General features: G+C 61.8%; 52 protein-coding genes and 1 pseudogene. 26 read left to right on the top strand and 27 right to left on the bottom strand.

Features of this window, described 5'->3' with window-relative positions; genetic code table 11:
* Positions 1-116: 116 nt before the first annotated feature.
* Positions 117-476, bottom strand: a complete 360-nt coding sequence (locus SM757_RS05375) for a hypothetical protein (RefSeq protein ID WP_322464681.1) — start codon at positions 474-476, stop codon at positions 117-119.
* Positions 477-1,023: 547 nt separating this feature from the next.
* Here SM757_RS05375 and SM757_RS05370 point away from each other — a divergent pair.
* Positions 1,024-1,392: a hypothetical protein gene (locus tag SM757_RS05370; protein ID WP_322464680.1), complete on the top strand. Its 369-nt coding sequence runs from the start codon at positions 1,024-1,026 to the stop codon at positions 1,390-1,392.
* A gap of 49 nt (positions 1,393-1,441) precedes the next feature.
* On the opposite strand, the gene SM757_RS05365 is transcribed toward SM757_RS05370, so the two are convergent.
* From SM757_RS05365 to SM757_RS05355, 3 genes are read right to left on the bottom strand one after another with little or no spacing between them, the layout of a single operon-like run.
* Positions 1,442-2,281, bottom strand: a complete 840-nt coding sequence (locus tag SM757_RS05365) for a Rossmann-like domain-containing protein (protein WP_322464679.1) — start codon at positions 2,279-2,281, stop codon at positions 1,442-1,444.
* The gene (locus SM757_RS05360) at positions 2,278-3,795 is read right to left on the bottom strand and encodes a VWA domain-containing protein (RefSeq protein ID WP_322464678.1); all 1,518 of its coding nucleotides are present in this window, start codon (positions 3,793-3,795) and stop codon (positions 2,278-2,280) included. The genes SM757_RS05365 and SM757_RS05360 overlap by 4 nt, the downstream gene beginning before the upstream one ends.
* Positions 3,788-5,182: an AAA family ATPase gene (locus SM757_RS05355; RefSeq protein WP_322464677.1), complete on the bottom strand. Its 1,395-nt coding sequence runs from the start codon at positions 5,180-5,182 to the stop codon at positions 3,788-3,790. Before SM757_RS05355 ends, SM757_RS05360 begins: the two co-directional genes overlap by 8 nt.
* A 183-nt stretch (positions 5,183-5,365) precedes the next feature.
* Between SM757_RS05355 and SM757_RS05350 the strand changes: the two genes are divergently transcribed.
* A complete protein-coding gene (locus SM757_RS05350) occupies positions 5,366-5,779 on the top strand; it encodes a hypothetical protein (protein WP_322464676.1) in 414 nt (137 codons plus the stop codon).
* A 121-nt stretch (positions 5,780-5,900) separates the two neighbouring features.
* Here SM757_RS05350 and SM757_RS05345 read toward each other — a convergent pair whose 3' ends face one another.
* Complete coding sequence (locus SM757_RS05345; RefSeq protein WP_322464675.1) at positions 5,901-6,872, bottom strand: XrtA-associated tyrosine autokinase; 972 nt, start codon at positions 6,870-6,872, stop codon at positions 5,901-5,903.
* A gap of 18 nt (positions 6,873-6,890) precedes the next feature.
* The gene (locus SM757_RS05340; protein ID WP_322464674.1) at positions 6,891-8,450 is read right to left on the bottom strand and encodes an XrtA system polysaccharide chain length determinant; all 1,560 of its coding nucleotides are present in this window, start codon (positions 8,448-8,450) and stop codon (positions 6,891-6,893) included.
* Positions 8,451-8,867: 417 nt separating this feature from the next.
* Here SM757_RS05340 and SM757_RS05335 point away from each other — a divergent pair, with 417 nt between their 5' ends.
* From SM757_RS05335 to SM757_RS05260, 16 genes are all read left to right on the top strand, one after another.
* Positions 8,868-10,088: a sugar transferase gene (locus tag SM757_RS05335; protein WP_322464673.1), complete on the top strand. Its 1,221-nt coding sequence runs from the start codon at positions 8,868-8,870 to the stop codon at positions 10,086-10,088.
* A 20-nt stretch (positions 10,089-10,108) separates the two neighbouring features.
* Positions 10,109-11,086, top strand: a complete 978-nt coding sequence (locus SM757_RS05330; protein WP_322464672.1) for an NAD-dependent epimerase/dehydratase family protein — start codon at positions 10,109-10,111, stop codon at positions 11,084-11,086.
* Positions 11,083-12,276 carry a DegT/DnrJ/EryC1/StrS family aminotransferase gene (locus SM757_RS05325; protein WP_066337518.1) on the top strand — a complete coding sequence of 398 codons (1,194 nt, stop codon included), beginning with the start codon at positions 11,083-11,085 and terminating at the stop codon, positions 12,274-12,276. The genes SM757_RS05330 and SM757_RS05325 overlap by 4 nt, the downstream gene beginning before the upstream one ends.
* A complete protein-coding gene (locus SM757_RS05320; protein ID WP_322464671.1) occupies positions 12,269-13,834 on the top strand; it encodes an O-antigen translocase in 1,566 nt (521 codons plus the stop codon). The genes SM757_RS05325 and SM757_RS05320 overlap by 8 nt, the downstream gene beginning before the upstream one ends.
* Positions 13,831-14,841, top strand: coding sequence for a glycosyltransferase (locus tag SM757_RS05315; RefSeq protein WP_322464670.1), 1,011 nt, complete (start codon positions 13,831-13,833; stop codon positions 14,839-14,841). Before SM757_RS05320 ends, SM757_RS05315 begins: the two co-directional genes overlap by 4 nt.
* A gap of 82 nt (positions 14,842-14,923) precedes the next feature.
* Positions 14,924-15,865 (top strand): glycosyltransferase family 8 protein, encoded by a 942-nt coding sequence (locus SM757_RS05310; RefSeq protein ID WP_322464669.1) that lies wholly within the window; start codon positions 14,924-14,926, stop codon positions 15,863-15,865.
* On the top strand, positions 15,847-16,932 hold the full coding sequence (locus SM757_RS05305; protein ID WP_084267560.1) for a glycosyltransferase family 2 protein: 1,086 nt from the start codon (positions 15,847-15,849) through the stop codon (positions 16,930-16,932). The genes SM757_RS05310 and SM757_RS05305 overlap by 19 nt, the downstream gene beginning before the upstream one ends.
* Positions 16,925-17,899, top strand: coding sequence for a glycosyltransferase family 2 protein (locus SM757_RS05300; RefSeq protein ID WP_322464668.1), 975 nt, complete (start codon positions 16,925-16,927; stop codon positions 17,897-17,899). Before SM757_RS05305 ends, SM757_RS05300 begins: the two co-directional genes overlap by 8 nt.
* Before the next feature lie 9 nt (positions 17,900-17,908).
* Positions 17,909-18,853, top strand: a complete 945-nt coding sequence (locus tag SM757_RS05295; RefSeq protein WP_322464667.1) for a glycosyltransferase — start codon at positions 17,909-17,911, stop codon at positions 18,851-18,853.
* Between the two features lie 37 nt (positions 18,854-18,890).
* Positions 18,891-20,189, top strand: coding sequence for a hypothetical protein (locus tag SM757_RS05290; protein WP_322464666.1), 1,299 nt, complete (start codon positions 18,891-18,893; stop codon positions 20,187-20,189).
* Positions 20,186-21,793, top strand: coding sequence for a hypothetical protein (locus SM757_RS05285; RefSeq protein WP_322464665.1), 1,608 nt, complete (start codon positions 20,186-20,188; stop codon positions 21,791-21,793). The genes SM757_RS05290 and SM757_RS05285 overlap by 4 nt, the downstream gene beginning before the upstream one ends.
* Before the next feature lie 42 nt (positions 21,794-21,835).
* Positions 21,836-23,059, top strand: coding sequence for a glycosyltransferase family 4 protein (locus tag SM757_RS05280; protein WP_322464664.1), 1,224 nt, complete (start codon positions 21,836-21,838; stop codon positions 23,057-23,059).
* A 57-nt stretch (positions 23,060-23,116) separates the two neighbouring features.
* Entirely contained in the window at positions 23,117-23,914 is a 798-nt protein-coding gene (locus SM757_RS05275; RefSeq protein WP_322464663.1) for a glycosyltransferase, read from the top strand.
* 47 nt (positions 23,915-23,961) lie between these two features.
* Positions 23,962-25,272: a nucleotide sugar dehydrogenase gene (locus SM757_RS05270; protein WP_322464662.1), complete on the top strand. Its 1,311-nt coding sequence runs from the start codon at positions 23,962-23,964 to the stop codon at positions 25,270-25,272.
* 78 nt (positions 25,273-25,350) lie between these two features.
* Complete coding sequence (locus SM757_RS05265; protein WP_322464661.1) at positions 25,351-26,244, top strand: glycosyltransferase family 2 protein; 894 nt, start codon at positions 25,351-25,353, stop codon at positions 26,242-26,244.
* A gap of 87 nt (positions 26,245-26,331) precedes the next feature.
* On the top strand, positions 26,332-26,988 hold the full coding sequence (locus SM757_RS05260; protein WP_322464660.1) for a class I SAM-dependent methyltransferase: 657 nt from the start codon (positions 26,332-26,334) through the stop codon (positions 26,986-26,988).
* A gap of 442 nt (positions 26,989-27,430) precedes the next feature.
* Here SM757_RS05260 and SM757_RS05255 read toward each other — a convergent pair whose 3' ends face one another.
* Positions 27,431-28,012, bottom strand: a complete 582-nt coding sequence (locus SM757_RS05255) for a transposase (protein ID WP_322464659.1) — start codon at positions 28,010-28,012, stop codon at positions 27,431-27,433.
* Between the two features lie 192 nt (positions 28,013-28,204).
* Between SM757_RS05255 and istA the strand changes: the two genes are divergently transcribed.
* Entirely contained in the window at positions 28,205-29,716 is a 1,512-nt protein-coding gene (gene istA, locus SM757_RS05250) for an IS21 family transposase (RefSeq protein ID WP_456062117.1), read from the top strand.
* On the top strand, positions 29,713-30,375 hold the full coding sequence (locus SM757_RS05245; RefSeq protein ID WP_322464658.1) for an ATP-binding protein: 663 nt from the start codon (positions 29,713-29,715) through the stop codon (positions 30,373-30,375). The genes istA and SM757_RS05245 overlap by 4 nt, the downstream gene beginning before the upstream one ends.
* A gap of 31 nt (positions 30,376-30,406) precedes the next feature.
* Here the strand turns inward: SM757_RS05245 and SM757_RS05240 are convergent, their stop codons facing one another.
* Entirely contained in the window at positions 30,407-31,474 is a 1,068-nt protein-coding gene (locus SM757_RS05240; protein ID WP_322464657.1) for an ISL3 family transposase, read from the bottom strand.
* Between the two features lie 1,170 nt (positions 31,475-32,644).
* On the opposite strand from SM757_RS05240, the gene SM757_RS05235 reads away from it, so the two are divergent.
* Positions 32,645-33,274, top strand: coding sequence for a fibronectin type III domain-containing protein (locus SM757_RS05235; protein ID WP_322464656.1), 630 nt, complete (start codon positions 32,645-32,647; stop codon positions 33,272-33,274).
* Between the two features lie 46 nt (positions 33,275-33,320).
* Positions 33,321-34,613 carry a hypothetical protein gene (locus SM757_RS05230; protein WP_322464655.1) on the top strand — a complete coding sequence of 431 codons (1,293 nt, stop codon included), beginning with the start codon at positions 33,321-33,323 and terminating at the stop codon, positions 34,611-34,613.
* 107 nt (positions 34,614-34,720) lie between these two features.
* On the opposite strand, the gene SM757_RS05225 is transcribed toward SM757_RS05230, so the two are convergent.
* The 3 genes from SM757_RS05225 to SM757_RS05215 all read right to left on the bottom strand — a co-directional run bounded on the left by SM757_RS05225 (position 34,721) and on the right by SM757_RS05215 (position 40,091).
* Positions 34,721-36,349: a galactose oxidase-like domain-containing protein gene (locus SM757_RS05225; protein WP_322464654.1), complete on the bottom strand. Its 1,629-nt coding sequence runs from the start codon at positions 36,347-36,349 to the stop codon at positions 34,721-34,723.
* A 430-nt stretch (positions 36,350-36,779) separates the two neighbouring features.
* Positions 36,780-38,963 (bottom strand): putative bifunctional diguanylate cyclase/phosphodiesterase, encoded by a 2,184-nt coding sequence (locus SM757_RS05220; protein WP_322464653.1) that lies wholly within the window; start codon positions 38,961-38,963, stop codon positions 36,780-36,782.
* 144 nt (positions 38,964-39,107) lie between these two features.
* Complete coding sequence (locus SM757_RS05215) at positions 39,108-40,091, bottom strand: HD-GYP domain-containing protein (protein ID WP_322464652.1); 984 nt, start codon at positions 40,089-40,091, stop codon at positions 39,108-39,110.
* Between the two features lie 158 nt (positions 40,092-40,249).
* On the opposite strand from SM757_RS05215, the gene SM757_RS05210 reads away from it, so the two are divergent.
* Both SM757_RS05210 and SM757_RS05205 read left to right on the top strand, forming a co-directional pair.
* Entirely contained in the window at positions 40,250-41,356 is a 1,107-nt protein-coding gene (locus SM757_RS05210; protein ID WP_322464651.1) for a diacylglycerol/lipid kinase family protein, read from the top strand.
* On the top strand, positions 41,353-42,150 hold the full coding sequence (locus SM757_RS05205) for a metallophosphoesterase family protein (RefSeq protein ID WP_322464650.1): 798 nt from the start codon (positions 41,353-41,355) through the stop codon (positions 42,148-42,150). Before SM757_RS05210 ends, SM757_RS05205 begins: the two co-directional genes overlap by 4 nt.
* A gap of 169 nt (positions 42,151-42,319) precedes the next feature.
* On the opposite strand, the gene SM757_RS05200 is transcribed toward SM757_RS05205, so the two are convergent.
* The 8 genes from SM757_RS05200 to SM757_RS05165 form a co-directional block, all read right to left on the bottom strand.
* Entirely contained in the window at positions 42,320-43,102 is a 783-nt protein-coding gene (locus SM757_RS05200; RefSeq protein WP_322464649.1) for an endonuclease III domain-containing protein, read from the bottom strand.
* A gap of 88 nt (positions 43,103-43,190) precedes the next feature.
* Entirely contained in the window at positions 43,191-44,153 is a 963-nt protein-coding gene (locus SM757_RS05195; protein WP_322464648.1) for a metallophosphoesterase, read from the bottom strand.
* Positions 44,154-44,287: 134 nt separating this feature from the next.
* On the bottom strand, positions 44,288-45,244 hold the full coding sequence (locus SM757_RS05190; protein WP_322464647.1) for a glycosyltransferase family 2 protein: 957 nt from the start codon (positions 45,242-45,244) through the stop codon (positions 44,288-44,290).
* Between the two features lie 35 nt (positions 45,245-45,279).
* Positions 45,280-46,014: a hypothetical protein gene (locus tag SM757_RS05185; protein WP_322464646.1), complete on the bottom strand. Its 735-nt coding sequence runs from the start codon at positions 46,012-46,014 to the stop codon at positions 45,280-45,282.
* A gap of 198 nt (positions 46,015-46,212) precedes the next feature.
* Positions 46,213-46,698: a GNAT family N-acetyltransferase gene (locus SM757_RS05180; RefSeq protein ID WP_322464645.1), complete on the bottom strand. Its 486-nt coding sequence runs from the start codon at positions 46,696-46,698 to the stop codon at positions 46,213-46,215.
* A gap of 157 nt (positions 46,699-46,855) precedes the next feature.
* Complete coding sequence (locus tag SM757_RS05175) at positions 46,856-47,440, bottom strand: acyltransferase (RefSeq protein WP_322464644.1); 585 nt, start codon at positions 47,438-47,440, stop codon at positions 46,856-46,858.
* The gene (locus SM757_RS05170; RefSeq protein WP_322464643.1) at positions 47,437-48,546 is read right to left on the bottom strand and encodes a glycosyltransferase family 4 protein; all 1,110 of its coding nucleotides are present in this window, start codon (positions 48,544-48,546) and stop codon (positions 47,437-47,439) included. The genes SM757_RS05175 and SM757_RS05170 overlap by 4 nt, the downstream gene beginning before the upstream one ends.
* Before the next feature lie 158 nt (positions 48,547-48,704).
* Positions 48,705-49,151 (bottom strand): ATP-binding protein, encoded by a 447-nt coding sequence (locus tag SM757_RS05165; protein ID WP_322464642.1) that lies wholly within the window; start codon positions 49,149-49,151, stop codon positions 48,705-48,707.
* Positions 49,152-49,707: 556 nt separating this feature from the next.
* On the opposite strand from SM757_RS05165, the gene SM757_RS05160 reads away from it, so the two are divergent.
* Positions 49,708-50,919, top strand: a complete 1,212-nt coding sequence (locus tag SM757_RS05160) for an HD-GYP domain-containing protein (protein ID WP_322464641.1) — start codon at positions 49,708-49,710, stop codon at positions 50,917-50,919.
* A 244-nt stretch (positions 50,920-51,163) separates the two neighbouring features.
* Positions 51,164-52,066 (top strand): hypothetical protein, encoded by a 903-nt coding sequence (locus SM757_RS05155; RefSeq protein WP_322464640.1) that lies wholly within the window; start codon positions 51,164-51,166, stop codon positions 52,064-52,066.
* Positions 52,067-52,121: 55 nt separating this feature from the next.
* Here SM757_RS05155 and SM757_RS05150 read toward each other — a convergent pair whose 3' ends face one another.
* The 8 genes and pseudogenes from SM757_RS05150 to SM757_RS05115 form a co-directional block, all read right to left on the bottom strand.
* Positions 52,122-52,319 (bottom strand): hypothetical protein, encoded by a 198-nt coding sequence (locus SM757_RS05150; protein WP_066341948.1) that lies wholly within the window; start codon positions 52,317-52,319, stop codon positions 52,122-52,124.
* Positions 52,320-52,598: 279 nt separating this feature from the next.
* Entirely contained in the window at positions 52,599-53,750 is a 1,152-nt protein-coding gene (locus SM757_RS05145) for an SEC-C metal-binding domain-containing protein (protein ID WP_322464639.1), read from the bottom strand.
* A gap of 291 nt (positions 53,751-54,041) precedes the next feature.
* Positions 54,042-54,212 (bottom strand): annotated as a pseudogene (locus SM757_RS35535) (hypothetical protein); the annotation flags it as partial.
* Between the two features lie 402 nt (positions 54,213-54,614).
* The gene (locus SM757_RS05135) at positions 54,615-54,896 is read right to left on the bottom strand and encodes a helix-turn-helix domain-containing protein (protein WP_322464637.1); all 282 of its coding nucleotides are present in this window, start codon (positions 54,894-54,896) and stop codon (positions 54,615-54,617) included.
* Positions 54,886-55,200 carry a transcriptional regulator gene (locus tag SM757_RS05130; protein WP_322464636.1) on the bottom strand — a complete coding sequence of 105 codons (315 nt, stop codon included), beginning with the start codon at positions 55,198-55,200 and terminating at the stop codon, positions 54,886-54,888. Before SM757_RS05130 ends, SM757_RS05135 begins: the two co-directional genes overlap by 11 nt.
* A 55-nt stretch (positions 55,201-55,255) precedes the next feature.
* The gene (locus SM757_RS05125; RefSeq protein ID WP_157119253.1) at positions 55,256-55,513 is read right to left on the bottom strand and encodes a hypothetical protein; all 258 of its coding nucleotides are present in this window, start codon (positions 55,511-55,513) and stop codon (positions 55,256-55,258) included.
* Between the two features lie 187 nt (positions 55,514-55,700).
* Complete coding sequence (locus SM757_RS05120) at positions 55,701-56,108, bottom strand: dihydrofolate reductase (RefSeq protein ID WP_218011524.1); 408 nt, start codon at positions 56,106-56,108, stop codon at positions 55,701-55,703.
* 43 nt (positions 56,109-56,151) lie between these two features.
* The coding region (locus tag SM757_RS05115; RefSeq protein WP_322464635.1) for an Imm49 family immunity protein at positions 56,152-57,463 on the bottom strand (1,312 nt) is incomplete at its 5' end.

Below are 57,463 nucleotides of genomic sequence, written 5' to 3'. Positions count from 1 at the left end.
CCGTTGGCCGCGTTCCACGCGAGGCCCATCGCCGGTTGGTACTTTTCTCAAAATCCGGCTTCACAAATGAAGAAACCCGCTTGAACGGGTTTCTTCATGCCTATCGCAACGTCGTTTCAGTCACGCGCCTTGCGCAGGCGGCGGTCGGGGGCAATATCGTCAACAGTAAGTTGCTGCGCACGCATGATGTTGCGTATTTTCACCAGTGCATCCAGTCGCGCGGTTTCACGCATTTCTTCGGCCTGCCGTTCAAGGTCACCCAGTTCCGTGCGCAAGTCGTTGATGCGCGACACGATTTCCTCATACGTAGGCGCCCGTTGCGGCTTGACCCAACCCGATTGCTCAATCGCTGCCATATTTTCCATCATCAAAATCAAATGAACATCTGACTCTCCGCAGCTATGGATTCCTTGCTCGGATTCCAGCCGGTGGAGAGACCCCTTGCTGTGTTTTTCTTGCTGCTGTTGGATCGACATTGCGCACCGTCATGCAACGGCGCCAAACGACATTCGTAAAAAAACCTGTACCTCATCGGCGCCGCAAGCGCATCGCGCCTGCACTTGGACTTCGGACACCGGTGGATTATGACGGCATTTTTCCAGAGAAAGTTCCAAGAAGAATCCTATCAATAAGGGTAGGAAAAATGTTTCCGCTTGGTAAATCAACTGCTCCAGCGCACCATGCAATGCTGCGTCGCAGCACAAATCTGTACCGCATGGCGGGATGAACAACGCTATTTGGTCTGTGTTTGCTCCGGATCTTAAGCTTCACGCCTTGTCGACGCCATCACGTGATGCCGGCTCATGACCAAGCCCCGGCGGGTGCTCCGGACAAACCTCTCATAGTGGTGAATACCGCACAAGTGTTAATTGTTTCATGAATTTCCAGCCTTATCACCTCGGTGGTGGCGAATATATGGCCTTGCCGCCAGCCTTCATGGAATGAAGCGTGGCGGCCGACGGAAAGGCCGCTTGCACTGCACCACGACAATGGCAGCCCATGACGCATGCCGCTGCTTCCAAAGTGAAACCTCCCGCCTGGCGCCGCTGGGCGGCCATCGCCCTGCGCTGTGTGCATCTGGGCGGCTTGGTGCTGCTGGGTGCCACCTTGTTGGGCGCACCGCTGCAGCCACGTGCCGGCGCGCTGTTGACGCTGGCCAGCGGCCTTGCGCTGTTCGTGGCGGAGCTGGCCGATACGCGCATCCGCTTGGGCGAGCTTGCCGGTCTGGTGGTGTTGCTGAAGCTGGTGGCTGTGGTCTGGATGGCACTGCATCCCGAGGCCGCCCCCCTGCTTTTCTGGCTGGTTCTCGCGATATCGGGCCTCATGTCTCATGCGCCGCGGCCGCTGCGGCATTGGCGGCCAGGCCGCACGGCCGACCCGCGCGGCCGCTAAAAGCCGCCCGCAGCGCCAGCGGCGGCGCCTTGGCCCAAGCTGCTGGGTCTCAGGATCTGGCCCGCGCCAGCAGCGCGCTCCAGCCCGGATAGTCACCCGGCGCCAGCGTGAATTTGCGCGCCATGGCGCCGGTGGAGGCGCCGTCCACGAGCGCGCGCACATAGCCCGCCGCATCGGTGATCCAACTGCCGCCCAACTGTGTGACGCCGCGTGCGAACAGCGGATCCGGCGGGCAGCCGACGCTGGGCCCAACCAGGGCCAATGCACGCGCGCCGCGGCAGTGCGTCAGCATGTGGTCCAGCGTGTCGTTGAGAAGCAGCGTGCCGGTGGACAGCACCTTGGCGCAGCCAGCGAGTTCGGCCGCGTCCAGCGTGACGCGCACGCCCTCGAGCTCGCCCACCAAGTCCGCGCGCAGCTCCACCACCAGCACGCGCGCGCCGCGCTCGACGATGCGGGGTACCAGCGGCGTGAAGTAGCCGATCATGCCCACCGTCTCGCCGGGCTGCGGGTCCAGCGCGCCCAGCGAGTCGCCACTGGGCGGCGGTACGAAGCCGGCACGGTCGAACAGGTGCCGCGTGAGCGCGTTGAGCGCTGCAAAGCCCAGGGTGCGCAGCAGGGGGTTACCGCCGGCATACAGCCGTGCCAGCGACAGCGCATCGGCTCCGGCCAGGTCCATGCGCTCACGCTCGCGGCGCAGGCCCGCCCAGGTGTCGCCCAACAGCACGTAGGACAGGCCTATGGACCCGTCGTCCAGCTCCAGCGCCGCGAACTCGCCGCGCATGGCACCCGGCGCGGGCGGCGGTGGCAGGTGCAACGCTTTGACTTGCGGCAGCGGACCCAGGGCGGCGAGTTGGTCGACCAGGGCCAGGGCGTCGTGGGCACAGCTCATGAAAGGCTCTTGTTGGAGGTGCCGTGCCGCGCGGCGCGCTGCGACAAGGCATTGGGAAAGTACAGCGCCGTGAGGCTCTTGCTGTGCACGGGAGAAAAACCGCGGCCGTCACCGCCCTCGGCTGCATCGGCGTAGCGGCGCCAGTCGCGCACCCAGTGAATGTCGTCGCAGACTTCCAGCAGGCCCATGGTCTCGCGGTCGCCCACCAGCACGCCCTGTACGCGCAATCCGAAACGCTGCTGCGCCTGCTCCAGCCGCTGCAGCGTGTGCGGCGTGCAGCCAAACTCGCCGTCGCTCACCAGCAGCACGTCGGCCTGCTGCCAGCGCGCCTCGTGAACCCGCTCCAGGGCACGTTCTATGGGCGTCTGAATGTCGGTGCCGCCGTCAAAACTCTGGCCCATGAGTTCCAGCAGGGCTTGCAAACCCGCCGCGCCGCTTCCCAAGTCGCGCTCCAGTACCTCGCCGGGGCCGCCAAAGGCGATGAGCTTGCAGGCGCGGCCCTGTTCGTTGGCTGCGCGCAGCGCGGCGATGGCCACGGCCTTGGCGATGTTCTCAGGCGCGCCGCGCATGGAGCCCGAGGTGTCAAGGCACAGGATGATGGGCCCGCGCTCCAGCGGCACCGGGTCGGTCTGCGCGGCGTGGTGCTGGGGCGGCGCCTGCGGATCCACGCGCCAGTCGGTGAGGACGGCCTGCGTCTCCCAGCTCAGTAGCCGCGCCTCGGCATGGCGCGCGCGCCACAACTTTTTGAGCACCGGGTGCGTGAGCATCACGGCTTCACCGGCAAGCATGCGTTCCGGCCGCGAAGAGAAGCGCACGCCCACGATCTCGCCCGGCGCGTCCAGAAGCCGCGTTTCCACGGCGCGCAGGGCCGCGGGCGGCGCGGCGCGCGGGCTCTCCTGCGCTTGCGGCGCCGGCGCGGCGGCACTGCGTTCGGCGCGGCCCAAGCGGCGGATCAGCGTCACCAGCGCCGGCAACTGCTGCAGCCATTCACTGGCCTTGCGTGCGGCCTGCCAGGAGCGTGAGTGAAGTTGCCCGTGCAACTCGTCCCAGCGCATGTGGCCCAGGTCGCCCAAGCTGCGCAGCAGCGCCAACTGCTCTTCCAGTCCGGCGCTCTCCAGTTGCCACTCGGCCTTGAAATCTTCGGCGACGCGGGCGATGGCCTGCGCGCGCGTGAGCCATGGCTGGTGGTCCACGATGCGGTCTAGGTACCACAGCAGCGTGCGCAACACCTGCTCGGCCAGCGCGCCCACGCCGCGCGCAAGCGTGGGCAGGCCCAGCTCGCCCACGGCGCGGCGTAGCGGCGCGGCGGCCGCGGCATCGCCGAAGTCGGCTCCCACAGGCGGCAACGTGCCGGCCACGAGGTTGTCCAGCCAGATGCGGGCGTCGGCCAGGCGTTGCGCGCGCTCGCCAGCGCTGGCGATGAGCGTGGGCAGCCACAACGCGCGCGGCAGCGCACTCAAGCGGTCGTAGGGACGGTCGAGCGCGCCGCCGTCTTCCATCTGCGGCTCAGGCATTGACGGCGTGCAGTAGTACCGGCGCGGGAGCCACCGTCTCCAACTGCTCGTTCACGGGCAAGGCGGCAAAGCCCTCGCGCGTGGCCAGCAGCCGCCCAATGAGCGCCGCCATCACGCCGCGGGTGCGGGCGTGCGCGAGCAGCAGCCGCTCAGCGAGTTCCGGCGGCAGCCACAGGCGGCCTTGCAGCCGTTGCGCCAGGGCCTGCTCGCGCGCGGTAGCGGCTTCATGCTGCTCGCGCGCTTGGGCCAGCACCTCGTCCACCTGGGCCACGCGGGCCGCGACGTGCACGGGGCTGTAGCGCCGGCGCAGTTTCTCCTCCAGCGTGCCGGAGACCATGCGCAGCAATTGTTCGCCTTGCTCGCTGCCAGCCATGGAACGCGCCAGTGCCAGCTTGCCGGCGGCGTTGGCGGCATCGGGATCGTCCGGCGCGGACAGCTCGATTTCCAACTGCTTTTCAAACGCCTCCACGGCGCGCGTGAGCCAGGGGGCGTCCTGCGGGCGGGCGTCCAGGAGGTCGTGCTCGAACCAGGCGGCGAGCTTGGGCACGTCTTGCGGTGTGGCGCAGGCCACGTAGGGGGCTGTCCACAGGTCCAGCTCGTCGATCTCGTCGCGGCCTTCGGTGGCGGCGGCCACGCGCAGCAATTGCATCCACTGGCGCCATCGGCGGTCGGACAGCGTGAGTTCCTGGGCCTGCAGCCAGGCGCGCAAGGCGTGGCAGGCGGCTTGGGCTTGAGCGCTCAAGCGTACTTGCGCGGCGGCCTGCGCCACCCCGGCGCGCTCGGCGGCTGACATGGGTGCCTCCACGTCCACGGTACCCGACTGGAGATTGAGCAGCGCACTGAAGGCGTCGTCGCTCACCGGATGCACGGGTACGCGAAGGATGAAACGGTCAAAGAAGGCTTGCAGGGCCTCGTCGCCCGGGATCTCGTTGCTGGCGCCCACCACGCTCACCAACGGCGTGCGCACCCGGCCGCAGCCGTTGTCGAACTCGCGTTCGTTGAGCAGCGTCAGCAGCGCGTTGAGAATGGCCGAGTTGGCCTTGAACACCTCGTCCAGGAAGGCGATGCCGGCCGTGGGCAGGAAGCCATCGGTGAGCCGCTCGTAGCGGTCGTCCTCCAGCGCCTTGAGCGACAGCGGACCGAAGAGCTCCTCCGGCGTCGAAAAGCGTGTGAGCAGCCGCTCGAAGTAGCGCGCACCGGCAAAGGCGCGGTGCAGCCGCCGCGCCAGCTCACTTTTGGCCGTGCCGGGCGGGCCTATGAGCAGCACGTGCTCACCGGCCAGCGCAGCCAGCAGGCACAGCCGCACCGCCGTCTGGCGCTCCAGCAGTCCGGTTTCCAGGGATTCAAGCAAAGCGCACAGGCGCGCAGGGGAAGGCGAACGACTCATGCCGTTCATTGTCGCTAGGCCGTTACGGGCGGAAAAAGAAACAGGTTCAAGAATCAGCCGCTTCACACAGCTTTACCTGCGCTTTACGCTCCGGTGGTGAACCGGCAGGTGGCCGACACCGTTTCCATACGGGTACCGCCCTCTTGCATTTCGAGCGGCGGGCCAAGAAAAGGAGTTCGGTTCATGAGCAGCAAGAACATCGTCATCGCGGCATTGGCCCTGGCCGGTGCGTTGAGCACCGGCATGGCGCGCGCCCATGGCGAAGAGGTGCAGTGGTCGGTGACCATAGGCACGCCTGTGGGCGTACCGGTGTACCGCCAGCCTGCACCGGTCTACGCGCCGGCCCCCGTGGTGGTTCCCGCTCCCGTGTACGTGCAGCCCGCGCCGCTGAGCCGGCCTCGCGGCTATCACGAGCGCACACGCTGGGACGTCGACGGTGATGGCATCCCTAACCGCCGCGACCATCTTTACAACCCCGCCTGGGACCGGGACGGCGACGGCATTCCCAACCGATATGACCGCTATAACAATCTGCGCCGCGACTGGAACGGCGACGGCGTGCCGAATTGGGCCGAGCGTCGCGATGGGCGTCGCTGATACATAAAACGACGCCGGGCTGCGTGGCGCTTGACCCTCGCAGCCCGGCGGAGATCGGGGAATTCGAACCTGTCAGTCGCTCAACGTCCGCGCCGCAGCGGGGATGCGATCAACAGGTCGGTCATACGTAGTAGCTGGCGTAATTCGAGGTGGTGCTGCGGTCCTTGTTCAATACAGACATCACCGTCGGACAGCTTTCCACCGCTGCAAATGCCTTTTGCAAGTCGGAATAAGAAGTTCTGGACTCTTCGACAACCACCAATACTTGTCCCATCTTGGCCGCAAGGACCTTGGCCTCGGACGTCAGCAACAAGGGCGTGGAATCGAAAATCACCACGCGGTCCCTGTAGCGGTTTGCAAGTTCATCCAGAAAATTGGACATGGCCTCCGAGGCCAGAATTTCCGTCGATCGCGTATTGCTGGTTCCGGCCGGCAACAGCGACAAGCGGGGAATATTTGTCTTGAGCATGACATCGGCCACATCCAGGCTCGGATTCGTCAGCACGTCCAACAGACCTTTTCGTGCCTGCAGGCCCAGCGAACGCATCAAATTGCAGCGTACAACATCGCCATCCACGAGCAATACCGACGTATCGATTTCAATGGCCATACTGACTGCCAAATTCAGTGCAAAAAAAGTCTTTCCTTCGCCGGGTAGCGCGCTGGTAACCATGATAAGAGCCGGCCGACCATTGTGACTACTGCGGCCCTTGCGCACATTGTCCAACAGCGGACGTTTGATGTGCCGGAATTCCTCCGCGATGGTTGATCGGACCTTTGTAGATGCCAGGACACCGGCCTCTTCAAGCAGATCGAGATTCAATGTCACCGTTTCTGAATGGCGCCCACTGGGGCGGGACCTGATTGTGTGAGAAACGGAATCCATCTGCAGCCGCCCATTTGAGCCAACGAATTCTTGATTTTGTATTTTCTCATTGGATAAATCTGGAGCAGTTCCATCTGGCACTTGCACATGAGGCACCGTTCCCATCCTGCCGCCTGCGTGACAGCCGTCAGAATGGGGAGCAGGCACCTGAACTCCGGTTCTGGAAAGCTCCTGCAGGCGTTGTGACGCAAGCTCGATGATATTCATCCACAATTCCCTCGTGAGTTATTGGTAGGCAGCAATCCACACAACCCAAAATGCTTGAATAACCATCAGTGCGGCAAGTGCCATGGCAAGGCGCTGCAATTCTGCACGTTGAATTTGCACATGTCGCGGACTGATTTGAAGTGAAATCGCACCTAGCACGGGCCTGCCAGACAGACGGCGCAGTGCATCGGCGCTGTGTACTGTCGGGTGGAGAGATTCAGACAATATAGTTGATCCAATTCCTGCCAGGGTAGCAACAAAAACAGCAATCAACGAAAGATGAAAGCGCGACGGGAATACTGGTGAGGACGATACCTTCACAGGCTCAATAATACGGAATTCAGCAAGCTGTGAATTTTCACTGAGCTTCATCCCCAGCGATGCGGCTTCTCTACGGGAAACGAGGGCGTCATAGTTCTTCCGGATGACGTCGTAATCCCGATTCAACTGCGCCAACTCCGCTTCCACCTGAGGCATACGGTCGCCAACAGAACGGGCCTGTTCCAATATAGATTGCTTGGTAGCCAGCTGCGAGCGCAAAGATGCTACTTGAGCTTCCGTTTCCACCAACTGCAGCTTAAGTCGTTGATACACAGGATTGGTGGCCGTTCGCCGTGCATAACTGGTCGAGCTTTTTCCAGACGCTGCGTCCTGCTCAATATTCTTAAGCTCAGCTACCAATTGTGCTACCAACCTTCTGGCATTGATAACCTCCGGATGGGACTCGGTAAAGCGCTGCAACAAATCATCAAGACGTTTTTGCTGAGCTTCAAGCCTGTTTTCCAGTTCAGCTACCGCGGGTGAAGCCATCCCATCAATGATGGAATTGGAACCATCACCACTCAAAGACATTTTATAAGTATCTCTTGCTCTTTCAGCCGCTTTTAATTCCGATGTGATTTTGGCGACCTCCTCAGAAAGTACAGAAACACGGGTGAAATAATCCTGGGTGGATACGCCTGATGCTCCAAAATTCTTTATCTTGAATTCCTTGACACGATTTTCCGCATCGGTGAGTTTTTTCTCGTAATCTCGAATTTGTTCTTCGATAAAGTGTTCGGCGTCTTCTGAGTCGCGCTGCTTTTCATCGGCGCCCGACTGAAGAAATAAATTAACGGTGGCATTTACAAGGTTTTTTGCATTGTCGGCTGATTCGCCTCTATAACTGATTTCATAGAAATTGTAATTATCGCCGGATGCGGGTACTACTTTGATTCTAGTCATCAGTCGATTGACTAAATCTTCTTTGTCTGTTGCTCCCTCATACGTAAATTGCAGACCTGGGCTGTTGAGCAGGCGTTGAACATTAGGCCGGGAGATTAGCGTGCGCGCGAGCATCCGAACTTGCTGATCTACGTCTGGTTGATAAGTCAACCCCGACATAAGAGGTTTCAGCATTTTTTGGGTGTCTACGTAAATCTGCGCTTTAGCTTCATAGCGATTGGGAGCGAAAGAAACCGCTACTCCGGCCAGAATAGAAACTGCTGCCGTAACAGTAATTGCCATCCATCGTCTGCCGTACAAGCCGCGCACCAACAGGCGGCCTTGTTCTCTGACCGTCTCAATAAAATTTTTCATATAAAGCAGATAAGGTCATGACAAATGTGCCCAAACAGCTTTCTTGGTCAGTTCAGGCACGCCCCTCCGGACGGTGAGTGTGCCAACGTCTCCAGCACAGACGCGTAACTACAAGACGACCACCCCCGAAACGCGGTATGCGATGCATGAAGCAGTTGCGAATCGACACGCAACAAGACATCCTTTGCACAATCGTCCAAGCAAGGTCTGCTAATAGGCCCTGATGTGGATAAAGCAAAAAAAAGTTAGACGCTGAGCCCACAGGCATCAGTCACCGATCGGTTGTGAGGCGCTTCAGAAAAGCGCACTGCATGACCGCCGGCTGGGGGGATCAAACATGAAACATGGAACGCAACGCGGCGTACTGTCTGCCGTGAGGCAAACCATTGGCCAGCTATTTCGGGACCGGGGGAACTCATGAAGAATCCAGAGGCAATGCCTTCTACGACCATTCTTGAATTTCCACAAATGAATTCTATAAGGCGGCTCATGCCCTTGAGCGCCGAAGAGCTTGCAAGTTCAAATGCCAGCAATACGTCTGACTATGGAAAAGCGGCACCTTTGAAAAACTTCGGCCTAGACCGCGACTTCCGTTTCGGTGACTATGGCGATTTTCTAAACAAGTTGCGCTTAGAAAAATTAAGAGCGCAACGCTCAGGCTCTCCTCTTTCCATAGCACTGTATCGGATCCAGCCCGAAAATGAATGTATTGAGGGCCTAGGTGTTTTCCAGTTATTGGAATCATTGGACACCACCTCACGCGAAACCGATATTATTGGATATATCGGCGACGAGGTCATTGCCGTGCTTTGCCCGGATACGGATGCTGAAGGTTTGAAGACATTTGTAGGGAAGATAAATGCGCTGACGGGCGGTGCATGGACTCCAAAAGATATCGCGACCTATCCAAATGAATTGTTCGAGGGGCTCGCTGCGCTGCACCGGCGAACGTCAGAAATGCAAAGTCTCATTACTGGCGAATATCTTAAAACACAACGTAATGGGTACAGATTAAAACGTTGCATCGATATTTTAGGATCTATGTGCGCGTTAGCAATTTTCTCTCCGCTAATGCTGCTAGTGGCTATTGCCATCGCAGTCACATCACCAGGTCCTATTTTTTTCAAGCAACTGCGCCTCGGCAAAGGTGGCATTTCTTTTTGGTGCTATAAATTCCGGTCTATGGTGGCCAATGTTGACGACAATATTCACCGAGAGTTTGTCGCTTCATTGATCAACGGAGAATCTTCGCACGCCCAGGATGCATCCGGAGAGGTGCCACTCTTTAAAATAAAAGCTGATCCAAGGATCACCTGGATAGGAAATATCATTCGAAAAACAAGCATCGACGAGTTGCCTCAACTTTTCAATGTCCTTAAAGGTGAAATGAGTCTAGTCGGGCCGCGTCCCCCCATTCCCTATGAGGCAGAAAATTACAAAGCATGGCATTTGCGTCGAGTTTTGAGTGCAATGCCAGGTATCACTGGTTTATGGCAGGTTGAGGGCCGCAGTCGCGTCACATTTGACGAAATGGTGCGAATGGATTTGCGATACATTCGTGATTGCTCCCTGGGACTAGATATAAAAATCTTGCTAAAAACCATAAAAGTCGTGCTTCGAGGTGAAGGCGCACAATAACTGAATTTGGAAGGATAAATATGAAAATCCAAGGCGCAAAAATTCTGATCACTGGCGGAGCAGGCCTTATAGGCTCCTCCACCATCGATCAACTTCTAAAGAATTATTCGCCAACTCGAATAATTATCTTGGACAATTTAGTGCGCGGATCTATTGCAAACATCCATGGCATACTGAAAGATCCTCGGGTGACCTTCATACACGGCGACATCCGGGATATGGGGTGTGTCCGCAAGGCTATACATGGCGTAGATGCAGTGATCCATATGGCCGCGTTGCGTATCACAGCATGTGCTGCAGATACTCAGGAAGCTATGCAAGTTATGTGCAACGGGAGCTTCAACGTAGTGGAGGCGGCCCGTGAAGCCGGCGTCAAAAAAGTCGTAGCTGCCTCATCGGCTTCAATTTACGGTTTGGCGGATAGCTTTCCTACATCGGAAAGACACCACCCTTATAACAATCAAACATGGTACGGCGCAGCCAAGGTAATGCTTGAAGGTTTGTTGCGCTCTTATCATGCAATGAGTGATTTGCATTATGTTGCGCTACGCTATTTCAATGTATATGGGCCACGGATGGATTTGCATGGAAGATATACCGAGGTGTTGATTCGTTGGATGCAGCGAATTGATGCCGGGCTGCCACCGATCATAATGGGCGATGGCAATCAAACGATGGATTTTGTTTACATCGATGATGTTGCTCGTTCCAACGTGCTTGCATTGGCATCGGATGTCGATGATGAAGTTTTCAATGTGGCAAGTGGTACGGAAACCAGTCTTAATGATTTAGTGACTGCCCTGTTAAACGTGATGGGGTCAAATTTAAAGCCAGAATACGCTCCAGAACGCAGCGTAAATCCAGTGCCGCGCAGATTGGCCGATGTATCGAAAGCCAAAAACTTGCTGAATTTTCAATCCGAGGTGAGCCTTGAAGATGGATTATCACGCTTGGTTAAGTGGTGGCAGTTAAACAAGCATTGTGTGGAGGCTGCATGATTCCGATTACAAAACCGGTGATGGGCGAGGAGGAAGCGCAGGCTGCAAGTCGGGCTGTCTTAAGCGGTTGGACATCGCAAGGTCCTGAGGTTGCAGCATTCGAAAAAGAGTTTGCGGCATTCGTTGAGGCGCCTTATGCGTGTGCAGTTTCCAATTGCACGACTGCGTTGCATTTGGCGCTATTGGCAGCCGGTGTTGGACCTGGTGATGAAGTCGTTACGGTAAGCCATTCTTACATTGCCACCGCCAACAGCATTCGGTACTGCGGTGCCACTCCGGTATTTGTAGATATTGATGCGCAGTCTTACAACCTGAATGCCACTTTGTTGGAGGCTGCGCTTACCAAACGCACACGAGCTATTTTGTGTGTGCATCAAATTGGCCTGCCTTGTGATTTGAGTGCAGTTATAGATGTCGGCCGTCGACACAAAATTCCCGTTATCGAAGACGCGGCCTGTGCCATCGGTAGTGAAATTTTTTGGAACAACGAATGGCAAAAAATAGGCGCACCACATGGCGACGTAGCATGTTTTTCATTTCATCCCAGGAAAATTATCAGTACGGGTGACGGCGGCATGATCACAACGCGCCATGCGGAATGGGACAAGCAATTTCGGTTGCTTCGTCAACATGGCATGAGTGTGTCGGATACAGTGCGGCATTCATCAGCGCAAGTAGTTTTTGAATCGTATCCAACGCTTGGCTATAACTATCGAATGACGGATATACAGGCTGCTGTTGGACGAGAACAACTCAAGCGTCTACCTGGAATTGTGGCTCAGCGTCGAGCGCTGGCGCTGCGCTACGGGGAGTTACTGAAAAACATTGAAGGTCTCGGTCTTCCATCAGAACCAGATTGGGCAAAAAGCAACTGGCAGAGTTACTGCATCCGGTTACCCGTCGACTGTGATCAACGTGAAGTCATGCAGTGGATGCTTGACAAGGGCATTAGCACGCGACGAGGTGTTATGTGCAGCCACCGGGAGCCTGCCTACGCTGGTTTTGACATTCGTCATTCGCTGCTTCACTCAGAGTTAGCCCAAGACCAATGCATTTTATTACCCCTATTCCCCGGCATGTCGCTGGGCGAACAGACTTATGTAACAGACGCCTTGCGACAGGCCTGTGAAAATAGATATTTAAAATTATCTCAAGTGAGCGAAGCTGCACGGGAGCTGCTTGGTGGCTGACAGCATTTCGTCACTACCGATCGATGATTCAACTTCAAGTAGCACTGCATCCACTGGTCAAAGACGGGCGCATGGCTACCGCGATATATTGAAGTCGACTGCGCTGATCGGTAGCGCCACCGCGATCAACATCGGCATTGGTATCATCCGCACAAAAGCCATGGCGATGCTGCTGGGCCCCGCAGGGTATGGGGTAATGGGGACCTTTGGGCAAATAACTGATTTAGCCCGCACCGTTGCTCAACTAGGAATTAATTCTAGCGGCGTGAGGCAGATCGCCGACGCAGTAGCTTCAAATGATCAAAGGCACATCGCACGCACGGTCCACGTGCTCCGATTTGTTTCCATAGCTTGTGCTCTGATTGGGGCAGCAGGTCTGGCCATTTTTGCAAAACCTATAGCGGCGTTGACCTTTGGCAGTGCAGATCATGCCTCGGCCATGTGGTGGCTTGCACTGGCAGTATTCTTTGGGCTGATTACAGGCGGACAGGGTGCGCTGCTACAAGGCATGCGGCGTATTCCGGAAATGGCTAAATTGGCGGTTATTGGTGGTTTGATGGGTTTGGTTATAGGTGTGCCATTGGTTTATTTTTACGGAAGCACAGGGATTGCACCATCCCTGACGGCCAGTGCAGCTTGCCTGGCGTTGGCTTCGTGGTGGTACACGCGCCGTATCAAATTGGACAGGCCAGCCATGAAGCTGGTGGAAATACTTAAGGAGTCCGGCACGCTGTTCAAACTAGGTCTTGCATTCTTAGTCAGTGGCTTTCTCATGCAAGGTGCAGCCTACGTGGTGCGCATCGTCATACTGCAGCATGATGGTGCCGATGCTGCTGGTTTTTACCAAGCAGCATGGACCTTAGGCGGGCTGTATGCCGGGGTAGTACTCCAGGCACTTGGTACGGATTTTTATCCCCGGCTGGTGGGCGTGGCTCATTCGAATGAAGAATGTAATCGGACAATAAATGAACAAGCGCAAATCAGCCTCTTACTCGCTATACCAGGTCTTGTAGCGACCATATCACTGGCGCCGTTGGTAATAACACTGTTCTACAGCGAGGCATTTCACGCTTCAGTAGAAATTTTGCGTTGGATTTGCATTGGCATGGCTTTGCGTGTATTTATATACCCGGTGGGATATCTTGTGGTTGCACGTAATAAACAGGTGCTCTTTTTCTTGATGGATGCTGCTTGGTGTGTTGCCAACGTGCTGCTCACTTGGTGGTTGGTAGATTGGATTGGGACAATGGGTGCCGGTTTGGCTTATGCGGCATCTTACGGATTGCATGCACTGCTGGTTTACTTCGCAGCCAGGAAATTAAGTGATTTTCAGTGGAGCCGCTCCACGTTTCGCACGGCATGCTATGGCGCCTCTACTGTTACCGTCGCATTTTTTGCAGTAGAGATTTTGCCACCTATTTGGGCTTATATTGTGGCAATCGGTGTGACAATGTTATGCAGCATTGTTTCGCTGCGTTCGCTTTTAGAACTGGTGTCGCCTCAACGTCAAACGGGGGCACTGCGATACCTGCTTAAATTGGGGAAGGTGATTTCATGAGCTCCATCGATGTCGTAATTCCCTGTTATCGCTATGGCCGTTACCTGCGTGAATGCGTGGAAAGCGTGCTGAGCCAGGATGTAGAAAAAATTCGAGTACTCATTATTGACGATGCTTCGCCTGATGAAACTCCAGAAATTGGAACTTCGCTGGCACGAAACGACAAAAGAGTAAGTTACGTGCGTCATGCTGTGAATGCGGGTCATATTAAAACATATAACGAAGGTCTTGCATGGGTCAAAGCTGAGTATATGTTGCTCTTGTCAGCTGATGACTGTCTCATGCCAGGTGCATTTTCTCGAACCATCGATTTCATGAGCCGCCATCCAAAGATGTCTCTTTGTTTTGCTGAGGCAGTTGAATTACATAACGGCGGGCAATTGACGCCGGTGCCGTCTAACATACCTGGGGAACCTGGTGCCGAAGTTGTGATGAATTTGCATGAATTTCTAAGTCACTGCCTTTTGGCCGGCTCCAGCAACATCGTATGTACGCCGACTGCCGTGGTCAGAACTGATTTTTTAAAGCGTCTAGGATTTTACCGCGATGATTTGCCGCACAGTGCAGATTTCGAAATGTGGCTTCGGCTCGCGGCTCATGGTCCTGTTGGTTTTATTAAGAATCCCTTAGCTTTCTACCGTAGGCATGACGGTAATATGACATTAGGGTATTTGAACGAAAAAATTCTGGCTGATTTTAAGCAGCGAAAAGCTGCTTTTGATATTTTTCGGAAGGAAAACGAGTGTGTAATTAATGATATGCCGGTCATGTATGAAAAATTGTTGTGTCACTTGGCGCAACATGCCATCGGAATCGCGAGTATGGCGTTCAATGGAAAGAAGACTGCACTCTGTGATGAAATATGTGAATATTCTGAACTTATTTACCCAGCTATCAAAAAGACGCGCGCATGGTGGCTGCTTAAATGCAAGAAAATAATTGGATTTGGTTTGGTGGATGTATTGCGTCGATGGGCTTTTTTTAACAATCGCTTGAAAAATATATGACTATCTTTTTATTTGAGTGTTGTCAAGAATCTAAGGTTGCACGCATTTAGTTGTGTGCAGTAAAAATTCTAGGAATATTTATATGCAGCTCGTTTCTAATAAAAAACATGAAAAAAAACCGTACGCGATGCTGCCCGTTGCGGTTGCCGCAGATGCTGCCTACTTGATGCCTCTTGCCACCACACTTCGCTCAATCGCGGACAACAATGAACAGAGTTGGCCCCTTCAATTTTTCGTATTGAACGATGGAATTGACTGCGATGCGCGTAAGCAGATTGAATCATCGTTGCCTGATGGGGCTGCAGTTTTTCAATGGATAGACATTGACCTAAAACCGTTTCAGGCGTTTAAAACACTGCCGCGAATTTCAAAGATGACATTTGCTCGATTGGTATTGCCGTTTGTTTTGCCAATACACATCGAAACTATTATTTATTTGGATATCGACGTCTTGGTGCTTGGCAGCTTGACTGAATTAAGTTTGGTACTCCTTAATGATGCACCTTTTGCCGCCGTCAAAGATCCGTTGGACTTGTGCATTCATGATCCAAGTGCGCGTAATGCTGGTGTGCCAATGGTCAATAAATATTTTAATGCCGGCATGCTGCTGATACAACCATTTCAATGGCGAAAAAAATATATTTCAGAACGAGCTATTGATTATTTAACAAATTATCCGCAGACGCCATTTGCTGATCAGGACGCACTTAACGTTGCAGCAGATGGAGCGTGGCTGGAATTAAGTAATGTCTGGAACTTTCAGGGGCATAGGACGACTGACATTCAAAAATGGCAAACGTTACTGAAGCCTCACGTCATTCATTTTGTAACGGAGCAAAAGCCGTGGAAACCACAATTTCCCAGTGCATATGCTCAACTTTATGATTCGTATAGAGGACGCACCAAATTTGCTCGCAAACCTTCAGCCATATTTGCGGATGTTGTTATTGGGTATATTTGCCGTATGATAAAAATTTTGCGCAATAGTCTGTCAATTACGCGTTTATGCGCATCTTTCAAGTGACCAAAGCATGTGAGTGGGAGGGGCATGATGGTGCCTCGCAGACCTCCGAGAGACCGAAAACCATGCGCCGTGTGCAAGACTCATTTAATATTTCTGTTGTCATTCCAACTTATAATCGGGGATTCTGTATACATTCTGCTTTGAATTCAGTTTTTGCGCAAACATTGCGCCCTTATGAAGTCATTGTCGTAGATGACGGGTCCAGTGATGACACGGCAGCCGTAGTCGCCACGTATGGCCAGTCGGTTCGCTATCTTGTACAACGCAATGCTGGGGCCAGTGCTGCTCGAAATACCGGTATTCACGCGGCATCCGGTGCATGGGTAGCTTTTCTCGACTCGGACGATGAATGGCGGCCCAATAAACTCGAGATACAGGTTCGGGAATTGCAGGAATATCCAGAAGCCGTGGGACACTTTGTAGATTGCTTAATTCAACGGCCAGGATTTTTCAACAAAACGGTGTTTGAAGTCCGTGGTCGGTTGCATGATTTTCATGCTGAGCCATATCGTAAAAGACCACTGCGGGACGTGCTGATGTCGCTGTTTTTCCCTTCCGCTTGGCTTGTGAAGCGCGAAGTCTTACTACAAGCGGGTGGATTTGATACAGAACTGAAAGTATGTGAAGACACAGACTTGTTGGCACATATTGCTCTGAAAGGTCCTTTTGTCGTGAGCTGTACTCAAGGTGTCATTTTGGAGCGGCAAGGCGAAAATGAAGGTTTGTCCGATTTATGCGCACGCGACCCTTTACAGTATTTTCAGACAATGTGTAAATCGTACCAAAAGCTTGCGCTAGTAAAAGAACTCACGAGCCAAGAGAAATATCTTGTCAGTCATGAATTGGCCGCAGTTCATATGGAACTGGCTATATTGAAGGCTCGTTCAAAAAACGTCAAAGCCATGAGACAGGAAGTGCATCGAGCGTTGGCTGCTAATCACTCAGCGCGAACCTTGTGCAAGGCTTTATCGCTTTTAATACTAGGTCCTTCCTTGTACGCCATCTTGTTGAAGCGCTTGCGCCCTAATGCTTGGGTGGAAGCCGGACGGAGCCACCGACATGCATGACCTCATTCCTAAAGTTTCGGTTGTCATTGTCAACTGGAATGCCAAAAGATATCTACTGGAATGCTTGGAATCCCTTGCAGGGTGTGCTTACCGGGGAAATTTGGAAATAATAGTTGTAGACAATAATTCATCTGATGGATCACAGGAGGCAGTGCGTAAAGAATTTCCGAAAGTTAACCTTATTCGCAATTCAGACAATTTTGGTTTTGCAAAGGCAAACAACATCGGCATCAAACAGTGCACGGGTGAATATATTGCACTTATAAATTCTGATGTGAATGTAGACGCAGGCTGTATTGCATATCTAGTTGATTTTTTAGAAAAAAATCCGACTGTTGGTATGGCCGGGCCACGCATCATTGGCGGAGATGGGAAACAACAGCTTTCTTGTCGCGGTTTTCCCAGCCTGTGGAACATGGCCTGCCGCGCATTGGCTTTGGATGTTGTTTTTCAAAATTCAGAATGGGCAACAGGATATCAACTTCCTCATCGCCCGGACGATCGTTGCTCAGAGGTTGATATTCTAAGCGGTTGCTTTTGGTTGGCTCGCCGTAGTGCCATAGATACAGTTGGTTTGCTTGATGAAGCATTCTTTATTTATGGCGAGGACATGGACTGGTGTAAACGCTTTTGGAGTGCTGGTTGGCCTATTGTCTATGTGCCTTTCACTGCATCCGTCCATTATGGCGGTGCCAGTTCTGCAAACGCGCCGCAACGATTTTTCGTGGAGATGCAAAAAGCAGATTTACAGTACTGGATCAAGCATCACTCAGCTGGTGCAGTCTTTATGTATAAAGCCATTGTTTTTGCGCACCATGGCATTCGGGTAGTTGGTCACTTTGCCAAGAGTGCAATTAAAAGCAGTTCACGACAATCGCATCGGCATAAAGTTGCTTGTAGCCTTGCCTGCATCAAATGGCTTTTGTCGTATAACAAGCAGCAAATTCTCAATCCGGTAAAGGCATAAGGAGAAGTCATGCAAAATTTAGCAAATTCGTTTGTGCTCCTTACTGCGGCCAAGAATGAAGCCAAATATATAGGTGTGACCATTGAGTCGGTTTTGAGGCAAAGCGTTTTGCCAAAGGCTTGGCATATTATGGACGATGGTTCCACAGATGAAACCGCTGACATAGTGCGTCGTTTTGCCCGGCAACATAATTTTCTTCATCTTCACACAATTGCCAGCAGAAATGGTGGCGAACGGAACTTTGGTGCTCAGTATCGCGCTATTAATAAGGCATATTCTTTGGTAAAGGCGGAAGCTTTTGAATTTGTATGTATGCTTGATGCTGATATTGAATTGAAATCGAATTATTATTTTCGATCCATTATTGATGAGTTTGAGCGAGATGCAGACCTTGGCCTTGCTGGAGGCTATATCTATGAACGTTCAGGAGATATCTGGAAGTGCAGACCTGCAAATTCTCCGACGTCCGTTGCGGGAGGTGTGCAAATGTTTAGGCGTGTCTGTTTCGATGAAATTGACGGATATCAGGCGTTGATGTATGGAGGAGAAGATTGGTTGGCTCAGGTTCATGCACAGCATGCCGGTTGGAAGGTTCGTTCGCTTTTGCATTTGCCGGTACACCATTATCGGCCCACGTCATCTGCTGGGGGGCGACTGAAGGGTATTTTTCGCATGGGCATGCGTGATGCTTCTTTCGGCTCTCATCCTGCTTTTGAGCTTGTCAAGTGCGCCCGCCGAGCACGTGAGGCGCCAGTGTTGATTAATCCGTTGGTCCGGCTGTCTGGTTATTTCTGGTACGGGCTCAAACACAAATCACCTGTGGTGCCTTCAGACGTTGTTCAAACCCTGCGTAAGGAGCAGATTCAACGGGTATTTGAATGGACTAAACGGCCGTTTAACCGTTTCATCTCCAGCGACAAGGCGCTAGTTGGCCGAGACGAGTCACTGCGCTGATGCTTGCTTCTTGCACGGACCGTCCACGGGAACAAAAGTGACGTTTCTCGGCATTGCGTTTCTGCTTCTTGCTCTGGCGGCGCAATTTGTGCTGCCGCGTCGGTTCGCCCTGCTTCCGTTGATTTTGGGATTTACATGGATGACCCGTGGGCAGTTAGTGGATCTTGGGTTTGTCAATATTAGTATCACAAGAATTATCATCGTTTCCGCTATTTTCAGGGCCTGGCTACGCGGTGAACATTTGTTCAACGGCCCGTCACACGTCGATAAATGGATATATATTTGGGCGCTTGTATTGCTGGTCACAACACCTTTTCACTTGCCGGACACAACAGTATATCGACTTGGTATTATTTGGGATTATGTGGGGGTTTATTTTTTGTTTAGATTATTTGTGATAAAACGTGAAGATATCGAGTTGGTTTTTAAGATTCTTTTTATCGCATTTTTTCCAGTTGCGCTGTCAATGCTGTACGAGCAGCATACTGATGACAACGTGTTTAGGGCCTTAGGCGGCGTGCCGTTGGTTTCGCCACATCGCACTAACGGTATTCGTGCCTGTGGGCCTTTTCCTCACCCTATCCTCGCCGGGACTGCCGGAGCTATATTGGTGCCCATGGCGGCCTATTTTTGGAAAAGCGCAAGGAGCTGGGCGGTTCTTGGTGGGCTAGCTGGCCTTGGTGTTGTTTATGCAAGTGGATCAAGCGGTCCCATGTTGATGACTGCAATAGGGCTGGCTTGCATGGTGATTTGGCCTTTGCGTGGGCAGGTGCGCATTTTTCAATGGGCAGGAGTTCTATTGGTGTTCTTGTTGAACTTGGTGATGAACGATCCTGTTTATTTTTTACTTGCGAAAATTGACGTCGCAGGTGGAAGTATGGGTTGGCATCGGGCTCAATTGATCCAGTCAACTTTGGCGGCAGTCAGCGAATGGTGGTTGTATGGCACAGATTACACCCGGCATTGGATGCCTACAGGAATTCCTGCCAGTGATCGGCATACTGATATTACTAATCACTATATTGCCATGGCCGTTTATGGCGGGATTGGATTGTTGATCGCATTCATAGGTTTGCTGGTCAGTGTGTTTCGAGGTTTGGGGTTGGCCATTCAGAATGAATCCGTCGATGTCAAAGAAAGATTTTTGGCTTGGACTTTGGGATCAATTCTTGTGGCGCACTCGTTCAATTTTCTTTCCATAGTGCTTTTTGACCAGTCGATAATTTCATTTCTATTAGTGGTTGGCCTAGCTGTCGGTTTGTGTTCAAAAACGCTGCCTATGCCCGACAGCAATATTGAGCTTCAAAAGTCCATCGGGAGGATTGGTCTACAATGAACTCCGATCAAAAAATATATCAAGCTGTGCCAATCAAGCTTTTGGTGGAAGGCAATTTCGCCCCACGCCTTTTGGCTGCTCTTAAAGATTTACTGCCGCTGAGTGTGGTCGTTAGCCGGTTCAGTAGTCAAATGTCGACCGGGATGTCCGGTGTACTGACAAGTGATCGGTCAGTTTGTAAAAATAGCACGCTGCTGTCGACCGATACGCTGGTTTTGCCATCAACGGCTCCAGATAACATTTTGCGTGGTCCTCTGAAAATTGAGTTTTCGGATTTGGATCAAGTTCCTTGGCCTTTTCGAGGCCGCGAACTGGAGTCCGAAGTTTCAGTTTTGCCAGTCCAATTGAAGCTTGATTCCGACGAGATTGTGCTCGCAAGGTGTGATGGGCAGCCTATATGGACCATGGCGAATCGTCATGGAATGGCTATTTTCCGTTCCGCTTTTCCATTGTTGGACATTGCGGAAGGAGGCAGCTTTTCGTTGGCATTTTCAGATCAATTCTTCGTTCAAAATCTGCCATTGCTGCATTTGCTGCGACGGATTGGATCCGCAGCCATTGGCGACGTGCCGCCGCTGCGCGCAGCTTTTATGTTTGACGATCCTAATCTCCACTGGCCAACCTATGGCCGCGTTGATTATCGGGAAGTAGTGACTCGCTCACGAAAAAATAATTATCACGTTTCGTTTGCGACGATTCCTTTGGATACTTGGTATACCCATCGATCTACTGCAGAGATATTCAAGCAAAATCCCGATGCCATATCGTTGCTTGTGCATGGCAATAATCACTCAAAAAATGAGTTGGCACGTCAGCATTTGGCGTCAGACCGTACAGCACTGGTATCGCAGGCGCTGGAGCGCATCGTGAAGCTTGAGCAGTCCACGGGGCTGGGAGTTTGTCGCGTCATGGTGCCCCCGCACGGAGGCTGCTCTGCGGATATGCTTGGTGCATTGGCCCAAGGCGGGTTTGAGGGTGCGTGCATTTCGGCTGGTTCTTTGATGGCGCATAACCCGCAGGCGTCTTGGATATCGACGCTAGGTTTCCTCCCCGCCGAAAACATCGAAGGCTGCACGGTACTGCCACGTGCCGCGTTTACCGGCCGGGCGCGCAATGCGGCGCTGATTTGTGCCTATCTTGGCCGTCCCATTGTTCTCAGAGGCCATCAGGACGATTTGAAAAATGGTATTGAGCTGCTTGACGAGCTGGCCGGGTTTGTCAACGGATTAGGCCCCGTCAACTGGACCAAGCTGTCCTCATTGATGCGAATGAGCTTCACGCAACGGCACGAGGGACAGATTTGTTACCTCACGCCGCTGGCTCCACGGGTGGATTTTGAAGTCCCTGCAACAGCTCAGCACTTGGTCATAACACCCCCTCCATGGGCGAGGGACGGTGGTTGCCGAATCAATTTTGCCGGCGGCAGTGTGCGAGTTTGTGCCGGCGAGAGCTGGTCGCTGGTTGGTCGCGAAGGTAGGCGAATCCAGGTTGTGCACGAAACAGCCACTACACCCGTCAAGCCGTTAAGAGCGGCCCGCACACCTGCCTCTTTGATCGTGCGCCGCCTATTGACTGAAGGTCGCGACAGATTTTTACCTGCATGACGCTCAACTGCGCCTCCATCTTCAACAACCATGAACGCCACCATGAAGCAACCTGTGCGCATCTTGATGCTGGTTGAGAACAACGCCTATCCGTTTGATGTACGTGTCCGGCGTGAGGCCACTGCCCTACAGGAGGCAGGCTATGACGTTACCGTCATTGCCCCCCGCGCAACAGGCCAGCCATGGACTGAGACCATTAATGGCGTCAAGGTGCATCGCTTTCCGGCGCCACCAGGAGGAGCAGGACTGTTGAGCTACGCGGCCGAATTTCTCTATGCCACGCTTGCCATGCTCGCCGTAGCTTTGAAGGTTTTTTTTAAACATGGCTTTGACGTCATTCACGCAGCTAATCCGCCGGATACGCTTTTCATCGTGGCGGCGGTGTTCAAGCCCTTTGGTGTGAAGTTCGTTTTTGACCACCATGATCTGGCACCTGAAACCTATTTGTCCCGCTTCCAGCGGCCCAAGCGCAACGCGGTCTATTGGGCTTTGCGCCTGCTTGAGCGCTGTACGTTTGCATTGGCTGACCTAGTGATCGCTACCAACGAGTCCTACAAGGCTGTCGCCATGTCGCGGGGTCACAAGCGCGCCGATCAGGTTTACGTTGTGCGCAACGGTCCGCCCTTGGCCTTCAAGCCGTGCAGCCCGGATCCCGAGCTGGCGGCGCGGGCGCCTAATTTGGTTGGCTATATAGGCACCATGGGCCCGCAGGACGGCGTCGATTACTGGTTGCGTGCTTTGCACGAGTTGGTTTTCACCCTAAAGCGTAAGGATGTGCTTGCCGTAGTGATTGGTGATGGCGATGCTATGCCACAGCTGCGTGCATTGGCTAAAGAATTAGCGCTGGAGCCTTATATATGGTTTACCGGGCGAGTAACGGATCAGCAAGTGCTTTCCTACTTGAGCACTGTTCAAGTTTGCGTGCAACCGGATCCACTGAATCCGCTCAATGACAAGTCCACCATGAACAAGGTGATGGAGTACATGGCTTTGAGCAAACCCATCGTAGCTTTCGATCTTTGTGAAACTAAGCGCTCGGCTCAAGAAGCTGCCATCTATGCACCACCCAACGACGTTCTTGAGTTTGCCAAGAAGGTGATGTGGTTGATGGAAAACCCTGGCGAAAGGGAACGCATGGGTGAAATCGGGCGGATGCGTGTTATGAGCTCACTGGCCTGGGACCATTCCGCCCCTCGTTTGGTGCAGGCTTATGTCCAAGGTCTGAGCCTGGAGGCGGGAAATAGAACTGCCGGCAATTTGCAGTAATTAATAAGCGATAACAGCATCTGGCCGGTGAAGTTGGGGCATGGCAAGGAGGAACCCATGAACGTCGAAAAAATTTCGTTCATCGCAGCCGTCAATAATCGTCTTGTACTTGAGCGCAATTTGCTCCGCTCCCCTGCCCTGGCGGCAGGCCACCAGCACCAAATTCTGATTAAGGAAGGTTTTTCTTCGGCATCAATGGCATATAACGAAGCGGTCAAGGAAGCCACGGGAGATATTCTAGTGTTCATTCACCAGGATGTTTATCTGCCGCAAGACTGGTTGGCTAATATGTTGGCGGCGATCGCGCAGTTGGATTGCCGCGGTATACGGTGGGGTGTTCTGGGTTGTTATGGCGTGCGTAGGCAGAGCGAAGGCAGCATGGGTCTGGGGCAGGTTTATTCAACTGGATGGGGATTGCAAGGCAAGCCAATTTCGGATCCCGAACCGGTACAAACGCTGGATGAAATAGTGCTGATCACAAGGGCCAGCAATGGCTTAACTTTTGACTCTTCGTTGCCAAGTTTTCATCTGTACGGCACAGATTTGTGTCTCATCGCGAGAGCACGTGGTTTACAAAATTTTGTGATACCTGCCTTTTGTGTTCACAATACCAATCAGTTGCTTGAGTTGCCGACAGATTTCTACAAGTGTTATTCCTATGTGAAAAGAAAATGGAAAAGTCAATTGCCCATTTATACTTCCTGCATAGAAATATCTCGCTTTGATGTCGATATGGTCAAGCGTCGGTTGCAAGCTGCGGTTTTAAGAGGATTAAAGCTGCAAGGCACGCCGGCACTCAGAATTGACGATCCGCGCACGGCTATTCCCGTGGCAGGTGATTTTGCAAATACATAAAAACTATTTAAATTTGAAATTGGCCTCGCGGCTGTACGGAGGGAAAGATGAGGATCAGTATTTTTGGCCTTGGCTATGTTGGTGCGGTTTCCGCAGCTTGTCTAGCGCAGGATGGGCACCAAGTGATAGGTGTTGATTCGAACCAGGACAAAGTGGATTTTGTGAATCAGGGTATTGCTCCCATTGTTGAGAAAGATATTGCGGAGATGACGCTGGAAAACGTCCGCCTCTCACGCCTGCGAGCAACCACAGATGTCCAAGAGGCCATTCAAAATACTGACGTATCGTTGGTCTGTGTAGGAACGCCGTCACAGACGAATGGCAATCTTGACCTGTCATTCGTTCGGAAAGTATGCGAGGAAATAGGTACGGCGTTGCGAGACAAGGATGCCTACCATGTGGTTGCCTTACGTTCAACAATGCTTCCAGGATCTGCGCGCAGTGTGGTACTACCGAGCTTGGCTGTAGCGTCAGGAAAAATGCCCGGCAAGGATTTTGGTGTGTGCGTAAATCCAGAGTTTTTGCGTGAAGGGACTGCCGTTTACGACTATCGTCATCCGCCTAAAACGGTTATCGGTGAAACCGACACGCGCGCCGGTAATGTGCTCGTCAAGCTCTATGCAGGCATTGAAGCACCTCTTGTCCGGACCTCTGTGGAAACGTCGGAGATGGTTAAATATGCCGACAATACGTGGCATGCGATAAAAGTTGTATTTGCTAATGAAATTGGCAATATTTGCAAGTTGACTGGGATTGATGGACAGGAGGTTATGGACATCTTCTGTCGTGATACTAAGCTCAATTTATCTGCATATTACATGAAACCAGGTTTTGCCTTCGGCGGCTCCTGTCTACCCAAAGACGTTAGAGCGTTGGCCTACAAAGCCAGAAGTCTGGATTTGGACGCTCCCATGCTGAATGCTATCCTGCCGTCCAACGAGCGGCAGATCCGCAAGGCTATTGACATGATCGTTCGCAAGGGTCAGCGAAGAGTTGGGATATTGGGTTTTGCATTCAAGGCTGGTACGGATGATTTGCGTGAATCGCCCATGGTTGAAGTCATTGAGCACCTCATCGGTAAAGGGTATGACCTCCGTATTTACGACCGTAATGTCAGTCTCGCTGCGCTGACAGGCACGAATCGTGAATTTATTCTTCATCGTATTCCTCACATATCTCGTCTGATGGTGTCGACCCTTCAGGAGATTATGGACCATGGTGAAACCCTGGTCGTAGGTAATAGTGCGGAAGAATTTCGCGATGTAGGTGATTGCTTGCGTCAGGGCCAAAATCTGGTGGATTTGGTGCGCATAGGGGATAAGCGCACCGGTGAAAATTACGACGGTATTTGTTGGTAAACGGCGGCCAGTCCTTTCCGTTGGGGGCTAGGTCATACTTTGCGTTAGAAATTAACTTGATTTACTGCGCTGGATATTATGAGTCGCCATCAAAAATCGCCCAAGGTTGCGGTAGTTGTTCCGGTTGGGCCGGGCATTCAAACTGCGCTGGATACGTTGGACAGTGTCGAAGCCTTTTGCGAAGGCAGCCATGTAGTCTATGTGGTCGACGACTGCACTACCGATGGCACTTACGAGGCCATACTTGATGCCCGCAAGCCCCATTGGCATGTGTTACGAAACAAGTGCAATCAGGGAATCGACCGCCTTACTCATACCCTTTGTACAGGCTTCAAGGCCGTCTTGCACGAAACGGATTGTGATTTAGTACTTCGCTTGGACCAAGACGCCTTACTTATCAAGCCTGGGCTGATTGCCGATGCTTTGCATTTCATGGAGAGTCATCGAGACGTCGGACTTTTTGGGGTTTACCGAGTCGATTTTAACCGCCCTCGTAGTTTTGAGTCGCACAGGCAACTCATCAAAACAGAGCTGAGTTGGCCCAGGCGGCTTGCAGGTATGGTTCCGTCATGGGCACCCTATTTCGATGCAGCGATGGCTCGGAATTACAGACCTGGTGACAATGTTTTCGGCGGTGCCTATTTTGTCACTCGTTCGTGCTTGTTGAGCATGCAGGCCATTGGTGCGCTGGATGTACCTTGGGACTGGCACAGCCGTATGCAGGAGGATGTTTATTTCTCCATGGTGGCTGTTGCGGCTGGCTTCAAATTGGGGCATTTCGCTGCACCGGATGGACCGCTATGCATGGAGTGGCGTGGACTGCCGCTGCCTGCACTGGAATTGGTTGCCAGCAAGTACAAATTGGTTCATTCTGTGGATAAAGGCAAGAACACAACACCGGCCGAAAATGGTGGAAAAAGTGCCAGAGAAGTTTTCAAGCTCAATAGACCATTTCGTTCTGTGCCATCTTGACGGTGCGGCATAGCTGGCAGCAGGTGGCCTATAGGAAACCGCTAGCCCGCAACAGCGCTTCGTCCTCAAACATGCAAGGTACATGGAATGCAAGCACAAGCTGCTAATTTTTGGGGAAAAGTGGAATTCAACGCCAGGCAACGGCGGTACCAAGTATTTGTTTCTCTTCTAAAAGCGTTCAAGTCACCACCGACTATCCTAGATATTGGCGGTACGATGGATTATTGGAAGACGCTTGGCGTGTCCCATAAGCTTGCGTCGCGTATCGTGTTATTGAATATGTTTGAACAGCCGGCCGGCGATGTTTTCGAATCTGTCACGGGTGATGCACGCGACCTTTCCAGGTACCGCGATCAGCAGTTTGATTTGGTGTTTTCAAACTCCGTTATTGGCCACGTTGGGGCATTTGGCGATCAAATGCGTATGGCCAGAGAAATGCAACGCGTTGGCAAGTCATTTTTCCTGCAAACGCCCAACCATGGATTTCCATTGGATTGGCGCACGCGCATCCCTTATTTTCACTGGTTGCCGGCATCAGCCCAAGCTTGGTGTTTCGAGCGCTTCGGTGTGGGCTCCTACGCCAAAGCCGCAGATCATGCGCAGGCCGTCGAGTGGGCCACGCGCATACGCAATATTCGGCGTGGCGAGCTGGCTCGGCTTTTTCCCGGCGCTACCTTGGTAAATGAACGCGTCTGCGGCTTCACCAAATCGTTCATGGTCCATAACATCACGCCCAGCCACTGAAACTGAGCGATTGGCCTATAGGGGCCTCAAGTTGATTTTTCCCCTGTTCTCCGAACACCTTTTAGGTGTTTGATCTTGGGAAGTCGTGGTGCTGACCTTCCCAGGAGAAGGCGCTATGGCAGCAGGTCTTCATGGCTCAGCCCGCATGACACCGCGAGTTCGAGCCGAACTCCAAGCGTCGCAAGAGACGACCGGCTCCTCGTCACTCTCTGTAACGGGCGTCAGTCCGGATGCAGGACGCGGATTCTCAACAGGTCAAGCCTGGCCCTCCTGTACGTCTGCCGCTCGAAGTACTTCAGCCGGTTGATCTGCCCCTCAACCTGCCCACTGCTCCATGGAGAACTGAACGCGGCTCGCACGGCTGTGTTAGCGCCGACCGAAAACTGGCTTTTCCTCACTCTCTGTGACGGGCGTCAGTTCGGGTGCAGGACGCGGATTCTCATCAGGTCAAGCTTGGGCCCCTGTACATCTGCCGCTTGAGGTACTTCAGCCGGTTGATCTGGCCCTCAACTTGCCCGCTGCTCCATGGAGAGCTGAACGCGGCTCGCACGGCTGAAAGATCAGCTTCGAGCCCGGCTGCGAAGCGCTGCAGGTCTGGCATCGGGCAGGTGTGCGCCTGGGACAGCCAATGATCGAATCCGTCGACGTCGCGACTGCGCGCGAGGCCGAACAACCGGAGCGCCAGCTCACGTGCCGCGGCGACCGTCGGCTCGATGCGACGAAGCGTTTCGACGAAGCGTTCCCGGTGGCTGCGCTCGGTCTGCATGAGCTGGCCCTCCTGCCAGCCCAGCAGCCAGGCACAGGCGCGACGCGCAGGCGGCGCAGAGATCGTGCGCACGGCGGCCGCGACGGAATGCAGCCTGTCGCCCTCAGGTGCAGCACCGCGCAGCCGCGCGAAGGCATCATGCACGATGCTGCACCCGCCGGTGAAGCCGCGAGCGCGCAGCTCGCGCCAGACCTGCATGGCATTGCGGCAGCCTTCAGCGGCGCGTGTGTCCATGTACTGGCGATGGGCGTCGAGCAAGTGCCGCGCGTCAATCTGGATGAGAGACGCGCGTCAATCTGGATGAGAAGAGTCGCGGGGTCTGGCGGGTGAAGGGCGTAGCCCGGAACCCGCCAGGCCCCGCGCGCGCCGGCGTTGGCCTCCCGTAGGCCTTGTCGGTGGTCGCGGTGGGTCCGGTATGAGGCAGGAATCTCGATTCCCGAGAGCCTGCCCTTGACCGGACGACACATCCACGACCACCAGATGAGGCTTTACATGAAGCTCAGACTGACCGAAGGGCTGCCCACGGCAGCCGCGCGCGCTGGCATCAGCGTGGCCACGGCCTACCGCATCGAGAAGGATCCGCGGCTGCCGTCCCAGAAGCAGGCACCTCGGGAGAGGCGCCGGCCAGATCCGCTGGCTGAGATCTTCGACAGCGAGGTGGTGCCGCTGCTCAAGGCCGCGCCCGGCGTGCGGCCGATCGCGGTGCTCGAAGAGATGATGCGGCGCCACCCGGAACTCACCCGCAGCGTGCGCCGTACCCTGGAGCGGCGCATCCGCACTTGGCGCGCCCAGCACGGCCAGGAGCACGACGTCATCTTCCGCCAAGTGCACGAGCCCGGGCGCATGGGGCTGTCCGACTTCACCGAGATGGACAGCCTGGGTGTGACGGTCGGCGGCGTGCCGCTGGACCACCGGCTCTACCACTTCCGGCTGGCCTGCTCGGGCTTCGAGCACGCGCACGTCATCCTCGGCGGCGAGAGCTACGTCGCGTTGGCCGAAGGCCTCCAGAACGCGCTGTGGGCCCTGGGCGGCGTGCCGCGCGAGCACCGCAGCGACAGCCTCTCGGCGGCCTTCCGCAACCTGGACTCCAAGGCGCGCGAGGACCTGACCTCGCGCTACGACGCGCTGTGCGCCCATTACGGCATGCAGCCCAGCCGCAACAACCGCGGTGTCGCGCACGAAAACGGCGCCATCGAGAGCTCGCACGGCCACCTCAAGAGCGCCATCCGTGACGCGCTGCTGTTGCGCGGCAGCGCCGACTTCGCCGACCTGATGGCCTACCGGGGCTTCATCGACGAGATCGTCAGCCGCCACAACGCGCGCAACGGCAAGCGCATCGAGGCGGAGCGCGCCGTGCTGCAGCCGCTGCCGGCCACGCGCACCTGCGACTACGAAGAGACGCTGGTGTACGTGACCTCGGCATGCGGCTTCACGCTGCGCAAGGTCTTCTACACGGTGCCCTCGCGGCTCATCGGCCACCGGCTGCGCGTGCGGCTGTACGACGACCGGCTGGAGGTGTTCCTCGGCGGCACGGCGCTGATGACGCTTGCCAGGGGTCGCACCGGTGGCAATGGCCGCCACGGCCATGTCGTGGACTACCGCCACGTCATCCACGCGCTGCGGCGTAAGCTCATGGCGCTGCTCAACCTGGTTTACCGCGAGCAGCTCTTCCCTGGCGAGGCCTACCGGCTGACGTTCGAGCGGCTGTGCGAGCAGCTGCCGCCGCGCGCAGCCTGCAAGACCATGGTCGAGCTGCTGAGCATGGCGCACGAGCGCGCCTGCGAGGCGCAGTTGGGCCAGCTGCTGCAGCAATACCTGACCGAGCACCGGCTGCCCAACCTCAATGAGCTGCGCGCCCACTTCGCGCCGGACCCGGCGCGGCTGCCGGAAGTCTGCGTGCAGCTGGCCTCGCTGAGCGACTACGAAGCCCTGGTCCATCGCCACACCGAGGTGCAAGCATGAGCGACGCCATCGATTCCACGCGACTGACGCTGCTGCTCAACGAGCTGCGGTTGCCCGCGCTCAAGCAGATCTGGTCGTCCTTCGCCGAGCGCTCCGACAAGGAAGGCTGGCCCGCGGCGCGGCTGATCATGGCGCTGGCCGAGCACGAGCTCGCCGAGCGCGACAGGCGCCGCATCGAGCGTCACCTGGGCGAGGCCCGGCTGTTGCCGGGCAAGACGCTGGAGAACTTTGACTTCGACGCCGTGCCGATGATCTCCAAGGCGCAGGTCGCGCGTCGCGAGCTGGCCCTGGAAGCTGCAATCAGCCGGCTCGACCGCTTTGATTTGGTCATTTTGGACGACTTTGCATACGTCACGAAGGACCAGGCCGAGACGTCGGTGCTGTTCGAGCTCATCAGCGCCCGCTACGAGCAACGCTCGCTGCTGATTACGGCCAATCAGCCATTTGGCGAGTGGGGGAAGGTCTTCCCCGATCCCGCCATGACGCTCGCAGCGGTTGACCGTTTGGTCCACCACTCAACCATCTTCGAACTCAACGTCGAGAGCTACCGGCGGCGCACCGCACTGCAGCGCAAGCAGGAAGGCCCGGGCCGTCCGGCCAGCTTCGCGACACCGAGGAATGCCGGCCGGACGCGGCGCGACAAACCAGCTGCCGAATAACTATTGCCCGCGTCAATCAACGCGCGCATCATCACCGCGCCGCGACAGTTTTTCTCAGCAAGCTTGAAGCGGGAGCACGCTGCGCCCGCTCGGGGAACGCATCCGCGTGCACGAAGCTCCGCACGGTGCAACGGTCGAGGTTCATAGCCTGACCAATTGCCCTGATCGATTCGCCGGCCCTGTGGCGACGTACCGCCTCTTCATAGCGGGCCAGCCGACATTCCCGGCGTGCGTTGCTCTGACGTTGACAAGCCTTGAGAGGTAGCTCGGTCGGCACGACATCCGCGGGTTCGGTGGGCGTCTCGGCCGGGATGGCTTCAAGCTGCAGCGTCTCAGTCGCCTGCCGGGCGGCTTCCTTCAGCTTGCCCGGGCAGCGCAGCAGCAGCCGCTCGAAGGCGTCGCGCAGGTTGGCCAGCAAGTGCCAGCGGTCAGCCACCTGCTGGGCGTCGGGGGCGGCGGTGCGTGCTGCATCGGCATAAGCGCCACTCCGGTCGCGGGCGATGACCTTAACGGCAGGCTGCTCCTTCAGCCAGGTGACGACCGTGGCTGCGTCGCGTCCGGCTAGCAGCTCGATCGGAAGGTGCCTCTCCAGGTCGACGACGATCGTGCCGTAGCGGTGACCGCGAGCCATCGCCCAGTCGTCGATGCCGATGACGACGGGCACCGTCGTCGGCAACGGACATCCGGCGCGACGTAGGTCACGCAGCACCGTCGGCCCGCTGACGCGCATGCCCAGGCATGCGGCCAGCTGGGCTGCCGCCTCGCCGCCAAGGGCGTAGCCCAGCGAGCGCATTGCCTCAACCAGCCGCAGCGTGCGTCGTTGGCCGGCGGCCACCAGCGTCTCGACCCGCTCGGAAAAGGTCCGCCGCGGGCAGCCGGGGTTGACGCACTTGAACCGCCGCACCTCGACGGCGAGCGTCACGGCCTGATCGAAGGATGGGCAGTCAGCTACCCGTCGCCGGTAACGGCCGTGCAGACGCGAACTGCTGCAGGTGCAGCGAGGACAGGCTGCCGACTGAACAAGGCTGCCGGCGTCCACCACCAGGCGGCTACCGCTGTCGTCCCAGGAGCTGACGTGCTTGCCCACGGCATCCAACATCGAGGACAGCCCGGGGATGACGACCAGGGTGTGATTGCGTTCTCGTACTCAAAGGGCTCGATCATGTGAGTCGCCAGCCTCCCGTCACAGAGATTGAGGAAGCGCCGAAAAGTCGCCGGCGTTGACAGCTACCGGTGTCGGCAAACGCGCCGGTTTCGCACCGCCCCGTTGGGCGCAGGTGCTTTGCCACGGTTCTTGCACGCGTCATCTTCATTCACAGCCGTGACGGCCGAAAAGCTGGCGACGGACAGACATGAGTGGAGGCACGGCTGCAGGGAGACACATCCCGGCGGTTCCGCCACGGTGTCGCAAGACACAGATGGCGTGCTCAAGCGCTGGTCCCGTTACCAAGCGTGCGGGTGACACGCCGCCTTCTTGACCGGCCTCCTTGGACCGGTGAAGCCACGCCGTAAGCTGGGAAAACCCGTGGTTCAGCCCGCGGCGGCGGGGTGCCCGTGGCCTGGCCTGGTTTCCACCATGGCAGCGCCACAAATGCAATTCGTTTCCCTGTCTCAGAAACTCCCTGATAAGTGTCGAATGTATCTGAGCACAAGCATTGTGATCATGCTTGCCTCGATTGAAGTTCCATATTTATCATCTGCGCCGTGATGGGCACAGTCCCAAGCCCAGCAATAGGTGTTCCCATGAGCGCAGGTTTCATTTTGATCATTCCTGCGCCGTGTTGTTCCAGATGGTAAACCGAGTAAGCTTAAATTACAGGCGCAAGGGTTTTGCCCAAGGTCCGAACTCAATTGCTGGTCTGCAGTCGGCTTTCGACCGACTTTCTGTGGCCGGCAATAGAACCGCTGACGGAAGCAATTTCCGGAAAAACGCCGTGTAGCAGTTCACAAACCAATGTCTGAGGCTGTCGCCTTGGTAGAGATTCGTCCGGACGTCGCTTGATTTGGAATAGGTTGGCGCACGGAATTCAGCATCAATCTTTGGTAACAAAGGCCGGTACAACCGGTCCTGCCGTTTCCGAAAAACAGGAGGTCTCAGCCATGTTTGATATTCCTGACATATGAGGCAGTGAATATGCGAACTACTTCCTCGTGAAGCGCCGATCTTATCCGGCCCACTCGCATAAACACACGGTCGAATTGTTCAAGCGCCCGGCAACCTTATTCGGACGCGGGGGCAGCTTTTTTCTGTCTATTTTTACTGACAACCATGGAATCCATCGTCAACACCACTCGTTACGCACTGCTGGCGTCCGTCATCTCGACCGCTGTCCTGTTCAGCGCCTGTGGCGGCGGAAATACCGATGACGCAGCGGATACTGCCAAGGCAACGGCTTCCGAAACTGCCATGGAAGTTACGCCGGCTTCCACGGACGGTACCTGGACGAAAAAGGCCGGCGAATGGGGTTCCTTCACGCTGGCTGCCAGCACCTACGTCCGTTACGGCGCGGGCACCAGGTGGATCGGAAAGTGGATCACCGGCACGGTGTATTGCAACAATGATTTCTTCGGCAGCGATCCAGCTTACGGTTCCGTCAAGGAGTGTGACGTTTTCAAAGCCTCGACGACGACCACTCCGACGCCCACGCCCTCGGGCTCGGCCATACTGAGCTGGACGGCTCCGACGAGCAGCATATCGGGCTATCGGGTGTATTACGGCACGGCCTCCGGCAAGTATTCCCAGTCTGTGGGCTCCGGTATCAGCGTGGGTTCCGGCGCCAGCAGCTATACCGTCTCCAATCTGGCGTCCGGTTCGACGTATTACTTCGCAGTGACGTCTTTTGATTCCGCTGGCAAGGAAAGCTCATTCTCTTCCGAGGCGAGCAAGCAAATTCCTTGAAAACCTCCAGAGCAGCCGTCCATAATTCAACCGAATCCCAAGCATCATGAATACCCGCCAACTTACCCGCATCGGTGCCGTGCTGGCCGCCAACCTGCTGATCGCCACCGCCGCTTCCGCTGCGAACTTCTACGTCAACAAGAGCGCCACCTGCGGCAGCACCTGTGACGGCACCACTTGGGCCAAGGCCTGGACCAGCCTGGGCGGCATCAAGTACTCGGCCCTCAACCCGGGCGACACGGTCTACATCGCCGGCGGCACCTACGGCCCCTTCAGCGTGGGCAAGAGCGGCACGGCTTCCGCCCCGCTGACCTTCAAGCGCGCCACGCAGGGCGACCACGGCTCCGACACCGGTTGGTCCTCCGCCATGGATGCCCGCATCATCATCGACGGTGGCGGCAGCAACTTTGCCATCGGCATCGGCGAGGCCCCGGCCTACGCCGCCCAAAGCAACATCGTCATCGACGGCGCCACCCGCTACGGCATTTGGGCCCGCAACGCCATGTACGGCGTGCGTGCCGCCTACGGCGCCAACAAGCTGACGCTGCGCTACCTCGAAATCGGCGACCCCGGCACCTATAAGAACGGCGAGGACGGCATCCAAGGCAAGGGCGACGACCTGCTCGTCGAATACTCTTACATCCACGACAACGACAGCCCCGTCACCCACGGCGACGGCATCCAGTGGTTTGGCGGCAATCGCGTCACGCTCCAGTACAACATCTGGAAGAACAACGGCCAGCAGATTTACCTGGGCGAAGGCAATTGGGACACCGTCGTCAACGACGTCAACGTCCGCTACAACGTCATCTACAACCGCGGTGGCGGCCATTACAACGGCATCGTGCTGTATGGCAACAATACCCAGTCCGGCCGTTATCTGAATTTCTACAACAATACGTTCGACCTGGAATCCAAGTCGAATGACGGCTTCAACAGCGTTTTCTACCCGATTCGCGGCAACGCCACGATAAATTTCAAGAATAACGCTGTGTCGTATGCCAATGCCAGCAACGTTCAATATACTGCCGACAGCAGCAACGCCTATGACAATTCCGGCACCTACGTGACCTGGAATATCCCTTCGTCGGAATCCGGCCGCGTCACGGCTGCCGACCTGGGCTTCGTGGACCAGGCCAATGCCAATTACCGCCTGGCCGCCGGCTCGCCGCTGATCGGCAAGGGCGTGAACGTGGGCCTGACGCGTGACTTCGACGGCAAGGCGGTCGGCTCCACGCCCAGCATCGGTGCCTTTGAATATGGCACCAGCGGCACCGGTGGCACGGGCGGCGGTACCGTCACCACGCTGCAACCGCCCACCAACCTGACCGTCAAGTAATCCGCCCAGGCAGCACTTGAAAACAAGCCGCCACGGGTGGCTGAAAAAAAACCCCGCATCATGCGGGGTTTGTGCTTTTGCGACGGAAAACCCGCCGGATAAATCCGTCAGGACAGCTTGACGATCTTGGCCACCGAGGGCACCAGGCGGTTATCCCCGGCCGCCGCCTTGGGGTTCTTGCGCAGCGCAAACACCATGTAATAGCCCGGCGGCATTTCGGTGGCCTTGGCCGGCGCCTTGACGGTCAGGCTCTGGCCGTCCTGCGTGAAGTCCAGTTCCATGCGGCGCTGCTCGTTGCTGAAAGAATGGGTGGAGGATCCGGTGCGAATCATCACCACTTTGTCCACCGCCGCCGTCGTGCTCATTTGCACCGTGAAATTCTCGGACCAGCTGAAACTCTTGGGCGTGACCTGGTTGATGACCGGCTGCGTGGCAAAAGAGCCGTCCGGGTTGAACAGGTAGGGCGGGAAATACATTTCCGCATTGAGCCCCTTGACCGGCCCCGGCGCCCCGCCGCCGCCCACCACCACTGCGCCGCTGGGCAGCAGCATGGTGTTGCCGTGGTAGAGCCGGGGCTTGGCGGCATTGGCCGTCATGGTCCATTGGCCGGTGGAGGGATTCCACATTTCGCTGGTGTAGACGGCGTCGGCCAGGGTATTGGCATTGCGCGAGCCGCCATTGAGCCAGACGTTGCCGTCAGGCAGCACGGTGGAGAAGCCCCATTTGCGCGCTGTGCTCATGGGCTGCCCAATCGTGATGACGGGCTGCGTGCCATTGATGTCCACCAGCGCCACCTGTGTCGTGTTGCGTATGGACATGAGCTTGCCCGGCGCATACATCAGCGAGGTGGTATTCCAGTTGGTGCCCTGCAGTTTCCCGTTGAGCTTGGTCAGCGCGCCGGTGCCGGTCGGGTCCAGTGCGTAGAAATAGCCGTCGTTGGTGATGGTGAGGATCTTGCCGTTGGGCGCCAGCCAGGACTTGGGATACCACCAGTTGCCCTTGGTCTCGCCAAAGGCGGCCGGGCTGTCCGCACCGGTGAGCGTGCGCCAGCCCGTGCCGGGCACGTAAACCTCGGGCGTCGTCGCGTAAGTGGCGGTCGTGGCGGGCTTGGTGCTGGTACCGGCGAAATCCCGGTCGTCACGCCCGCCCATCACCACCACGTCGCCGCGTTGCGTGGTGATGGCCGTGCCGTACCAGCGCCGGTACTGCATGGGCGTGGGCTGCTTTTGCATGGTGTTGGTGGCCGGATCAAAGAAATCCAGATCGGCCACGGCGTAATTGCGCACGCCGTTGATCATGCGGTCGCCGCCGGCCATGAATACCTTGCCACTGCCGGGCAATACGAGTTGCGTATTGCAGAACAAATCGGTGCCGGTGGTATTGGACAACAATTGGAAGGGCGAGGTATCGGCCCCTGCGACATTGGGATTCCAGTCCGGGTCCCACAGCGAGTACCACAATTTGGCGCCCTGGTTTCCCTTGTCGTCGCTGCCATAGGCCAATACCCGGCCGTCGGGCAACAAAACCATGTGCAGCGGTATCACGGGCCACGCAAACGCCGGGCCGAAGGCGCCCTGGCTGTAGGCCGTGGGGCCGGTGGACGTGGGCACATAGGAAGACGTCAACTCCCCGGACGCAGCCAGCGCCTTGAGGGTTTCGGTCACCGCACCGGACGCCGCGACCGGGCCGCTGCCGTAATCCACCGGGGCCTCGTTGTCGTCCTCCGGCATTTCCATGGCCGTGACGTCCGTTTGGGCCGTGCTGTGTGAATCACCCCCGCCGCATCCCGCCAGCGCGGAAGCCACCAGGACACACAAGGCACTGAGTTTGAACCCGTGGCGCTGGGCCGATATCGGTAAATATGGAAATTCCATGTCGTGCAGACCTGCAGAACAGCACACAAAAGCAGCACGCGCCCGCGGCTGCGACTTGCGGCACTTTGCGCATGAACTCATGCGGAAAAAACCCCACGCCTTAACGTGTAGTTGTTCCGGCCTGTATCGAGGGAATCCTTTGGTAAATACGACGGGCCTTTTAGGCGGCCCAGGAATTATTTGGCAAGGAAATTCACACCGGTTTGTGGGCTATTGGCCTCAACAGCCCTCCTGAATGGCGGGTATGAAACCCCGCGTGCCGCTCGGACTTGCCCGCTGCGGGCGGCCGCCTTCAGGCGACCTGTTCCAGCCGCAGGCCGTCTTGGCGGTCCAGCCAGGCCTCCAGTGCCGGCGCGGCCATGGGCCTGGCGATGCCGAAGCCCTGGAGCTGGCTGCAGCCCAGTTCGTCCAGCAGCCGCGCGTGGGCGGCGGTTTCCACGCCCTCGGCCACCGTGTCCACGCCGAAGGCCTCGGCCAGGCCGATGACGGCGCGCACGATGTCCAGATCGCCCCGGTCGCCCAGCATGTTGCTCACGAAGCTGCGGTCTATCTTGAGCGTGCGCACGGGCAGGCGGCGCAGGTAGCTCAGCGAGGAGTAGCCCGTGCCGAAGTCGTCCAGCGCGCAGGAGATGCCGTGCTCGGCGCAGGTCTGGATGGCGCGGCTGGCGGCGCCCAGGTCCGCCAGCGCGGCGGTTTCCAGCACTTCCAGCTCTATGCCGCCCAGCAGTTGCGGCTGCAGCGGCGCGGCCTCGCGGACGATCTCCGCGACGGCCGCAGGCAAGTCCGGCAGCACCAGCGTGCCGGGCGAAACGTTGATGCTCATGCCCAGCTCGCGCCCGGCCGCGCGCCATTGCGCGAGCTGGCGCACCCCGGCGCGCAGCACCCACAGGTCCAGCGTCACTTCCAGCGGCGTGCCTTGCAGCACGGGCAAAAAGTCCCCGGGCGGCACCAGACCGCGCACCGGGTGCTGCCAGCGCACCAGCGCCTCCACGCCCAACACGCGCCGCGTGCGGGCGCAGATCTTGGGCTGATAGTGCAGGCGGAGCTGGTCGGTCGCCAGCGCGGTGCGCAGCTCCTCGATGAGCACCGCCTGCGCCGGCGCGCGCTCCACGCCGTCGCCGGCCATGCACGCGCGGTTCTTGCCCAGCCGCTTGGCGCGGTACATGGCCTGGTCGGCCGCGCGCAGCAGGTGGTCGGCCGTGGTCCCGTGCTCCGGGTACAGCGCCACGCCCATGCTGGCCGAGACCTGCGGCGCTTCGCCGGCCAGCGAATAGGGCTGCGCCAGCGACTCCAGCACCCGCTCCAGCACCGGCTGCACCGAGGCCATGCCGTGCACCCGCGCCAGCAGCAGCACGAACTCGTCGCCCCCCAGGCGCGCCACGGTGTCGCCCTCGCGCACGGCGTGGCGCATGCGGGCGGCCGCGGCCATGAGCAGCGCGTCGCCCTGGGCGTGGCCGAAGCGGTCGTTGACTTCCTTGAAGCCGTCCAGGTCCAGGTAGCACACGGCCACCTGGCCGCCCTGCGGGCCCAGCCGGTGGGCGCCGGCCATGAGCTGGCCCAACCGGTCCAGCGCCAGCACGCGGTTGGGCAGCCCGGTGAGGGCGTCGTAGTGCGCCAGCCGCTCCAGGTGCTCCTGCTGGCGCTTTTGCCCCGTCACGTCGCTGAAGATGCCCACGTAGTGCGTGAGCTCGCCGTCCTCGGCATGCACGGCCGAGATGCGCAGCAGCTCGGCCACCAGCTCGCCGTCGGCGCGCCGGTTCCAGATCTCCCCGCTCCACTTGCCCGTGGCCAGCAGGCGCTCCCACAGGCGCTCGTAGAAGGCGCGGTCCTGCCGCCCGCTGGACAGCAGCGCCGGCGTGCGGCCGATGACCTGCTCGCGCCGGTAGCCGGTGACGGCTTCGAAGGCGTCGTTGACCTCGACGATGCGGCCCTGCGGGTCGGTGATGACGATGCCCTCGTGGGTGCCCTCGAACACGCTGGCGGCCAGCCGCAGCCGCTCCTCGGCGCGGCGGCGCTCGGTGACGTCGGTGAGCGTGCCGCTGGTGCCCACGACGCGGCCCTGCCCGTCCAGCGTCAGCCGCGCGAACACCTCCACCCGGCGCAGGGAGCCGTCGCGCGCCACGCAGCGGATCTCGTGGCGGCAGTTCTCCTGCTCGCGCTCCATGAGCGGCGCCAGCAGCGCCGCGCTGCGCTCGCGGTCCTCGGGGTGCACGCAGTCCAGGAACGGGGTGCCCAGCGAGGCCTGCACGTCGTGGCCCAGGACGTCGGTCCACGCGGGGTTGAGAAAGGTCCACCGCCCCGCCGCGTCGGTCTGGAACACCACCTCCTTGAGGACGTCCACCACCGAGCGGACCGTGCGCAGCTCGTGGCGCAGCGCGGCGCACACGGCTTCGGTCGGGGCATCGGCCGCGGGCCGCGCAGCGGCGGGCGCGGTGGGCACTTGGGCGACGGCGGGAACGGGGAAGACGGTGGGCACGGCGGGCGCGGGGGCTGCGGGGTCAGGGGTTTATCGGTCCGGGCGGGCCCGTGTTGATACCCGCCGCCGACGGGCTTCGTGCAAAACGACCCGATTGCTCCCGCACTGTGGGCCTGCCGCCTGCCCGCGGGACAGCGCCTGCGCTCACAGCGCCCAAGCCGTGCGCAGTTCCATGATGCGAGGCAGCGCGTTCTCGAACAGCGAAACCAGGCACGGATCCAGGTGCGTGCCCGCGTCCAGGCGCAGCGTGGTCATGGCCGCGTCCACCGACCAGGCCTTGCGCCAGGGGCGGCGGCTGGTGAGGGCGTCGAAGGCGTCGGCCACGGCGGCGATGCGCGCGGCCTCGGGAATGGCGTTGCCGGCCAGGCCCGCGGGGTAGCCGCCGCCGTCCCAGCGCTCGTGGTGGTGCAGCGCGATGGTGGCCGCGAGCTGGAACGCGGGCGCGGCGCGGCGCGACAGCAGCGCGTGGCCGGCGCGGCAATGCGTCCTGACGGCGTCCCACTCGTCGGCATCGAGCTTGAGCGGCTTGAGCAGGATGCCGTCGGGGATGTCGAGCTCGCCCACGTCGTGCAGCGCCGCGGCCGCTTCGAGCAGCGCGCAGCCGCGTTCGTCCCAGCCGGCCGCGCGTGCGAGCTCCGCGGCGTAGGCGGCCATGCGCCAGGGGTGCAGTTGCGACTCGGCGTCGCGCTGGCGGTTGGACTGCGCCACCAGCCCAAGCAGCTCGCGCCGGGCCGACTCGCCGCCCTGCTCCGCGGGCTGCGCCAGCTCCAGCTGGAGCCGCACCCGCGCGCGCAGCGCCTGCACCGTCGCGGGCTTGGCGATGAAGTCCGCCGCCCCGGCCTGCCGCGCCGCCGCCCGGCTGCCGGGCCCGCCATGGCGGGTGAAGAGCACCACGGGGATGTCGGCCGTGGCGGCGTCGGCCCACAGCGCGCGGCACGCGGCGGCCGGGTCGCTCTCGGCCTTTTCCACGTCCAGCACGATGAGCGCCGGCGCCTGGCGCCGCGCCACGGCCGCGGCGTCGGCAATGCCGCGGAAAAACTCCAGCCGGTGCTCGCCGCTCAGCGCCTCGCGCAATGCGGCCCGCTGCACGGGGCTGTCGTCGAGGATGAGAAGGTGTCCGTCGTTCATGTTGTGGTCGTGATTCCTGTGCTTGCGAGCCATGGCGGGGCTGAGTCCCCGCCCGCGGGCGTGTCGTCACAAGACTGTTTCCGGCAGAAAGTGGCCCGTGTTTAGGGCCGCACCTACCCGTTCAGTCACGGGAACGCACATTGCTGCGGCGCGGCCATATGCCCACCACCACGATTGCTGCCGCAGACCCTCGTGTCCAGGCGCCCGCCGAGGCCGGCGACGGTGCCGGCCTGGCGCTGGCCATCGTCCTGAATTGCGGCTCCGGGCACTTGGAGACGCAAGAGCGCCTGCAGACGCTGCACGGCGTGCTGCAGGCCGCGGGCCGGCGCCACGAGGTCTTTTGCATCGACGGGCAGCGCCCGCCCGCCGAGGTGGCCGCCCAAGCCGTGGACTGGGCCGTGGCGCAGGGCGGCGCGGTGGTGGCCGCCGGCGGCGACGGCACGCTCAACACCGTGGCGCAGGCGCTGCTGCCCACGGGGCTGCCCATGGGCGTGCTGCCGCAGGGCACCTTCAACTACTTCGCGCGCAACCACGGCATTCCCACGGACATGGAGCAGGCCGTGCATGCGCTGCTCACGGCGCGGGTGCGGCCGGTGCAGCTTGGGCTGCTCAACGACCGGGTGTTCCTGGTCAACGCCAGCCTGGGCCTGTACCCGCAGCTGTTGCAGGACCGCGAGAGCTTCAAGAAGCAGTTCGGCCGCTACCGCTTCAACGCCATGCTGGCGGCGCTGGGCACCATCCTGCGCCAGCACCGGCAGTGGACGCTGGAGCTGGACTTGGGCGGGCGCAGCGTCGTGGTGCGCACGCCCACGCTGTTCGTGGGCAACAACCGGTTGCAACTGGAGCAGCTTGGGCTGGCCGAGGCCGCCGCCGCGGGCTCGCTGACGGCGGTGATGGTCAAGCCCGTTGGGCGCCTGGGCCTGCTTGGGCTGGCGCTGCGCGGCGCGCTGGGCCGCCTGGCCGAGGCGGCCAACGCGGTGGACTTCTCTTTCCGGCGCCTCACCGTCACGCCCGCGCACGGCGCGCGCGGGCGGCGCCTGCGCGTGGCGCTGGACGGCGAGGTGCTCACCATGCGCACGCCGCTGACCTTCGCCGTCTCGCCCACGCCGCTGCGGCTGCTGGTGCCGGCCGGGGATGCGCAGGACGTGCCGGCCGGCGGCGCGGCGGCCCGCGAGGCCGGCAGCGATGCGGCGAGCGGCGCAGCGCCCGCCCGGGCGGCGCCGGCCGTCTGGGCAGGGGCCGCGGGCGCTGCCGGCCAGCCATGAGCCGGCTGCTGCAGGTGTCGGACGCGCACTTCGGCGCCGAGATTCCCGAGGTGCGCGACGCGCTGCGGCGCCTGGCGCTGCGCGAGCAGCCTGACGTGGTGGTGTGGACGGGCGATCTCACCCAGCGCGCGCGGCGCGAGCAGTTCGCCGCCGCGCGCCGCTTTGCCGACTCGCTGCCCGGCGCGCTGACCCTGGCCATGCCCGGCAACCACGACATCCCGCTCTACGACCTCGTGCAGCGGCTGCTGCGCCCCTACGGCAACTACCGCCAGGCCTTTGGCACGGAGCTGGAGCCGGAGCTCGAACGCGAGGATTTGCTGCTGCTGCTGGTCAAGACCACGCGGCGCTGGCGGCACAAGCACGGCGAGCTCTCGGCCGCGCAGGTCGAACGCGTGGCGCGGCGGCTGCGCCAGGCCTCGCCGCGGCAGTTGCGCGTGGTGGCCACGCACCAGCCGCTGCACGCGGTGCAGAGCTGCGACTTGGGCGACCGCCTGCGCTGCCCGCGCGAGGCGCTGTCGCTGTGGGCGCAGGCCGGGGTGGACCTGCTGCTGGGCGGCCACACCCACCGCCCGCGCTGCGACCGGGTGGAGGCCGGCGCGCGCGCGGTGTGGCTGGTGCAGGCGGGCACGTCCATCTCGCACCGCGTGCGCGGCGAGCTGCCCAACTCCGTCAACCTGCTGCGCCACGAGGGCACGGACGGGGCGCGGCACTGCGAGGTGGAACGCTGGGACTACGACCCGCGCGGCGGCGAGTTCGCGTGCGTGCACAGGACGCGGGCGATGCTGTCGCGGTGAGCGGAGGTGGCCGTTGCCGCCGCACGCGCGCCGCCAGCGGCGCCGCGGAGGACGGCACGGCGCAGGCCCCTGAACACGGTGTTAGACGGTCTAACACCTGCCGCCTGCCGCTGGCGCTTGCCCACTCTCCCCGGACAGCCGTGTGCGCGGGCCGGGCGCGCCTGCCTCCCTACCGGTGCTTCGTGACCCCCACCCTGGCGCACAGGTCCCGCACCGGGCAGGTCGAGCAGCGCGGCAGCGCGGGCGTGCACACGTGCTTGCCGAAGGGCACGAGCAGCCGGTTGATGTCCACCCACCAGCGCCGCGGCAGCTCGCGCTGCAGCACCGCCAGCGACAGCTCCGGCGTGCGCGCCTGCACGTAGCCCCAGCGGTTGGTGATGCGGTGCACGTGGATGTCCACCCCGATGCGCGGCTGCCCGCACGCGATGCCCAGCACGAGGTTGGCGCACTTGGGCCCAACGCCGCGAAAGCCCAGCAGCACCGCCTCGTCGCAGGGCAGCTCGCCGCCGTGCTCCTCCACCACCGTGCGGGCGATGGCGTGCATCTGCCACGCCTTGGCCTCGTGGTAGGTGCTGTCGGCGATGGCCTCGTCCAGCGCCCGCACCTCCAGCGCCGCCACCGCCGCCGGCGTGCGCGCCAGGGCAAACAGCCGCCGCGCCGCCACCAGCGTCGTCTCGTCGCGCGTGCGGATGGAGACGATGCAGGCCATGAGCTGCTCGAAGGCGCTGTCGAACCCCTCCTGCGCCAGCTCGAACAGCGCCGCCTTGGGGAAAGGTTGCACCGCCGCTTCGATGCGGCGCAGTGCCTCGTCCACGTCGAAGGCCGCGCCCGCGCCGGCCGCGCTTTCGCTGGGCGCCGCGCCGCGGGTGTCGGCCGGGGCATCGGCCGCAGTGGTGGCCGGGCTGGCGGGTTGGGACGGCTTGGCGGCCGTGCCGGAAGCGGGAGTTTTCATGGTGCGGGCTTGACGCGGGCCGGGCCCGCCGCACGGCGCGGCGGCGCGACAAGCGGCCCCTGGCCCAACGCCGGGCAAGCGGCGCGCCTCAGCCGCGCACCAGCGTGTGCACCGTGATCTCGGGCAGGCAGTTCAGCCGCACGTCCAGCACCGAGGAGCCGCAGCCCACCGACGTGTAGCCCTGCATGGCGCCGTGGCGCCAGGCGCCGCGGGCCAGGGCGCGCGGCGCGCCGGAGCAGGTGAGCACGGGAATGCCGCCGGGCAGGCACAACTGCCCGCCGTGGGTGTGGCCGCACAGCATCAGGTCGAACCCGCAGTGCGCCGCCTGCCGGTAGGGCTCCGGCGCGTGCGACAGCAGCAGCGCGCAGCCGTCGGCCGGGATGTGCTCCACCGCCTTGTGCAGGTTGTGGGCCTGGAAGTGGTGCGCGTCGTCGATGCCGGCCACGAACAGCGCCGCGGCGCCGCGGCGCAGCGCCACCGACTCGTTGAGCAGCACGCGCAGCCCAAGCGCCTCCATGGCCGGAACCATGCGTATGGAGTCGTGGTTGCCCAGCACGGCCAGCACCTCGTCCCCCAGGTGCGGACGCAGCGCGGCCAGCGCACCCAGCGCCTCTTCCACGGGCCCGCTGGTGCGGTAGCGGAAGTCGCCCGTGATCACGCAGGCGTCGTGCGCCACGCCGCGCACGCGTTCGATGAGCGCCTGCTGGAACGCCGCGCCCACGTCCAGGTGCAGGTCGCTCAGGTGCAGCAGCGTGAAGCCGTCGAAGGCCGCGGGCAGCCGCGGCAGCGCCACCACGCGCCGGCGCAACTGGATGCGCAGCGTGTTGCGCCGCGCCCGCTCGCGCAGGCCCAGCAGCTTGAGCGCCGTGTGCAGCAGCCGCGGGTGCTGCAGCCAATAGCCGGGATGCAGCCGCTGCGCCAGCGGCGGCAGCCCTTGGCGCTCGGCCTCGTCCTCCAGGCCCAACCGCAGTTGCAGGTGCGCGCGGCCCAGGCGCCGGTGCAGCGCCTGCAGCGCTGCGCGCTCCTGGTCGTCCATGTCCGTCAGCTTCATGCGCCCTGTCCCGCCCGCTCTCGCATCACGCGCTCCCTGCATTGCAAGGCGCCCATGCTGCCCGCGCCGCAGCGGCGGGGCGGCTTAAACCCGTGGCGCGGAACCGCCCATTGGGACGCCGCGGCGCCCTGCGCTCACCAGGGCTGGGGCGGCGAGAGGCGTCCGCCCAGCGTCTCGCACCACGCCTGCGCCAGCAGCGCGCCTTGCCGGGTCTCGGCGCGCGCCAGCTCGGCCTGGCCGCGCCAGGCGGCCAGCCGGCCCCGCAGCGCGTGGCCCAGCCGCTGCAGCCGGTTGTCCAGCCACGCGGCCAGCCAGCCGCCGTGCTTGCGCCGGTACAGCAGCGCGCTGCGCTCGCACCACAGCGCGGAGGGCGGCTTGGGCGCGGCGCTGCCGTCCTGCGGCGCCGGCATGCAGCGCGCGCGCACGTCGCACAGGTGCTGCACGCGCAGGCCCAGGGCGCGCAGGCGGCGGCAAAAGTCCTGCGTCTCGTAGGCGTGGAAGAAGCGCGGGTCCAGTCCACCCAACGCGTCGAACAGGTCGCGCGGCATGAAGGCGAAGGCGCCGCACACCCGCTGCGTTGGGCCGGGCGCGGGCCGATCCGGCGGCACGGCGCCGCCACGGGCCCTGCAAGGCCAGCTGCACGGCACCGCGCCCGCCATGCCGGAGCGGGCAAAGCGCTCCGGCACCGCCTGCGTCCTTGGGCAGGCGCCGATGGCGGGCACGCCCTGGCCGTCCAGCAGCGTGCCGCTGGCCAGGCCGATGAGCGGGTCGCGCTCCACGGCCCGCAACCCGCGCTCCAGCGCGCCGCGCTCCACCAGCACGTCCTGGCGCAGCAGCGCCAGCGTGCGGCCGTGCGCGAGGTTGGCCGCGAGGTTGACGCCGCCGGCCCAACCCAGGCGCGTGCCGCTGCGCACCAGCCGCACCCAGGGGTGGCGCAGCTTCACCAGATCGGCCGTGCCGTCCCGCGAGGCGTTGTCCACCAGCACCACTTCCGCGTCCAGCGCCGCGATCTCCGGTGCCAGCGCGCCCAGGAAGCGCCCAAGCAGCGGCGCCGCGTCGTGCGCCACCACCAGCACGGAAAGTCGCTTCATGGCTCCCTGCGCGGGCGCGGTGCGCCGCTTGTTCTTCAGGCGGCGCGTCCCGTGGCCGCCAGCAGCGCGCGCAAGGCGCGCAGCGGCGCGGGGGCCTCCCAGGGGGCGCCCGCCGCGTGGTGCGCGCCGTCGTCCAGCAGCAGCGCGCCGTCCACGCCGCGCACGCGCCAGCCGGCGCAGGCCTGCGCCCCGTGGCTCACGAAGCGCTGCAGCGCCGCGCGCGACAGCGCAAAGCCGTTGAGCCCCAGGCGCGGGCGGGCCGCCGCGGGCAGCGCCGTGGCGCCGCGCCGGCCCTGGCGGCATTGCAGGGCGTCGGCACCGTCGCGCGCGTCGGCGATGGCCAGGCGCAGGCCTTCCACGAAGCCCGGCGCCACGTCGCTGCCGCCCTGCACCACCACCACCCAATCGGCCGCGGGCTGCGCCTGCGCGGCGCGGCGCAGCACGGCCTCCAGCGTCATCCCAGCCCCGTCGCTGCCCTGGCCGACGGGCAGCAACTGCGCGTCCGCCTTGCCGGCCAGCGCCGCGGCGGCGCCATCGCCCGTAGCCACCAGCACGGCGCAGTGCGCGTCCCACGCGGTTTCCATGGCCAGGCCGCGCAGCGTGCGGTGCAGCGAGCCGGCATCGCGCGCGGGCACCACGATGGCCAGCCGCGCCGCTGCCGTGCCCTCCCCGCCGCAGCCGCGGCTGGCGGCCGGGCCGACGACGCCGGCCGAAGCGCCGGCGGGAACGAATCCAGGGGTTGCGCTCGGGAACAGGGCGATGGGTGTCATGGCGGCAGAGGCGCTGATTTCGGCGCAATTCAAATGGTCTGCAGCAATTACAGGCCAGCCCCGCCGGTCTGTTGTGGCAGGAATGCAAAAGGCCGGACGGTGCATTAATCCAGCCCATTAACCCCGTCCGCCGGGCGTGAAGCCGGGGATTTGTGGCTTGATTGTGAAATATGCCGGGCCGTCCCACCCGGAGAATGGTCAGTCCAGGAGTAATTCGAAGAATTTCGTGCCCGCCACCGGGTCTGGGTAATACGGCGGCGTGGGCGTGAACCCCATGCGCAGGTAAAGCTGCTGCGCGTGGGTGGTTGGCGGCACGGCGTCCAGCACCAGGCGCCTGAAGCCCAGGGCACGCGCACGCCGCACCACCGCGTCCACCAGTTTTTCGCCCAAGTGCCTGCCGCGCAAGGCCGGCTGGACGAACACCCGCTTGAGCTCGGCCACCCCGTCGCCGCGGCGCAGCAGCCCGGCGCAGCCCACGGCCCGGCCGCCGTGCTCGGCCAGGAAAAAGGTGCCGCTGGGCAAGGTGTACAGGGTTTCGAAATTTTCCATCTCGGCGTCGAAACCGCGGTAGGACAAATCCATGTCCAGCCAGGCGACATATTCAAGGATGAGCGCCTTGAGGCGTTGCGTGTCGGCGGGCAGTGAAACTTCCCGTATGGGAATGTGCCGGGTCGGCAGGTCCATGGCCGGGGCGGCGGTATGGGGTTGAACGCCGGTGGATATTCAGGAGTACGGGGTTTTCCCATGCGGCGGCGCGATCCCGTTCGCGCCCGTGGCGTGCGGTGTGACTGCGGCGTGACAAATGCACGCCGCACGCACGTCTGGTGGCGTTGCGGGCCCTTCAGGCCTGCGCGGGGCGCCGGTGCAGCGGCTGCGCGGGCACGCCGCCGAACACGGTGCCGGCGGGCACGTCGCGCGTCACCACCGCGTTGGCGCCCACCACGGCGCCGTCGCCTATGGTCACGCCCGGCAGCACGGCCGCGCCGCGGCCTATGTGCACGCCGCGGCCTATGACCACGGGCGACACCTGGGTGTCCTGCGGCTGCCGCGCGGCGCCGCTGCAAAAGCGGTTGGTGTCCAGCACGCTGGCGTACTCGCCGATGACGGTGCCCGCGCCCACGTACACGCCGGCATGGGCCACCAGGTGCACGCCGCGGCCCAGCACCACGCCGTCGCCCAGGTAAATCGTGCCCGCGCCGCGGGTCTCCCAGTACTGGCCCGCGTGCAGGCGCAGCCGCCGGCCCAGCGTCACGCGCCGCGTGCCGCGCAGCTCCACGCGCCCAAGCACCCGGGAGGACGCCGGCACCGGCTCCATGAGCGCGGCCGACAGCCGGGCCTGCGCCCACAGCCCCGTGAGCGGGCGCAGCGCCCGCGCCAGGGCCGCCAGCGGCCGCAGCGCGGCCAGCAGCAGGAAGCGCACCATCATCCGGCCGCGCCCGTGTCCGAAGCGGCGGCCAGCAGCGGCGCGGGCTGCGTGGCCTTGGGCCGCGCGCCCAGCAGCGCCGCCCAACGCGCGCCCTGGCGCTGCGCGTTGAGCTCGCGGCGCAGCGTGCGGCGCCCGCCCTCGGCCATGGCGTTGAACTCGCCGGCCGTGGCGCCCATGAGCTGTTGCAGCCGCAGCGACAGCGCCGCGGCGTCGTTGGCCGTGAAGTGCCAGCCGTTGCGCCCGGGCACCACCATGTCGCCCGCGGCGCCGCTGTTGGGCACCAGCACGGGCACGCCCGCGGCGAAGGCCTGCAGCACCCTGCGGCCCGCGCCGTCGCGCGGCCCGGTGTGCAGCAGCAAGTCGGCCTGCGCCAGCGCCTGCGCCGCGTCGCCGCGGGCACCGTGGAAGTTAACGTTGGGGTGGCGCTGCGCGCGTTCGCGCAGCGCCACCGCCTCGGCACCCTCGCCGTAGATGTCAAAGCGCAGGCCGCGCAGCGCGCCCTGGCGCTCCAGCGCGTCCAGCAGCAGATCGACCCGGTCGGCGTGCTCCAGCGCGGTGAGCATCACCACGCGGCGCAGCCCGGCGCCGGTGAAGAGCTCGCGCTCGGCCACCGGTGCCGCGGGCAGGAAATCGGCGATGACTTCCACGCGCTCCCAGGGCACGCCCTGCGCCTCCAGGCGGCGGCGCACGAAGGTGGAGGGCGCCACGAAGCGCAGCCCAAGCCGCGCCAGCAGCCGGGCGGCGCCCAAGCCGCCAGGCCCGTCGCTGCCGTCCTGCACCACGTGCCACTGCGCGCCGCGCCCGCGCAGCAGCGCGCGCAGCGCCGCGGCCCACAGCGAGTGCTGCGCGCCGTTGGCCAGCACGGCGCTGTGCCGGTCGCGCCAGAGCTCGCGCAGCAGCGCCGCCACCATCTGCGGCCGCGAGCCCAGCACCACGCTGCGAAAGCCCAGGGCCCGCGCCGCCTCGTGCACCGCGCCGGGCGGCGCCATCACCACGCCCAGCAGCTCGGGGCACAGGCTGCTGACGGCCTGCAGCGCGGCCAGCGCCCGGCGCCCGCCGCCTTCGAGCCGGCCGTCGTCCAGCAAATGGATCACACGCAAAGACATGGGACGAGGTGCAGCAATTGCAAGAAGTTGTCACGAATTCACGCATTGCAATGGCAGCGGTGCTTGCAAAGGTGATGGAAGTGAAAACACGTTCGCCGGACGGGCATGGCATGCGCTGGGCACCAGGCGCGGCGACCGCCTGAGCGGCGCGCAGGCTTTCAGGCGTGCCGGGGCGCGGGCCAGTGGGTGAGGCGCACGGTGTTGAGGCCGCCGGCGTGCTCGTGCTCCACCCGGTCCGCCGCGGCCTGCATGATGAACAGGCCCAGGCCGCCCTCGGGGTAGTGGGCAAGCTCCACGGGCAGCGTGCGCTGCGGCGCGTCGAAGGCCTCGCCCGCGTGCACCAGCTCCACCACCAGCGCGTCGCGCTCGGCGCTGATGAGCAGCTCTATGGGCGCGCCGGCGGGCCGGCCGCGGCCGTGGCGCACGACGTTGGTGAAAGCCTCCACGCAGGCCACCACGAACAGCCCCAGCGCATCGCCGTCCAGCCCCGCGTACTGCGCGCAGCGCTCCACCGAGCCGCGCAAGTCCCGTATGGCCTCCACGCGCGCCGGCAGCCTGCGGCGGCTGCGCCAGGCCACGGGGAAGGCGAGAGAGCTGGCAGTCATGGTGCGAAACGGCCCTGGCGGCCGCGGCGGCACCGACTTGGGCGAGCGCGCCGGGCGGCCGGCGAAGCTTCACGCGCGTGAGACGCGCGCGAGGACTGTGGGCCACCGGCAGCCGCCCTGGGCGCACCGCGGGGATGGAACAACGGGGAGAACCGGTCCGATTGGGCCGCGCCGCGGCGGCGCAAGCTTGGCCCAACTGTGAATTCCTGCACGGACCACGCCGGGAGTTTCAACAGGCCTGGCCCATGGGGTTGTTGGTGGCGGCAACGTCAACTCCTGTAACCGGATGCTGCCGTGGCGGCGGCTGCAAAGACCTGTGAAGGCCTGCAAAGGGCCTTGGCGGCGGGCACGATTTCGCATGCCGTTGCCGGCGCATCGTTCGCGGGCCGGTGTGGCGAAGCAGTGGCGCAAGGGGGCGCAGCGGGCCGCGGCGCCTACAAAGTCGCGCTGCGGCGGTGCGGCCCGTGCGCCGCGGGGCTCAAGCCGAGCCTCAAACAGCCGATGGCTGCGGGATAGTTTTATCCGCGGCGGCCCGCGTGCCGCCCCGCCCCGCGTTGTGAAGCTGATCCCCCTATCCGCCGACTTGCTGCAGTCCCAACCGTTCCTGCCCTTTGGCGTGTATGCCGAGGACGGGCGCATGTTGCTGCCGGCCCATGCCCCCCTGGGCGACGCGCGCGTGCGGGCCCGGCTTGGGCAGCAGCGCTCGCTGTTCGCCCAGGCGGCCGACTACAACGCCTGGCGCCGCGGCATGGCGCAGGCCGTGCAGGGCCTGCTCAACGACAACGCGCCGCTCAAACAACTGGCGCAGGTGCGGCCGGACATGGTGCGCGCGGAGATTCCGCGCCAGCCCGGCGAGGAGTGGGAGGCCATGGTGCTGGCGCTGGACAAGGTGCTGCAGGGCGCGGACGCCGCCAAGCCGTGGATTGGCCGCATGCAGGCGCTGCGCGCCCAATGCCGCACGATGGTGGCGCGGCGCATGGACGAGGCGCTGTTCCACCTCATCTACACCGGCGGCAGCCGCACCTCGCACCACAGCAGCCGCCAGGCGCTGCGCTGCATGCTCATGGCCGGCGAGGCGGCGCTGGCGCTGGGCTGGGACGAGGAGCGCCGGCTGTTGCTGGACCATGCCGCGCTGACCATGAACGCCGCCGCCTGGCGGCTGCACGACCAGCTCGCGCGCCAGGTCGGCGGCATAGACGACCCGCAGCAGCGCGCCCTCATTGCCAGCCACCCCGCCGATGGCGAGCGGCTGCTGCGCGACAGCGGCGTGACCGATGAGCACTGGCTGTCTGCCGTGCGGCTGCACCATGACGACGCGCTGGCCGGACAGCCCCTGGAGGCGCTGGACGCGGGCCAGGCCGCCGCGTCGCTGCTGCGCCGCGTGGACCGCTACAGCGCCATGCTCAGCCGCCGCATCGGCCGCGAGCCGCTGTCGGCCACGGCCGCGGCGCAGCAGGCCTGCCTGGGAGCGGACGGGCGGCCGGACCCCTTGGGCGCGCTCATGCTCAAGGCGGTCGGCCTGTACCCGCCGGGCTGCTTCGTGGCGCTGGCCAGCAACGAGCGCGGCATCGTGCTGGCGCGCGGCGAGCGGGCCAACCAGCCGCTGGTGGCTGCACTGGTCAACGCCGAGGGCATGGTCATGGCCGAGCCGCGGCTGCGCGACACGTCGCGCCCGGGCCTGGCCGTGCGCACGGCGCTGTCGCCCAGCCAGATTCCCGTGGACCCGCCGCTGGACAAGCTGCAGGTGCTGCGGGGGTGGCTGAAGTAAGCCCACCCCCAGGGCCGCTGCCGCCCCGCGCCAGGAGGCGACGGTTCTGTGCCTGTAGGAGACCCGCTTGCGGGCCGAACCGCGGCCTGCATCCGGCCTGCAGACAGGCCTTCTGCAAGGCCCATGGCGCGCCGCTTGCCGCAGCCCGCGGCAAGGTCACTCGCCCGCCATCCGGCACACGGAACTGTATGAACGTACAGTCTTCGTCTCGCAGGCGGGCCAACGGCATCACGGCAGTACGGACATGGGCAGCAAGGAGCATGGAGACGACCAGGGACGGGGCCTGACCCTGGACCTGTTTGGCGACCTGGAACCGGCGCCGCCCGCGCCGTCCGGCGCGGTGCGTGGCGGGCGCGGCAAGGCGCGTTCGCGCCGCGGCGCCAACGAGGCACGCCGCGAGCCGGCGCAGGCCGGTGCCGACGGCCCCGCGCGATCCGCCGCAGCCGCCTTGGGCCATGAGGTCGAACAGGCCCTGGCCGCGCTGCCGGCCAGCGAGCTGCAGGGCGTGGTGGGCCAGGTGGCCACGGCCATCGTGCGCAGTGGCGAGTTCCAGGTGGCGCTGCGCGCGCAGCTCTACACGCTGGTGGCGCCGGCCATCAGCGAGGCGCTGCGCGGCGCGCTGGCGGTGCAGGAGGTGCGGCAGTCGCTGCGCGACGCTTTCGGCGACGGCGAGGCCGGCGCGCAGGCGCTGCAGCGCGCGCAGGCCGCGGCACGCGCCCGCGACGCCTGCACGGTGCCGTATGCCGGCGGCCTGGCCGGCGCCTACGCCGCGGCGCCCCGCGTGGCGCAGGTGGTGCAGCCCCTGGCCGGCCCGACGGCGGGCAGCGACGGCGGCGCGCCGCTGCCCCTGGGCGAGGCCGTGCTGCTGGCGGGCTACGAGCCGCCGCTGGCACGCCAGTACAAGGCGGCGCTGGCCGAGGCCGGCTATGAATCGGTGATCGTGGAGGTGGGCCCCAACGACGCGGCCCTGCCGCCGGAGGCGTTCGCCTGCGCCATCGCGTGCCTGCCGGACGACGCGGCCGAGCACGTGCAATCGCTGCTGTCGCGCCACCCGCTGCGGCAGGTGCTGCACGTCAGCGCCACGCCGCGGCGGCTGGTGGAAGCGGTGGAGCTGGTGATGCCGCCTCCACCGCAGGCGGCGGGCTGAAGTCAGCCGCCGCGATGCCCGGGGGACGCCCTGCGCCCTTGCCGGGTGCGCGGCTTCACATCGTGCGCGCGGCCCACTGCGTCACGAGCGACGCTTCGGCATTGAAGCGCTCGCGCAGCGCGAAGATTTCCCGCTTGGCCTGCGCCAGCGAAAGCTCGCCACGTCCGGCGCGCTCCTCGATGTCGGCCATGGCCGAGACGTACTCGGCCGGCGGTCCCTGGTTGCCGTACACGGCAGACGGCTCAATGTTCATGGTGGATGCGGGTTGAGTGTGTGGTGCCTCATGGGCAGACCCGCGCCTCAACGCCTCGTGGGTGCTGCGACAGCGGCATGCTGCAGTGCAGCAATGGTAGCCGATCGCATCCTTCCTCACATCGCGGCCACTACTTAAGGCTTGGCCGAAACCCGGTACTTTTTTTCCTTCATGGTGGCCGGCGCGCTCACGTCGCTGCGCATGGCACGGGCAGGCTTGCTTGTCCTGAAGAGCCAGGCGGGAGTTGCCGTGTCCGCCGCCAGCCGGTGCTCGATATCGTCACCGTCCACAGCAATTCTTGAATTTCATCCCCGAATTGCACAGGCATTTCTCGTTGCGCCCAGGCTTGCGTGGCGCCAATTCCCCAGGGGCGCCCTGGTTGCGGCTTTTGAAAGACCGCGCCGGCAATTTGATGCCGGATAAAAAATCCTGGAGCTGTTTCCTGTGGCGGGCTGCCCGCGTGGGCAGCTCCGGAAATTCCTTGACCTTGTTGGCCAACAGCCTGTCCCGGTCCGCACTGTTCAAGTAGGGATGGCCGTGAGGGTCGAAGCGGTTGCTGGCACGAATCGCGGACAGCAATAAATCGTTGTCGTGGGCAAATTCGGCAATGCTGTCGCGCAGGCGAGCCACCAAAGGGGGTGCCATTTCGCGGCATTCCAGGGCCAGTGCCGTTTCGCCATTTTCCTTTTCATAGCACTGCTGCAACAACAAGACGGCGCGCAGCAGGCGCGGCGTGTCCAGGCACAGGGTCTGGTACAACTGCGCCAATTCCAGGCAGGCGATATTGGCCGTCTGCTCGAAACCCAGGCAGCGCTCGTACCAGGGTTCCGCCGTTTCCACGGCATGCTGGGGCAGTTGGCCGGTGGCCGTCAGATGCGCCAGCATCAGCATGGCTTGCGGAAAGGATTGGGCTGCGGATTTTTCCAGCCAGCCCAGGGCCGCGGCGCGCTCTTGCCCGCCCGCCTGGTTCCACAGGTAAATGAACAGGTTGTATTGTCCCTGTGGAAACCCGGCCTCGGCCGATTTGCGCGTGCATTCGAAAGCGGCGGCGGAATCCGCCGGCCCGCCTAAACCCTTTTCGTACAGGGCACCCAATTGGGCCAGGGCCGAGGGGTGATCTTCCGCGGCGGCAATTTCAAAGTATTTTCTGGCCTCGCGCAGGTCACGCTCGAAGCTGCGCGAGCCGTGCAGGTAAAAATTGGCCAGCACATTGTTGGCGTCGGCATGGCCCTGCCCGGCCGCCTGGTGGATGTAGATTTCGCCCGTGCCGATCTTGGCGTCGCCTTCATGGCCGGCAATCAGCATCAGGCCATACTCGTACATGGAGGGAATGTGCGATTCGGCCGCGGCCTGCTTGAGCCACAGGGCGGCCTGTTCGCGGTAGGAATTCCAGACGGCCTGGTTTTCAAAATACTGCGTCCAGTTGTCCACCGTGCCGTCGCGGGCCGTGTTCATGCGCGAGAGCAGTATCTTGCCGGCCAGGTGCTGAGCGTCCGGACGGCGCTCTATGGTGGCCTGGAAAATCAGCTCCTTGAGATTAGCGGGAGTATCGGCCGCATCGTCCAGCGCGGGCGCTTCGGCCTCGGGAAACTGCCTTTTGTGGCACTCCAGCAGCAGCGCGTGGGCGGCATCCAGGGATTGCGTGGCCAACTCGGTGAGTTGGGGCCGTTCCAGGTTGAATTGCTCCGGGTGCACGCCCTTGTTGCCGTTGATGCGCAAAATCTGCAGGTGATTTTCCGTCTCGGCCGTGATGATGCCGTTTTGGATCAGCAAATAGATTTTGCGGTCCAGGCTGCCGGTGAGCGGGCGCTGCGCGGGCGTGCCTTCGGCCAGGCAGGCGCACATATAGTGGGCGCAGGTGCGCAGTTTGGCCAGCGCGTGCGAGGGAAACATGCTGATGCAGTCGCGCGCTTCGCTGAAGTGCTGTCCCAGCAGGGGCGAAATCAGGCGGGCGAGGTCGGTGTCCAGCATTTTGCAAAAGGGGCCCGGGTCACGGGCCCGGCGCCGCGCTTGTGACATCGTGGCGGCGCGGCGGAGAAATACGATGGTTGATCATAGGTCGCGGCCCTGCGTGACGAATTCAAGCCACTTGCATCGTCCACCCCGGCGCTGCCTGTCTGCTTCTGCGGATGTGAAAAATTTCACGAAGTGCACGCTGCGCCACGTACCCTTTGCATGCCCGTTTTGCAGGTGCCATGCGACGTCTGCGCGCTCCTGGCGCACAGCGTTTTTATAGCCATGAAATGGCTGCCTGCAGTTTCGGCCAGGACGAGGTACGGAATAGGCGGTTTGCTTTCAATCACGCAATTCCCTGAGCACTTCGGGATGCGCCACGGCCACGCGCAACAGCGTTCTGGCTGCGCCGGTCGGCATGCGCCGGCCCTGCTCCCAATCCTGCAGCGTGCGGGCGGAAACGCCGAGCAGGGCCGCAAATTCCTGCTGCGACAAACCCGTTCGCGCCCGCGCCTCGGCCGCGTCCGATAAGGACACCTCAGTCACACGCGTCGCCTCGCCCCGCTTCATTTGCTGGACGGACTCCAATAAATCGCGCTGAAACCGCTCCATTTCAGTGGGCATTTTCCACTCCCTGCTTCAATTGCGCCAAAAACTCTGTGGGAAGATTGTCGAACTTTGCCTTGGCGTAAACGATCAATAACCAAATGGTTTGTGTGGCGGCATTGAAGTAAATAACTCTTGCTCCACCTCTTTTGCCTCTCCCACTTGAAGCCCAGCGAACCTTGCGGCATCCGCCACTGCCGGGAATCAAATCACCCGCATCGGGATTGGCGGCAATCCAGTTGATGAATTCAATGCGCTCCGCGTCAGTCCAAACTTCACAGGCGTATTTCTGGAATATGGGTGTCTCGGCAACGGTTTTCACGGATGCTACGGCAATGCCGTATAGAGATCAAGTTTCGAGTTCGGTAACCCCTTAGTCACCCACGGCGTTCGACGTGGCTGGGGTCAGAAAGTGACGCATCCGCCCTGCCGCTGCCGACATCCGCCGCCTCCATCGTCGCCAGCACCAGCCACAGCACGAAGCCACCGGCCACGACCAGGCAAATCCGCAGGAACAGCACGTACAGGCGGAATCGCCAGTCGGTTTCCAGCCTGTGCTCCACGGACTGGGAGGTGGCCCGCAGTGCGCGCAGGGCGTGCGCGGGCAGTTTCGTTTCCGGCGTCGGTTTGGCCATGGTTCTCGCCCCGTGAGTGCAAGCGGCTTCCCCGGGCATCTTCTCCAGCGCTCCGGAATGCCGCTTTCAAGCCTTGGAAAGACAGGCCATCCACCGTAGACGCGCCCCGCGGGTGCGGCCATGGGCGTTTGCTCCCCGCGGAGGCAGGAGAAATCAAAGGGCAAAGGGGGCCGTTTGCCCCGCAGGCTCAGACGGCCAGCGCCCCGGCGCCGCCGGCAATGAGCCAGCGCGGCTCGAACCAGCGGTCGGCATCGCCGTCGTAGGGCAGGCGGTTGATGTCCCAGTGGCGGATGAAGGGCGCGTACTCGTCCCACACGGCCGGGCCGCCGCCGATGTAGACCACGCGTCCGGGGTAGCGCGCCAGCACGTCCGCCGGCCGCTCGCCGCTGCGGATGACGGCCACGGTGCGCTCGGCCAGCGCGAAGTCCGGCACGCTGGCGATGGTGCGCGGCCCGGCCAGCAGCACGTGGCCACGCGTGACCTCGAAAAAGCGCGCCACGTCCTCCCGGAAGGGCCGCCCGCGCTCGCCTTCCCAGGGCAGCACGCCATGTAAGCCCAACTGGCCGCGCAGGCCTATGGCGCAAATCGCCCTCACGTCGCAAGTCATCGCGTCCACCTCCGGCCTGTCGGGTTGTGGGTCAGGCGGATGCCGGCGGCGACGCCAGGTGCGCCAGCACCCGGTAAGGCTTGGGGAACCAGGCCCAGTGGTCGTCCAGCCACACCAGGCCGTCGTAGGCCATGCCGGCGTCCTGGCCCGGCGGCAGCAGTTTCCAGGCCACCCACACGCGGTGCGGGTCCAGCAGCACCGCCACGCCCCGGTAGCCGCCCGGGAAGGGGCGCGACAGCTCGTTGGCGCCACCCAGCAGGCCCGCGGGCGCCACGTGGCACACCAGCCGGCTGCCGGGTACCGCCAGCCGCACGCGCGGCGGCTCGGCCCATAGCGCCTCGTAGGCGTCGCGCGCGGCGTCGGCCACGGCCGGGGCGAAGGCCAGTGCGTAGTCGCCCGCGCGCGGGCGCAGCGATGCGGCCAGCACCCCGTCGCGGTCCTGGCCCAACGCCTCCAGCAGCGGGCGCAACTGTGCCGACACGGCCGCCGCCGCCGCCAGCGCCACGGCGCGCGCGGCCTGGGAGCCGTGCGGTGCGTTCGCGTCGGCGGCTGCGGCTTCGCCCTCCCCGGCTTGGGCCGGCGCGCTGCCGCCGGTGGTCTGCGCAGGGGTTGGGCTGCCGCCTGTGGCCTTTGCGTCGCCGCCCGGCGCCTGGCCGTGCAGGGCGATGGCGGCCTCGACGTCCGTGGCCTCGTCGCGCAGCGCGGCGGCGGTGGACGCGTCCGCGCCGCGCGCCGCTTCCAGCAGTGCAGCGTGCAGGGCGCGCAACTGCACGGCGGTGAGCGCGGGCGGCCACCCGGCGTTCGGCAAGCCCTCGCCGGGCAGGGCGAAGCGGGCGCGCGAGCGCGGCAGGCCCGGCGCGCCCTCGGCCGTGTAGTCGGCCACCAGCACGCCCCCGTCCAGCGTGCCGACCTGGTGGCGGCGCCCGGCGCGTGGAAAACCCATCAAGTCCAGGAACCAGTGCGGCTCGCCGTCGCCCAGCACGCGCCGGGGGGCGAACACGAATTCCAGGCCGGGGTGGTGCTGGCCCTGGCCCGCGGCCTCGCCCTCCCCGCCGGCCGGCGGCGGCGCCAGCAGCGGCAGCAGCAGCAGCGGCGAATCGGTCTCCAGCGTGACACCCTGGCGGTGCGCCAGCGCGCACAGGCCGGCCAGCTCGAAGGCCAGCAGGCCAAGGCGCTCACCCCGGCCGGGGCCCTCGCCATACCAGCGCGCGTGCGCGGCCAGGGCGTCGGCCAAAGCCTGGGACGCCCCGCCTGCGCCCTCGGCCAGGCACAGCGCTAGGCGCAGCACGGGCGCGCGCGTCTGCGCCACGAAAGCCGGGTCGGCGATGCGCGGCGGCTGCGCC

This window comes from Azohydromonas lata (assembly GCF_034427735.1).
Classification (GTDB): Bacteria; Pseudomonadota; Gammaproteobacteria; order Burkholderiales; family Burkholderiaceae_C; genus Azohydromonas; species Azohydromonas lata.
Note: the sequence above shows the minus strand (reverse complement) of the source record. Positions and strands in the feature narration are given on the sequence as shown.

What these genes read in the sequence shown, in the direction of transcription:
- SM757_RS05180 (WP_322464645.1), bottom strand. Translation starts at nt 46,698, where the DNA reads ATGGACCTGCCGACCCGGCACATTCCCATACGGGAAGTTTCACTGCCC.
- SM757_RS05170 (WP_322464643.1), bottom strand. Translation starts at nt 48,546, where the DNA reads ATGTCTTTGCGTGTGATCCATTTGCTGGACGACGGCCGGCTCGAAGGC.
- SM757_RS05285 (WP_322464665.1), top strand. Translation starts at nt 20,186, where the DNA reads ATGAACTCCGATCAAAAAATATATCAAGCTGTGCCAATCAAGCTTTTG.
- SM757_RS05310 (WP_322464669.1), top strand. Translation starts at nt 14,924, where the DNA reads ATGCAGCTCGTTTCTAATAAAAAACATGAAAAAAAACCGTACGCGATG.
- SM757_RS05375 (WP_322464681.1), bottom strand. Translation starts at nt 476, where the DNA reads ATGTCGATCCAACAGCAGCAAGAAAAACACAGCAAGGGGTCTCTCCAC.
- SM757_RS05195 (WP_322464648.1), bottom strand. Translation starts at nt 44,153, where the DNA reads ATGAAGCTGACGGACATGGACGACCAGGAGCGCGCAGCGCTGCAGGCG.
- SM757_RS05325 (WP_066337518.1), top strand. Translation starts at nt 11,083, where the DNA reads ATGATTCCGATTACAAAACCGGTGATGGGCGAGGAGGAAGCGCAGGCT.
- SM757_RS05350 (WP_322464676.1), top strand. Translation starts at nt 5,366, where the DNA reads ATGAGCAGCAAGAACATCGTCATCGCGGCATTGGCCCTGGCCGGTGCG.
- SM757_RS05330 (WP_322464672.1), top strand. Translation starts at nt 10,109, where the DNA reads ATGAAAATCCAAGGCGCAAAAATTCTGATCACTGGCGGAGCAGGCCTT.
- SM757_RS05295 (WP_322464667.1), top strand. Translation starts at nt 17,909, where the DNA reads ATGCAAAATTTAGCAAATTCGTTTGTGCTCCTTACTGCGGCCAAGAAT.
- SM757_RS05335 (WP_322464673.1), top strand. Translation starts at nt 8,868, where the DNA reads ATGAAGAATCCAGAGGCAATGCCTTCTACGACCATTCTTGAATTTCCA.
- SM757_RS05235 (WP_322464656.1), top strand. Translation starts at nt 32,645, where the DNA reads ATGGAATCCATCGTCAACACCACTCGTTACGCACTGCTGGCGTCCGTC.
- SM757_RS05305 (WP_084267560.1), top strand. Translation starts at nt 15,847, where the DNA reads ATGCGCATCTTTCAAGTGACCAAAGCATGTGAGTGGGAGGGGCATGAT.
- SM757_RS05280 (WP_322464664.1), top strand. Translation starts at nt 21,836, where the DNA reads ATGAAGCAACCTGTGCGCATCTTGATGCTGGTTGAGAACAACGCCTAT.
- SM757_RS05265 (WP_322464661.1), top strand. Translation starts at nt 25,351, where the DNA reads ATGAGTCGCCATCAAAAATCGCCCAAGGTTGCGGTAGTTGTTCCGGTT.
- SM757_RS05155 (WP_322464640.1), top strand. Translation starts at nt 51,164, where the DNA reads ATGGGCAGCAAGGAGCATGGAGACGACCAGGGACGGGGCCTGACCCTG.
- SM757_RS05135 (WP_322464637.1), bottom strand. Translation starts at nt 54,896, where the DNA reads ATGCCCACTGAAATGGAGCGGTTTCAGCGCGATTTATTGGAGTCCGTC.
- SM757_RS05355 (WP_322464677.1), bottom strand. Translation starts at nt 5,182, where the DNA reads ATGAGTCGTTCGCCTTCCCCTGCGCGCCTGTGCGCTTTGCTTGAATCC.
- SM757_RS05345 (WP_322464675.1), bottom strand. Translation starts at nt 6,872, where the DNA reads ATGAATATCATCGAGCTTGCGTCACAACGCCTGCAGGAGCTTTCCAGA.
- SM757_RS05210 (WP_322464651.1), top strand. Translation starts at nt 40,250, where the DNA reads ATGCCCACCACCACGATTGCTGCCGCAGACCCTCGTGTCCAGGCGCCC.
- SM757_RS05175 (WP_322464644.1), bottom strand. Translation starts at nt 47,440, where the DNA reads ATGATGGTGCGCTTCCTGCTGCTGGCCGCGCTGCGGCCGCTGGCGGCC.
- SM757_RS05365 (WP_322464679.1), bottom strand. Translation starts at nt 2,281, where the DNA reads ATGAGCTGTGCCCACGACGCCCTGGCCCTGGTCGACCAACTCGCCGCC.
- SM757_RS05125 (WP_157119253.1), bottom strand. Translation starts at nt 55,513, where the DNA reads ATGGCCAAACCGACGCCGGAAACGAAACTGCCCGCGCACGCCCTGCGC.
- SM757_RS05260 (WP_322464660.1), top strand. Translation starts at nt 26,332, where the DNA reads ATGCAAGCACAAGCTGCTAATTTTTGGGGAAAAGTGGAATTCAACGCC.
- SM757_RS05190 (WP_322464647.1), bottom strand. Translation starts at nt 45,244, where the DNA reads ATGAAGCGACTTTCCGTGCTGGTGGTGGCGCACGACGCGGCGCCGCTG.
- SM757_RS05245 (WP_322464658.1), top strand. Translation starts at nt 29,713, where the DNA reads ATGAGCGACGCCATCGATTCCACGCGACTGACGCTGCTGCTCAACGAG.
- SM757_RS05360 (WP_322464678.1), bottom strand. Translation starts at nt 3,795, where the DNA reads ATGCCTGAGCCGCAGATGGAAGACGGCGGCGCGCTCGACCGTCCCTAC.
- SM757_RS05275 (WP_322464663.1), top strand. Translation starts at nt 23,117, where the DNA reads ATGAACGTCGAAAAAATTTCGTTCATCGCAGCCGTCAATAATCGTCTT.
- SM757_RS05150 (WP_066341948.1), bottom strand. Translation starts at nt 52,319, where the DNA reads ATGAACATTGAGCCGTCTGCCGTGTACGGCAACCAGGGACCGCCGGCC.
- SM757_RS05200 (WP_322464649.1), bottom strand. Translation starts at nt 43,102, where the DNA reads ATGAAAACTCCCGCTTCCGGCACGGCCGCCAAGCCGTCCCAACCCGCC.
- SM757_RS05270 (WP_322464662.1), top strand. Translation starts at nt 23,962, where the DNA reads ATGAGGATCAGTATTTTTGGCCTTGGCTATGTTGGTGCGGTTTCCGCA.
- SM757_RS05165 (WP_322464642.1), bottom strand. Translation starts at nt 49,151, where the DNA reads ATGACTGCCAGCTCTCTCGCCTTCCCCGTGGCCTGGCGCAGCCGCCGC.
- SM757_RS05230 (WP_322464655.1), top strand. Translation starts at nt 33,321, where the DNA reads ATGAATACCCGCCAACTTACCCGCATCGGTGCCGTGCTGGCCGCCAAC.
- SM757_RS05240 (WP_322464657.1), bottom strand. Translation starts at nt 31,474, where the DNA reads ATGTTGGATGCCGTGGGCAAGCACGTCAGCTCCTGGGACGACAGCGGT.
- SM757_RS05215 (WP_322464652.1), bottom strand. Translation starts at nt 40,091, where the DNA reads ATGAACGACGGACACCTTCTCATCCTCGACGACAGCCCCGTGCAGCGG.
- SM757_RS05300 (WP_322464668.1), top strand. Translation starts at nt 16,925, where the DNA reads ATGCATGACCTCATTCCTAAAGTTTCGGTTGTCATTGTCAACTGGAAT.
- SM757_RS05315 (WP_322464670.1), top strand. Translation starts at nt 13,831, where the DNA reads ATGAGCTCCATCGATGTCGTAATTCCCTGTTATCGCTATGGCCGTTAC.
- SM757_RS05205 (WP_322464650.1), top strand. Translation starts at nt 41,353, where the DNA reads ATGAGCCGGCTGCTGCAGGTGTCGGACGCGCACTTCGGCGCCGAGATT.
- SM757_RS05185 (WP_322464646.1), bottom strand. Translation starts at nt 46,014, where the DNA reads ATGACACCCATCGCCCTGTTCCCGAGCGCAACCCCTGGATTCGTTCCC.
- SM757_RS05225 (WP_322464654.1), bottom strand. Translation starts at nt 36,349, where the DNA reads ATGGAAATGCCGGAGGACGACAACGAGGCCCCGGTGGATTACGGCAGC.
- SM757_RS05340 (WP_322464674.1), bottom strand. Translation starts at nt 8,450, where the DNA reads ATGAAAAATTTTATTGAGACGGTCAGAGAACAAGGCCGCCTGTTGGTG.